A 56611-nucleotide genomic window follows, 5' to 3' on the forward strand; every position below is an offset into this window, starting at 1 on the left:
GTCAGCGACACGCGCCGCATGACGCTGTCGACGGTGGCGAAGTGCAGCGCCAGGTCTTCCACCCGCTTGGCCAGCAGGTTGTCTTCCTTCACCGCGCGGATGAGGTCCTGACGGGAGACGCCGGACAGCCCGGCCAGGTCATCCACCAGCGCGTCCACGGCGCCCTTCGCGAGCTTCACGCCGTCGCGCGCGGCGATGGCTCGCAGCGCCAGCGCCAGCGTCAGCCGCCGCTCCGTGTCCGCGCGGGTGAGCGGCTCTCGCAGCCAGCCCTCCAGCGCCTCCTGGAGTTCGTTCGGCTGGAAGTCCTTGCGAATCAGCATGGGCCGCTCGACCTCCGCCCAGCGGCGGCGAATCTCCTCGTCCACCAGCGCGGGCGTCAGCGTCACCCGGGTGCGCGCGACCACTTCGTCCAGCACGCGCTCCTGGGTGAGCCGGTCCATCTCCTCGGTGCGCTCGCGGGCGAGCGTGTCACCCAGGTGGGCCATCACGTCGGTGAGGGTGCCCAGCCCCAGGCGCTTGAGCAGCTCCGGCGAGTCATCCTCCAGCAGCTTCAGCTCGGCTGCCGCCTTCACGTCGAGCAGGAAGCGCGCCGTCACGCCGCGCAGCGACTCCACCACATAGGTGTCCGGCAGCTTCAGCTCGATGCCGAAGGACTGGCCCACCTTCGCGCCCACCAGCGCCTCGAAGAAGCCGGGCAGCAGCGCATCCGGTGCGACCTCCGCCCGCCAGTTCTCCCGCGCGGAGAAGGGGATGAGCCGGCCGTTGGCGAAGCCGAGGACTTCCAGCAGCACCTCGTCGTCGGGCCCCACCACCTCGCCCGCGAGGCGCTCACGACGGTCCGCGTGCTGGCGGCGCAGGGAATCGAAGCGCTCCACCAGGGACTGCTCGTCGATGGGGCCGGGAGCGACCAGGGCCACCGTCAGCCCTTCGAGGGAGGGCGCCTGCACGGTGGGGAGGGAGACGGGCTCGGTGCTGCCCAGCGACAGCGACGCGGGCATGCGCTTCATGATGCCGAGCGCGTGCAGCTCGGCCAGCGAGCGCGCACCGCCACCCTTCGAGTCGTTCTGGGACGTCATGCTTCCTCCGCTCCGGGGAGTCCGGATAGCACAGAGCGGAGGAGGCGGCGCGGCGCCTAGAAGAACGCGCCGACGAAGCTGGACGCCGTGGAGACGACGGCGCCTGCCTGGCTGACCAGCGGGATGTTGGTGGCCGCGGCGATGGAGCCCAGCGCGGTGACGCCGGCGGTGACCTTCTTGCCCACCGCGGCGTTCGGATCCGCGATGGTGCTCGCTGCGGCGGCGGTGTCCGCCGCGGCGATGGCGACGTTGAGGCCCGGCGCGAAGCGGCCCGCAGCCCTGGCCACGGCCGTGCCACCATCCCGCAGCGCGGTGCGGGCGGCGCTGGAGCCCAGACGGCCCGCGTCCTCCAGTCCATTGCCCGCGGCGCGAGCGGCGACGTCGCGCATCACCTGGCGGGACGCGCCCTCCACGCCTTCGGTCGCGACGGAGGTGGCCACGCGGTTCGCCACCGCGCCCGGGGCCTCCGGCGCGGCCTGCGTGAAGGCGGTGCGCGCGGCGTTGGCCGCCGCGCGGAAGTTGCTGACGTTGCCCGCGAGGTCCAGGCCGCCCTTGGCCGCGTTGAGGCCCGTGGACGCCAGGCCCGACACGGAGCCGAGCGCCCTGTTGGCGGACTCGCCGGACGGGTTGCGGAAGGCCTCGCGCACGTCGCGGGCCGACAGGTAGGCCGCGCCGGGGAGCTGCGCCACGCTGGCCGCCGTGGACACGCCGCCAGCCCAGCGGGCGCTTCGGGTGTTCACGCCCGCCACGGTGGAGCCGGTGAGGCCCGTCTCGAGAGGCCCGAAGCGGATGGGGCCCTCCGCGCGGCGCATCTGGGTGGCACCCACCGCGTCGGAGAACTGCCTCACCCCATTGGTGCCCATGGCCACCGCGTTGCCGACCTGCTCAAAGCGGTCCGACCTCGCCGCGGGCGGGGGCGGCGCCGGGACATCAGCCCGGGGTGCCGGAGGCGGCGCGGCCGACGGCTGTGCGGGCCGAGCGGTGGGAGCGGAACTCGGGGCGGTGGGACGAGGTTCGATGGGCGCCAACTCAGGACTCCAGACGCAATTCAGGGTGTTCTACGTGGATCATCGTGCCTTGTTTCCAGATGTTGCGTCGAACCGGCTCGCTGGCGGGCGATTTTGCCTCCCGGCGAACTTCCTGCCCGCGCTGGACGACGTAACCCCCTGTAATCCATCGGAGGTCGGGTAATCTGCGCGCCCCATGAACATCAGAATCCTGAGCGCCCTCCTCCTCTGCCTCGCCTTCACCGCCTGCAAGGACTCCACCGAGAAGAAGGAGTCCACGGGCAACGCCACGCCGCCGGCCGGCTCGAAGCAGCCCACGGCCCCGAGGCCCGCGGAGCCCGCGGCCGAAGGCGCTGGTGAGTGGATGAAGAAGGCCTACGGCGGCCAGGACATCCAGGCCACGCTGGAGACGAACCAGGGCCCCATCGTCGTGCGGCTGTTCTCCAAGGACGCGCCGAACACGGTGTCCAACTTCGTGGGCCTCGCCACGGGCGAGAAGGCGTGGACGGACCCTCGCAGCGGCGAGCGCGTGACGGGCAAGCCGCTGTACGACGGCGTCATCTTCCACCGCGTGATTCCCGGCTTCATGATTCAGGGCGGAGACCCCACGGGCTCCGGCCGGGGTGACCCGGGCTATCGCTTCGGTGACGAGTTCCAGAGCGGCCGCAAGTTCGACAAGGTGGGCCTGCTCGCCATGGCCAACGCGGGCCCGGGCACCAACGGCTGCCAGTTCTTCATCACCACGTCCACGCCGGACAACCTCAACAACCGGCACACCATCTTCGGTGAGGTGGTGAAGGGCTACGACGTCGTGGAGAAGATCTCCAAGGTGGCCACGGGCCCGGGCGACCGGCCGGTGGACCCCGTCGTCATCCAGAAAATCACCCTCGCGGACGCGCAGTAATGGAGCGACGCAACCTCCGACGCGTGGCCACGCGCCTGGGCGAGCTGGACTGCCAGGTGGTGGACGCGCTCGCCGAAGGAACCCTGCCCGAGCTGGTGGTGGTGCTCTGCCACGGCTTCGGCGCTCCGGCGACGGACCTCGTCTCGCTGGCGCCGGAGCTGTTGACGCTGGAGGCGTCACTGGCGTCGCGCGTGCGCTTCGTCTTCCCTGGCGCTCCGCTGTCACTGGCCGAGTGGGGCATGCCTGGCGGGCGCGCCTGGTTCCATCTGCCCGAGGCCATCATGCGCGGGCAGCTGAGGGACTGGAACGCGTACGCGAAGGAAGTGCCCGAGGGCCTGCCCGCCGCGCGCCGGGCCATCATCTCCGTGGTGGACGCGCTGTCGGCCGCGACGAAGCTCCCCTACGGGCGCATCGTCCTCGGCGGCTTCAGCCAGGGCGGCATGGTGACGACGGACGTGGCCCTGCGGCTGGAGGAGCGACCGGCCGGGCTGTGCATCCTCTCCGGCACGCTCATCGCGGAGTCGGAGTGGAAGCAGCGGGCCCAGGCCCGGCAGGGGCTGCCGGTGTTCCAGGGCCACGGCCGCCACGACGACGTGCTGCCCTTCTCGGCCGCCGAGCGCCTGCGCGACACGCTGGTGCAGGCGGGCCTGTCCGTGGACTTCCTCCCCTTCGACGGGCCGCACACGATTGACGCCGAGGAGTTGGAGCGGATGGCCGCGTTCCTGAAGGCGCGACTGGAAGGCTGAGGCATGTACCACGCGAAGGAGCTCACGGTGCCCACCCGGGGGCGCGGCTTCACGGACATCACTGGCGACGTGCAGCGGGCGGTGGCGGACAGCGGTGCGAAGCAGGGCCTGTGCACCGTGTTCCTCCACCACACGAGCGCGTCCCTGATTCTGTGTGAGAACGCGGACCCGGACGTGCGCCGGGACTTGGAGTCCTTCTTCGCTCGGCTGGTGAAGGACGGGGACCCCCTCTTCGTGCACGACGCGGAGGGGCCCGACGACATGCCGGCGCACGTGCGCACGGTGCTCACGCAGAACTCGCTGAGCATCCCCGTGAAGGATGGCGCGGCGAACCTGGGGACGTGGCAGGGCGTCTACGTCTGGGAGCACCGGGCCGCGCCCCACCGCCGACGCGTCACCGTGTCGGTGGTGGGCTGAGCGTCAGCGCAGTCCGCGCGTGCTGGCCACGACGCGCAGCTTGCGCTCCTTCGTCTGGGTGGGGATGCGCGCCTGCCCGCGAATGCGCACCCAGGAGCCGGGCGACTCGGGCGTGGCGTGCACCATGGACCAGCCGGTGGGGACCTCCGGCGCGGCCCAGCCGTAGAGGGCCCGGGCATCCCGAGGCGCCAGGTTGACGCAGCCGTGGCTCGTCGGTTCACCGAAGCGGTCGTGCCAGTAGGCGGTGTGCAGCGCGTAGTCCCGTTCGAAGAACATGGTCCACGGCACGGTGGCCACGCGGTAGGTGTCATTGCCCGCGGTGGCGTTGCCCGTCATGTCGGCCTCCGCGAACTTGATCCACACGCGGTACAGGCCCTCGGGCGTGTCGGTGCCGGGCTTCCCGGAGGAGATGAGCGTGGCGTAGACGGGGCGCTCGCCCTCGTAGGCGATGAGCACCTGGGCCTCCAGGTCCACGTCGAACCAGCGCGCGCCGGGCTCCACACCGGGGGGCGCGTGGTTGAACCAGGCGACGTGGAGGTCCTCGCGCGCCACCCAGTGGTCCTCCGCGATGAGCACCCAGTTGCCATCGGGAGACAGCTCGCGCACGGCCACCAGGGTCCGCGCGGGCAGCACCGTCTCACGGGCGGCCTTCGCGTCCGGGGCGACCTTCACCTCCACGGAGGCCGTGGGCTTCACGCGCGACTGGGCCCAGGCGAAGGGCGAGGACAGCTCCGACAGCTGGTCCGCGTCCACGCCGACGAAGGCGGAGGGCCGGTATTCGCGCAGGACGCGGGCCTCCAGATATTGGCCATCCGTGGTGCGCCAGAAGGTGCGTCGGCCCACGCGCACCTGTCCGCGCAGCTGCACCGTCACGGAGCCCTTGAGCAGCACGCCCTTCCTGCGCGAGCGGGCCAGGGCGAGGCTCGGGTAGGCGCGCACGCGCTTGCCCACGACGCGGGCATAGGTGCCGGGGGTCAGCTCTCCTTCGCGCAGGCGGGGCAGGTCCCGGACGCGGGGCTCGCGGAAGTTGCGCTCCAGGTAGCGCTCGCAGACCCAGCCGCGCGGCTGGATTTCGACCCAGGCCTCGCACTCGGGATTGCGCATGGCGGTCTCTCCCTTCCAGAGCACGCGCATGTCCTGGGCCACCGTGCCCAGGGGCGGCGCGTCCTGACGAGGCGCGGAGCGGACCGCGATGGAGCGACGCACGCGCAGCGAGCCCGCGTCGGGCTGGTAGGGAATGGCGACGGGCTCGGTGCCCGCGTCCGCGCCGCTGGCCGTCACGGAGTCGGGCGTGTCCTCGTCGGGCTCCAGGGACGGGTCCTCGAGCACGAGGCTCGTGTCTTCCAGCGGCTCACCGTCCGGGCCGAGCACCAGCTCCAGGCCGGGGTTGCGCTTGTCGGGGATGACGACGAGTTGCTCGGCGGGAGGCGGTGGTGACTCCTCGGGGTCCTCGGCGGGGAGGTCCTCGCGGCGCTCGGGCTTGGGCATGGCGCTGAGCGCGGGGTCGATGGCGAGCGAGGGCTCGTCATGTGCGGAGGAGTCGTCAGCCGAGTCGCGGGAGTCCGAGGAGGGACGCGCGGCGGAAGTCGGACGCGAGGGCCCACCATCCGTGTCGAGCACGGGCGCGGTCCGATTCCACGCGGCGAGCAGGTCTCCCGGAGTGGAGCCCGAGGGAGCGTGGCTGCCGGCTGCACCCGCCGATGGGGTACCGCCATCTTCCGAGACGACCGCCTCCACCGTGGTGCGACCGTTCTCCACGAGGCCACGACCCGGCGGGGCGCCGTCTCCGACAGGCACCGCAGCGCCGGCTCCCGAAGGCACCGCAGCGCTGGCCCCAGCAGGCACCGCGGCGATGGCCCCAGCAGGCACCGCGGCGATGGCCCCAGCAGGCACCGCAGCACCAGCCCCGGCAGGCACCGCAGCACCAGCCCCGGCAGGCACCGCAGCACCAACCCCGGCAGGCACCGCAGCACCAGCCCCAGCAGGCACCGCAGCACCAGCCCCGGCAGGCACCGCAGCACCAGCCCCGGCAGGCACCGCAGCGCTGTCGCCTCCGGGCCGAGCACCATTCTCCACCACCGCCGCGCCCGAGGACGGTGACGCCTCGCCGGGCCGGGCCTCGGCCCCTGCGGACGTCGCACTCCCTTGGAGATTCGGGCCTGTGGTCGGCGGCGCGATGCCCCCCGCGACGGTCGGAGCTTCCTCCACGGGAGGCGTGGGATTCCCCGGTGCCGCGACGGGCGCGGCCTCCGCTGTCCCGGGAGTGCCCTGTCCCAGGGGTCCCTGACGCGCGGCACCCTCGCGGACCTCACCCGAGGGTGCGGAAGTAGTGCCTGTGGCGGGACGGGACGGGCTCGGCGCTACACCTTCAACAGGAGAGGGGGAGTCCTCCGTCTTCGACGAAGGCGTGCAGGCGATTCCAGGCAGGATGAGGGCGAGCTGAAGCCAACGTCGCATGTGGACGACACGGTACGAGGGCTTGACCGCTTGCTCAACGTCGTCCGAGGTGGGGCCGCCTGCGCACGACTCCGCGCGGGTGCGTAATCCGTGCGGTCCTGACGGTGGATGTCACATGCAACGGAATGGAGGCGCCCTGCCCCTCTCCCGCACAGGAGGAATCCCGCATGGCCCCGGATACCCCGAGACATGTCTCACGTGAGACACGTCTGGGGTCACCCGGCTCCGCTCTCGTCGGGCCTACCGGGAGGCGGGGCGGCTGCGTCGCGGCGCCTGCGTCGGGGGCGGTGCGGAAGAAGCCGTGCTCGCCCCGGCGGTGATGAGCCGGAGCTCCGCGAGCGCCACGCGCACGTGATGCGCGAGCTCGTGCTTCGTCGTGTCCTCGATCCAACGCTCGAACGCGCTCTTGAAGATGGCGATGCCCGCTTCGGCGACGAGGTTCGCCACCGTCTTCTCGACGCCGCGTCCCCGGAGGCTCTCCGACATCGCCGACGCGAGTGACGCGAGTTTGATCAGCTCGCGCTCCCGCAGCTCCGCATGCGCCACGATGAGGGGTTGCCGCTTGCAAGCGTGCGCACGGCGCTCCTCGAATCCCGGCGAGGTGGCCTCCAGCGCGGCGGCGACGGCATCGAGGGGGGCCATCGCCTTTGGAGCATCGGCGATGGTGTTGACGAGGAGCGCCTCGAGCTCCTTCGAGCGCGAGAACAGCACCTCTCTCTTGTCGGAGAAGTAGCGGAAGAATGTCCGCTCGGTGAGCCCCGCGCGCGCGGCGATCTCCTCCACCGTCGTGCGGTCGTACCCGCGCTCCTGGAACAACGACATCGCGGCGTCTTGCAGGCGTTCGAGCGCGTTCGGTTCCCAACGACCCATGCCGCCACTGTACCTGATTGCAGCGACTGACATCACATGCTAGAACCCATGTCAGCTTCTGACATCGGAGGTTCACATGCGCGTCTTTGTCACGGGTGCTTCGGGGCACATCGGGTTCGCTGTCGTCCGTGAGTTGCTTGCGGCCGGGCATGCGGTCGTCGGACTGTCCCGCTCCGACTCCTCAGCCGCCGCGCTGAGGTCCGCGGGTGCCGAGGTGCGGCGAGGCAACCTCGATGACCTCCATGGTCTGCGGGAGGCCGTTGCCGCCTCGGATGGCGTCATCCACCTCGCGTTCAAACATGACATCGCCTTCACCGGCGACTACGCGGGTGCGGTGACGGCCGACCTCCGCGCCATCGAAGCGATGAGCGCCGCGCTCGAGCGCTCCGGCAAGCCATTCGTGGGCACGGCGGGAACGCTCGCGCTGGCTCATGCCGTGAGCGGTCGCACTGGCACTGAACACGACGCGCTCGCGAGCGGCCCCCGCATCGACGCGGAGAACGCGGTGGTCGCGTTCGGAAAGCGCGGCGTCCGGTCCTCTGTCATCCGCCTCGCACCGACGGTGCACAGCTCACTCGACCACCAAGGTTTCGTCCCTTCGCTCATCGCGATGGCGCGAAAGAACGGCTTCGCCGCCTACGTCGGGGACGGGTCCAACCGCTGGCCGGCGGTGCACACGCTCGATGCGGCGCGACTCTACCGACTGGCGCTGGAGGTAGCGCCGGCGGGCTCTCGCATCCACGGGGCCGCCGAGGAAGGCGTCCCCTTCCGCGACATCGCCGAAGCCATCGGCCGAGGCCTCGGGCTACCGGCCAGGAGCGTCTCCGCGGAGGACGCGAGCAAGTACCTCGGATTCCTCGCCGCCTTCGCCCAGCTCGACAACCCCACGTCCAGCGCGCACACGCGCAACCTCTTGCACTGGCAGCCGACGCAGCCGGGGCTGCTCGCCGACCTCGCGGACCGCCACTACTTCGAGCCCGTGGCACCCGCGTGACAGGAAACGCGTCGAGCGTGAGCACGGCGCGCTGGAGACAGGAGACGCGTCGAGCGTGAGCAAGGCGCGCTGGAGACAGGAGACGCGTCGAGCGTGAGCAAGGCGCGCTGGAGACAGGAGACGCGTCGAGCGTGAGCAAGGCGCGTTGGAGACAGGAGACGCGTCGAGCGTGAGCAAGGCGCGTTGGAGACAGGAGACGCGTCGAGCGTGAGCAAGGCGCGTTGGAGACAGGAGACGCGTCGAGCGTGAGCAAGGCGCGTTGGAGACAGGAGGCGCTCCGAGCGCGAGCAACGCGCGTTGAAAACAGGAGATGCGCCGAGCGCGAGCACCGCGCGCTGAAGACAGGCGGCGCTCCGAGCGCGAGCAACGCACTCGGTACACCCCTGGCCGTTACGTTGACCGGAGCGGGGTCGCCGGTTCAGCGCAACAGCCCGATGACCTCGGCGGGGAACGCCGTGCCCGAGGGCCAGAGCACATAGGCCGCGCCGCGCGAGTGCTGCCACGCGCGCCAGAGTTCGTCGCGCTTGTACGTCACCCCCACCGTCTCATCGGTCTTGAAGGCGGGGTCATTGCACACGACGTCGCCTTCGGGCGTGAAGCCCCTCAGCACGATGAGGTGTCCATCCGAGCTGCGCACGGGCGAGCCGGTGAGTTCGCCCTCCTCATAGGCGATGCTGATGCTGACGGGGATTCCCGCGGCGATGAGGCGCTCCACCTGCGCGAAGCCATCCAGGCGCAGCACCGCGCCGTGCAGCGCGCCGTCGCCGATGGCGGAGGCATACGCCGTGTTGAAGGCCCAGTTGCCCGTGCCCTTGTAGACCCAGTCATAGGTCCGATCCGCCGACGAAGGCACCGTCGTGGTCAGCTCCGGCCGGTTCAGCTTCTGTCCCCAGTATCCGAGCAACATCGTGGTGGACGTGGGCGAACACCACACGGGGCCACCGTCGGGATAGAGCATCTGCGAGCGGCCGGGAACCTCCAGCACCGTGCCCCAGGCCGTCCTGTCGGACGCGACATCCGCGACGACACCCTGCTTGTCGCTCACCGCCGCCGACAGCGCGCGAACCCGAGGCGTGGCCTCCGGCTGTGAAGAGAACAGCCACACCGTCATCCGCAGCGCGTCCGCGCGACGCTTGAGGTTGAGCGTGTCCGTGTACACCTGACCGTCCGCGTCCCCCTGCCCATCCACGCTGTGCCGGGCCACGGGCTCCTTGTCGAAGGCCCACACGCCCAGCTCGTAATCCTTCGTCCAGCTGCCCTCGATGCGCGCGGCGAGCGTCACCTTCACCCAGGTGCCCGGAGGCGTCAGCGCATCGAACGAGGGCACCACGCTGGTGAAGCCACCCGGCACGAGCTGGACCTCGGAGACGGCGCTTCCCAGCCGATAGGTCGCCTCGTGGTAGCGCGTACCACCGTCCTCGTTGCGCCCCGTGGGGACGGGCACGCTGTCCGTCCGCGCCGCCGCGTCCAGGACCAGCGCACCGTCGACAGTGAGCGAGGTGCCCTCACGCGTGAAGCGCTCGAAGTCGCGCTCCACCGCGCTGCGCCGCCACAGCTTCGCCGGGGTCCCCGGCTCACCCGAGGGAAGGTCCTCACGACCTTTCTGCTGCGAGACACAGGCCGTCTGCGTGGAGGCCAGGAGGAGGGCAAGCGTCGACAGGGAGCGAGCGTTCACGGAACGGAGTCTGTGAGAACCCGATGCAGTCGGCAACCACTGCGGGGGCTCATCCGGCCGCACGCCTCCTGCTCGAAAATTCCACCCCCGATGTGTCACCCGAGGTCGTCGTGGCTCGTCTAGAGAGTGAAACAAGCGCAAACGCAAAGGAGATCTGAAATGTTTGTCTCTGAAGAGTATTTGAGGCGGCACTTCGGGCTCTCTCCCCAAGAGCCCACCCATGAGCAGATGAAGGCCATGTTCAAGGAGTACAACCAACTCCTGGAATCAAAGAAGGAGCCCACCGACGAGGACCTCGCCGCAATCGTCAAGAAACACTGCACGACGTACCAGCAATTCAAACACAATCAGGGCGAACCCAAGGAGTCCAGAAAGTATTATGATTCTGGCGACTACGCACCGAAAAAGGTGCCTGAGAAGCCCTGACAAAGCCAGTCAACGCGGGGCGCCGGGCCAGGCCTCTGTCTCGGTCGCCGCAAGCAACTTGTAGAGCGTCTTGCGGTCCACATCGAGCAACCGGGCCGCCTCGCTCTTGTTGCCGCGAGACACAGGCCGTCTGCGTGGAAGCCAGCAGAAGGGCAAGCGTCGACAGGGAGCGAGCATTCACGGAGCGGAGTCAGTGAGCCCTCGATGCAGGCGGCAACCACCCTGAGGGCTCATCCGGTCGCATGCCTCCTGCTCGAAAATCCCACCTTCAATGTGTCACTCACGAGTGCCGTGGCTCGTTTAGACAGTGAAACAAGCGCAAAGGAGATCTGAAATGTTTTTCACTGAAAAATTCCTGAGGCTGAAGTACGGGCTCTCACCCCAAGAGCCCACTGAGGAGCAACATCAGGCCATCAACGAGGAGTTCAACCACCTCCTGGAATCAAAGCAGATGCCCACCAGTGAGGATTTCGAGGCAATCGTCAAGGAACACTGCACGACATACCAGCAGTTCCCACACAAGCAGAGTGAGTGAGGAGCCCAGATGGAGTTAGATTCTGGTGACCACTCACTAAGCAAGGTGACTGGGAAACCCTGACAAAGCCAGTCAACGCGGGGCGCCGGGCCAGGCTTCTGGCTCGGTCGCCTCCAGAATGTGTCACTCGCGAGGCCGTGGCTCGTTTAGCGGGTGAACCAAACGCAAAGGAGAACTGAAATGTTTATCGAGAAAGAGGCCTTGAGGCAGCACTACGGGCTCTCGTCCCAAGAGCCCACTCGGGAGCAGATGAAAGCCATCTTCAAGGAGTTCGAACAACTCCTGGAATCAAAGGAGGAGCCCACCGAAGTGGCGTTCGACGCAATCGTCAAGAACCACTGCACCACGTTCCAGCAGTTCCAACACAAGAAGGAATGACCCTGCCGAGACGGACGCATTGCATTGAAGACCTCCAAGGGCCCTGGGGCCCCTGACAAAGCCAGTCAACGCGGGGCGCCGGGTCAACCCTCCGCCTCGGCCGCCTCCAGCAGCTTGTAGAGCGTCTTGCGGTCCACATCGAGCAGCCGGGCCGCCTCGCTCTTGTTGCCGCCCACCGCCTGGAGCACGTGCGCCGCATACCGGCGCGACAGCTCCGCGAGGCTGGGCATGTCACCCGCCAGCCCCGTCAGCCGCTTGGGCGCATCCCCAATCGGCTCCGGGAAGTCCTGGGGCCCCAGGACGCCCGTCACGTTGAGCGCCAGCGCCCGCGCCACCACGTTCTCCAGCTGCCGCACGTTGCCCGGCCAGTCATAGGCCGTCAGCCGCGACATCGCCTCCGACGTCACCACCGGACTCACCCCGCCCCGCGCATGTCGCGACGCGAAGTGCACCACCAGTGCCGGGATGTCCTCGCGCCGCTCGCGCAGGGGTGGCAGGTGCAGGTGCACCACGTCCAGCCGGTACAGCAGGTCCTCGCGGAACGCCCCCTCCGCCACCCGCTCCTTCAAGTTCCGGTTCGTCGCCGCGACGACGCGCGCGTCCACCTTCACCGGCACGCTCTCGCCCACGCGTCGAATCTCGCCCTCCTGCAACACCCGCAGGAGCTGCGACTGCACCTTCATCCCCACGTCGCCAATCTCGTCGAGGAACAGCGTCCCGCCGTTCGCCTCCTCGAACACACCCCGCCGCGCGCCCGACGCGCCCGTGAAGCTGCCCTTGGCGTGGCCGAACAGCTCGCTCTCCATCAGCGACTCGGTGATGGCGCCGCAGTCCACGGGGATGAACGGACCGGAAGCGCGCGGCGAGCGCTTGTGCAGCGCCCGCGCCACCATCTCCTTGCCCGTGCCCGTCTCGCCCGTAATCAACACCGGCACGTTGCTCGCCGCCGCGCGGGCCACCTGCTTGTACACCTCCAGCAACGCCGGGCTCCGCCCCACCAGCGCGCTGCGGTCCACCTGCTGGCGCAGCGAGCGGTTCTCCTCCACCAGCCGCTTCTGCTCCAGCGCCCGCCGCGCCACGCGCAGAATCGCGTCCACGTCGAAGGGCTTGGCCAGGTAGTCGAAGGCCCCCAACTGGATGCTGTCCAGCGCGCCCTCGATGTTGCCGAACGCCGTCACCACAATCACCGGCGTGTCCGGAAGGTGCGCCTTCACCTCCTGCAACACCTTGAGCCCATCGCCCGGCTCGGGCATGGCCATGTCCGTCAGCACCAAATCAAACGAGCCCTCCGCCAGCTTCTCCTGCGCCGCCTTCGGGTGCGCCGCCTGCGACACCGTGCCCAGCGGCCCCAAGAGCCGCTGGAGCAAATCCCTCGCCTGAGGGTCATCGTCCACGACGAGGATGCGGGAAGCACTCACGAGGCCACCTTGCGGATTCCGGAAGCAGTGGACGACTCCACGGACTCGACGGTGCTCCCCACCGTCGGCCGCGTCACTTGCGCGAAGCGGACCACCACGCGAGTGCCCTTCCCCTCTTCCGAGCGCACCGTCAACGTCCCGCCATGCGCCTCCACCACGCGCTTCGTGGTGGCCATGCCCAACCCATGCCCTGGCAACGAACGCACCTCCGGCGCGCGGAAGAACGGCTGGAACAGCGAGGCCATCGCCCCAGGCCCCATGCCGATGCCGTTGTCCACCACCTCCAGCACCGCGTCCGTCCCTTCCGTGGAGACGCTCACCGTCACCCGAGGCTCCGGCCGCCCCGCCGTGTACTTCACCGCGTTCGTCAGGAGGTTGCGCGCGGTGACCTGCAACAGCTGCCCCGGGCAGTCCACCGCGACGCCCGCTTGCAGCGTCCGCTCCAGCGCCACGCCCTGCGCCGCCGCCGTCTGCGCCACCTCCAACAACACCGTCGTCACCGCCGTGTCCAGCTCGCCCACGGTGCGCTCTCCGCGAGTGCCCGCGCGACAGAAGCGCAGCAGCGCCTCAATCAGCTCGCCCATGCGCACCGCGCTGGACTCGCACTGCGCCAGCATCTCCAGCGCGCCCGCGTCCTTCACCCCGCCCGTGCGACGGATGAGCGTCAGGTAGCCCTTGAGCGGCGCCAGCGGACTGATGAGGTCATGCGCCACGCGACGCGTGAAGGCATCCAGCTCCTGGTTGTGCCGGCCCAGCTCCTCGAGCTGGCCCTGAATCGTCGTGTCCTGGCGCTTGAGCAGCGAGGTGATGTGCCACCCCACCAGCATCGACAGCAACATCGCCAGCAGCGTGGTGCCCGCGCCCAAGGCCGTGTTGCGCACGCGCAGGTCCGCGAGCTTCCCCACCAGGCGCCGCGCCTCGTTCGCGTTCTCCTCCGACAGCGAGCCGCCCAGCGCGTCGAGCTGCGCGGCCACCGGTCGGATGCGCTCCGCCAGATGCCGGCGCGCGCGGTCCGCCTCCCGCCGCTGCGAGAAGACCGCCGCCGCGCGCACCTGGTCCGCCAGCCCCTGGCAGGCCGCGTTGAAGCGCTGCCAGACCGCCTTGTCTCCCGGCGGCAGGTTGCGCGTGTACGCCTCCGAGGCGAAGCGGATGTCGGTGAGGATCTCCTCCATCACCCCGTCCGCCGCCTCGCGCTCCGAATCGTCCGTGGCGCGGATGTGCGCCTCGATGGCCGACTCCAATGACAGCGCGTCCACGCGGATGCGGCCGATGAGGCTGGCGCGCTCGAGCGCCTCCTGCACCAGCGCATCCACCTGCGTGCCCGTGCGGACCTCCGTCCACAGCGTGAAGCCCGTGACGGCCGACAGCAGGGCCACCACGAAGAAGAAGCCTGCGCGATAACCGCGAATGGACGTACGGGAACTCACCAGGGTCCGACCTCTACCACGGAGGCACGGGCCCCGAGGACCCACGCCTCCGTCAAGGCACCGCCGTCCCGTCGCCTGCCACGGGGGCGTCCTGCTGCCGCGCCGACGGCAACCGCCGCCGCGCCCGCTCCAGCGCGGACTCATAGAAGACGTCGGAGAGCTGCTCGTGCATCTCCCGCAGCTCGTTCAGCTCCCGCTCGCGCGCGAGCAGCTGCGTGTTGTGCTCCTCCAGCGCGTGCCGGTCCGCCTCCGTGCGCACCAGCTCCTCCAGGAGCGCCACGCGGCCCTGCTCCACCTCCGCGCGCTCCTGCACCAGCCGCTCGATGGTCGCCTCCAGCGCCGCCAGCTTCACCGCCACCACTTCGGAGCGCTCCCGCTCCAACTGGTACTCGCGCTGCCAGCGCATCGCCTCCTGGACCTGCGCCTCCAGGCGCTCAGGCGTGATTCGCGCGCACCCCGTCGCCAGCCACGCCACCGCCGCAGTCGCGCACCACAGGAACCGCATACACCGTCTCTCCCGCGCCGCGGTCGCGAGAGATTCGCGACGACGAGCTGCCACGGGCTCGCACGCCCCAGCCGGGAACGCGCACGCAGCTTGCTCAAGTGCCCCGGTGTCGTCAAAGCGCCAGGCGCCTGTCTGGGGAGCAAGCCCCCAATGTTGGAGCTTCAACTGAGGAGTTTCTCCCCAGCCCTCGCCGCGCGCGCGCCGCGCCTCACTCTGAGGAGGCCGCTGGCACGCTCGCTGCTCAAGCACCTGCCCGCTGATACGGCGCAATCTCGCGTCGTGCCCCCTCAACGGAGCTTTCCATGAAGACCGTGTTCGCCGCCGCCCTGCTCGCCGCCGCCACCGCGTTTGCCAACACCCCGGCTCCGGCCGCCGCCCCCGCCGCCGAGGCCAAGCCGGCCGTCGAGGCTCCCGCCGCCGCCCCTGTCGCCGAGGCCAAGCCGGCCGCCGAGGCTCCCGCCGCCGTCGAGGCCAAGCCCGAGGCCAAGCCCGCGAAGGCCGCTGGCAAGAAGGCCAAGAAGGCCCCCAAGGCCGAGACCGCCGCCGAGACCAAGTAGTCTCGACTTCCTCGTTTCGAGGAATCCACACGAGGGTGCCCTTCCAAGGAGGGCGCCCTCGTGGCATTTCCGGGTCTGTCTTGCCCCGGACACTCCGCCGCTGACCATGCCTGCTCGGAAAAGCACCTGTGTCATTTACACCCCGCCCGGGTCATTGTCTCCGGCACGAACTCTTGACTTTCAGTAAAACTGGGATTTGACAGAAACACAGTAATCACGCTTAATGTGACTTCAGAGGATGACAGTCCGTTCCGGATACTTACGGAACTCATTGCAAAATCGTCTTTTCCTGGAGTCACCCCATGGTGGAAGCCTTCTCGAAGGTGTCGGAAGCCTCGAAGCTCTTGCTGGAGAAGGGGCTCAACGCGAGCACCGGCGTCGAGTCCCTGGGGATGGTCGGTCACGCGCTGGGAGTGGACCGGGCGTACATCTTCGAGAACCGCACGGCGCAGACGTATGGCCGGTTCGTGACGGACCTGCGCTACGCCTGGGCGGAGCCGCCCACCGCGTCCGCGCTGGCCAACCCGGTGCTGCGCGCCTTCTCGTTCCGGGACTTCGCGCCGGGCTGGGTGGACATGCTGGAGGCGGGAATGGTGGTGGCGTGCCCCACCCGCGACGCGCCCCCGATGATGCGTGACTTGCTGGAGCGCCAGGGGACGAAGTCGATTCTGTTGAGCCCCATCAACCCCTCGCGGCAGCAGTGGTGGGGCGTGGCGGTCTTCGAGGACTGCCGCCTCGCCCGGGCTTGGAAGCCCGAAGAGGTATCGCTCCTGAAGTCCTTGGCGAGGGCGGTGGCGGCGTCGGTGCGCCACGGGCAGATGCGCTCGTCGTTGGATCAGGTCCGCAACAGCCTCCGCGCCGCCGTGGGCCGCACGCCCGCCTCGGGGCACTGACGCCTCGAAGTCGCTCCCCTGGTCGCCGGGCAGCCCGGGCACCGGCGACCCCCACCCTCGCGCGTGGACACCTCCGCCGAGCGTTTCTGTTACCCTGGCGGCCCCTCCAGCCCTACCGCCATGTCCTCCATCGACCCGACGGCGATCAGCCGGACCCGTTCCCCGGATCTCATCAGCGGTTACCGCCTCGAAAAGCTCGTGGGCACCGGAGGCATGGGTGAGGTCCACAAGGCCACCCAGCTGTCGCTGGGCCGCACGGTCGCGGTGAAGCTGCTCAACGCGGAGCTGGCCAAGGACCCGTCCTTCATCGCGCGCTTCCAGAAGGAAGCCGCCGCCCTCGCCGCGCTGAGCCACCCCAACGTCGTCTCCATCGTCGACAAGGGGAAGACGGACGTCACCTACTACCTGGTGATGGAGTTCGTGGACGGGCCGTCGCTGCGCGAGTTGATCCGCGCCGCCCAGTTCGACGTCTTCGGCGCGCTGCGGCGGATGCTCGAAATCTGCCGGGCCATCGAGTACGCGCACGGCCGCGGCGTCATCCACCGGGACTTGAAGCCGGAGAACATCCTGCTGGACCAGCAGGCCGGCGGCATCGCCAAGGTGTCCGACTTCGGGCTCGCCTCGTTCCTGGACGACGCGAGTCCCTCCTCGCGCTACGCGCTGACGTCCACGCACGTGTCCATGGGCACGCTGTCGTACATGGCGCCGGAGCAGCGGGTGGACGCGAAGAACGCGGACGCGCGCGCGGACATCTTCTCGCTGGGTGTCATCCTCTACGAGTGGCTCACCGGCGAGGTGCCGATGGGCACGTTCGACCCCCCGTCCCAGCGCAAGCCGGGACTGGACCGGCGCCTGGACGCCATCGTCACCAAGTGCCTCAAGCCGGACCCCGATGACCGCTACCCGTCGGTGGCGGCGCTCATCGCGGACCTGGAGCTGCTCGTCCCGGGCAGCCTGCCGTCGATGCTGCCGGTGAAGCTCACGCGCCTGCAGCGCTTCGAGGCCGGTCTGCGCAAGGTGGTGCGCTTCACGGCACAGACGGCCGCGGTGCTGATGGTGCTGGCGGCGAGCTTCGTGCTGGGCACCGCGTTCTATCTGAGCGGCGAGCGCAAGGTGCCCACCTCACCGGGCGCCGCCATCATGTCGAACAGCCTGACCGGCAAAGTCGCCCAGCGCGTGCCCGGGCGAGAGGAAGCCAGCCCCGCGCACCGGAACGTGGCGCTGGGCGAGGGGCTGGACCAACAGAGCCTCATCGTCGACGGCAGGCCGGTGAGCTTCGAGGGCAAGACGCTCGCGTTCCCCTGGCAGGGCGACACCGAGACCGTGGGCCGCGTGCGGGTGGACGTCACGCGCCGGGACGGAGACATCCTGAGCCTGAAGGGTCAGCTGTTCGCGCAGGCGCCGCCGCCCACCTGGGAGCGCCGCCTGCGCGACATGTTCAAGATGTACGAGCCCTCGCCGTCGCCCGCCGTCGCGATGCTGCTGACGGGGACCACCGGCCGCTACGTCGCGCTGGTGCACAACGGCGCGGGTGAGCCCCTGCGCCTGGAGTGGGCGCTGGGCGAGCGCCGGGGCACGATGCTCGGCATGGAGTCGCCCCAGGGCACGGTGGCGATGGAGCTGGCGGTGGACGCCGAGGGTCAGCTGCAGGCCTTCATGGGCACCGGCAAGGACCGTCGGGCCCTCTTCGAGCCGCTGGTGCTCGGCACCGGCTGGGTGGAGCAGTTCGGCGACGCGCCCTTCCCCGGCTTCGGCTGCACGGAGGCCCTCTGCAACGTCTCCGGCATCACCTTCGTGATGAAGCAGTCCCCGCCCGGGGGGACCACGGCCCCGGTGCCCACCCCGCTGCCCCCTCCGGTGAAGACGGTGGCCGCCGCGGTGCCCGCCAAGGCGGTGGTGCCCAAGAAAGCGCCGCCCCCTCCCCCCAAGAAGCAGCCCGCCAAGCCCGCGCCGAAGAACGGCAAGCGCCGCTAGTCCCCTTCCGAGCGCTCGAAGCGGACAGAGAGTCGCAGGGGAATATGGCCAGTGACGGGGGATTGCATTATCCCTCGACCCTCCTATGCGCACCTTCCGCCGCGGCCTGACCGCGCTCGCCCTCGTCGCCGGCCTCTCGGGCTGCTCGCATTCATCCCCTTCCACCAGCGCCGCGCCGCGCGTGCTGGAGTCCGCCGCGGAGAAAGCCCAGTCCGGTACGGACGAGGCCCGCACGCTCGCGTTCGCCGGCTTCCATGCGCACCTGCTCGCGGGAGACTCCGTCCAGGCGCAGCAGCGCTTCGACGCGGCCATCGCCAAGGACCCGGGGGACCCCTACGCGCTCATCGGTCAGCACCTGCTCGCGCGACGCGCGGGTCGGCCGGACCGGGCCCTCACGGCCGCGCTGGAGCTGGTGACGCGCGCGCCCACCCACCCGCTGGCCCTCATCGCCGCGCGCTACGCGCTGGACACCGTGGGCACCGCGCCGCCGCTGGATGAGGCCATCCTGAAGGCCACGCAGCAGGCGCTCGGCGCGGGCGCCACTGGAGAGACGGCCTACCTGCTGCGCGGCGCGCGGCTGTCCATCGCCGTGGCGCGCGGAGACACCCAGGCGCGCGACGCGGTGCTGCGGGAGCTGGGTGGCGTGTCCGAGGCGACGCTCGTGGGCCCCCTCTCCGCCTTCCACGTCCTGTCCTGGGACGAGGCGTTCCCGGCGAAGCAGAGCGGCTCGCTCGCGGGCCCCTTCACCGGCGCGTTCGGCACGGCGGCGCCGCGCAAGCTGCTGGCGCCGGACGGACGGCTGGACCTGGCCGGCGAGCCCGGCGAGGGCGACATCTACCTCATGGCCTTCGACGCGGAGGTGACGGAGGCGGCCAGCTATGTGGCCCGCTCCGTGAGCGCCACGACGCACCAGTTGCTCGTGAACGGCGCGCCGCTGATGGAGCGCCGGGGCTGGGAGCGCGCCACCAGCACCGTCACCACCCGCGCCGTGGAGCTGCCCGCGGGCAAGCACCGCTTCATCGTCCGCATGCTCAAGGGCGCGACCTCCGGCGTGATGTCGTTCTCGCTGATGCGCGCCGACGGCCGGCCCGCCAACGTGCGCTTCACCGCCGCCACGGGCGCGGCCCCCGCGACGTGGGGCAGCGCGCCGAAGATGTCCGAGGCCACGGGCGTGTACCCCACGACGCAGAGCCTGAAGGACGCGCTGGCCGGCGAGGCCGGAGACCTGCTGTCCACCGTGCTGGCCGCGCGTGACGGACTGTCGCGCGACGCGGACGGCGCCCGCCGGTTGATGGCGGCGGTGGAGACCACCACGCCCGCGCTCCTGTCGCTGCGCGCGGAGGTGGCGGCGGCGGACCGGACCGTGCCCGCCAAGGTGGCGCGAGGCCGGGCCACCCGCGACCTGGAAGCGCTCCTGTCCAAGGACCCGGGCAACGTGGCGGCGCTGCTCTTGCGCGCGGACCTCTTCATGGACGACGGCCAGCCTGCCTCCGCGCTGGAGACGCTGAAGACGGCGAGCGAGGCCGTGCAGCCCCCGGGCTTCCCCCTGTTCCTGATGCGCGCGCGCGCCGCGCTGACGCTGGACGTGGACGCGCTGGCGGAGGAGTCGCTGGCGGCGGCGCTGCAAATCCAGCCGAACCTCTGCGAGGCGCTGGGCCTCCAGTACAACCTGGCGCGGCGGCGCGACGCGGTGGAGCGCTCCGACTCGCTGGTGGAGGCGCAGCAGAACTGCCCCGGCGTCCAGGCGCGGCGGGCCGACCACGCGCGCACGCGCGGCGACCTCGAGACGGCCGCGCGCGCCTACGCGGAGATGCTCGCCCGCGACCCCACCAGCGTGAGCGCCGGCACGTCGCTGGCCACCCTGTACGTGGGGCTGCGCCGGCACGACGAGGCGCTGGCGGCGCTCCAGGCGCTGACGGTGACGTGGCCGCGCAACACGGAGCTGCTCAAGCGCATGGCGGACGTGCGCGAGTACGAGGGGAAGGCCGCGGAGGCGCTCGCGCTGCGCGAGAAGGCGCTGGCGCTGGAGGGCGATGACCTGCCGCTGCGCCGCGCGGTGGAGCGCACGAAGACGGGCAAGGAGCTGCTCCAGGAGCACGCCATCGACGGCCGCGAGGCGATGCGCTCCTATGACGCGGAGCCCGTCACCGGCGGCGCGGCCGTGTTCGTGCTGGATGCCGCGGCGGTGCGCGTGTACCCGGACGGCAGCATCATCAACCGCATCCACACCATCCAGCGGGCGCTGGAGCAGTCGGGCGTGCAGGAAATCGCGGAGGTGAACGTGCCGCGCGGCGCGCAGGTGCTGGCGCTGCGCACGCTGAAGGCGGACGGGCGCGTGCTGGAGCCGGAGAACATCGAGGGCAAGGACACGGTGAGCCTCCCCGGCGTGCAGGTGGGCGACAGCGTGGAGGTCGAATACCTGCTGGCGGAGAGCCCGCGCGGCCCCGCGCAGCCGGGCTTCACGGCGTCCGCCTTCTACTTTCAAATCGCCAACCAGCCCAACGCGTGGACCACGTACACGGTGGTGGCGCCCAAGGGCTCCGGCATGAAGGTGGACGCGCACGGGATGAAGGCGCCCGCGCCGACGGTGAAGGGCGACGAGGAGGTCTTCCACTACGAGGCGCGCCGCGTGCCGCCGTTCATCCCCGAGCCGGACTCGCCTCCCTCCGGCAACGAGTACCTGCCCTTCGTCATGGTGGGCGCGGGCGCCACGGGCAACGAGGGCCTGATTCGCGTCTATGGCGACGCGTTCCAGGACCGCTGGCTGCGCACGGCGGAAGTCGTCGACTTCACGCGCAAGGCCACCCAGGGCAAGCAGGGCCTGGACGCGGTGAAGGCGCTGCACGCGGCGGTGATGCAGCGCTTCTCCGGACGGGACAACGGGCTGGGCCAGTCCGCGGCGTCCACGGTGGCGCAGGACCGGGGCAGCCGGCTGGCGGTGCTGAAGGCGGGCCTGGAGGAGCTGGGCATCCCCTCGCGCGTGGCGGCGGTGCGCACCTTCAACGTGGACCCCAACGACTACCTCTTCCCCAACGACAGCCTGCTGCCGTACGCGGCGCTGCGCGTGGAGGTGCCGGGCAGCGAGCCGGTGTGGGTGGACACGTCGGTGCGCTTCGGCCCCTTCGGCGAGCTGCCGGAGTTCGCCATGGGCGGGCGTGACGCGTACCTGCTGCCGGAGCCGGGCCGCAAGCTGGAGGTGGTGAAGACGCCCGCGCTGAAGGAGTCCCCGGGCAAGCAGGTGCGGCTGACGCTGGCGCTCGACGCGGAGGGCAAGCTCAGCGGCAAGGGCGAGGAGACGTACCTGGGGTTCGAGGCGGCGCAGCTGGCCGAGGCCTTCAACCAGCTCTCCGCGGAGAGCCGCAACCAGGCGCTCCAGGGCGCGGTGGCGCGGTACTTCGGCGGCGCGGCGCTGTCGAGCGTGAAGCTGGACCACGAGGACGTGGTGGGCGCGCCCTTCGTGCTGCGCTACGAGTTCACCGTGCCGCGCTTCGGGCGGCTGGAGGGCGACCAGCGCATGGCGCTGGGGCCCCTCACCTTCCCCGCGCAGCTCGGCCGGCGCTACGTGCAGCTCAGCACGCGTCGCACGCCGCTCTACATCGACAACACGGAGGCCAGCAGCACGCAGGTGACGGTGTCCCTGCCCTCCGGCTGGAAGCTGCCGGACCCGCAGCCGGCGCTCGACGTGAAGAACCCCTTCGGCCGCTTCACCCGCACGGAGAAGCAGGAGGGCGCGACGCTCACCATCACCGAGTCCCTGCGGCTGCCGAGCGCGCGCGTCTCCCCGCGGCAGTACGAGCAGTTCTCCGGCTTCACCGGCGACGTGGACCTCATCCAGACGCGCGAGATGTTCCTCGTGAAGCCGTAGGCGGACACATGTGGGTGGACCGGCGGGAGGCGGACGCTCCGTCGCTCGCCTGGCCACCCGGCGTCCCACCGATGACTGGCGACTTCGGCGGGCCTCCCGGGTTGAATACGGGAGGCCCGCTCGCGTCTGAAGGCCCATCGAAGTCCCCCGCGAGGGGGATGGCATGCTCAACACGGAGAAGACGTCATGAGTCCTCGAAGCTGGCTCTGGATGGTGGCCCTGCTGTCGGCCCCGGTGGTTCAGGCGCAGACGGCCCCGGTGCCCTCGGAGGACCCGGGCTATTCCGACGACGGTCGCGAGTACGCCGACAACGACTACGACGAGGACTCCGACGAGGAGCTGGCGCCCATGGCCCCCCAGCCCCCTCCGTCGCTGCCCACCGAGCGCCCGTCGCGGCGGCCCTATGCCGGCGCCGTGTGGGCCTCCGGACACTGGTACTGGGACGGCGGTGAGTGGCGCTTCAACCAAGGCACCTGGGTCGCCCCCATGGCGGGCTACCAGTTCGTCAACGGCTACTGGGAAGAGGACCGGGGCAACTGGTACTGGGTCTCCGGTGGCTGGGCGCGCCAGGGCTCCACGGAGGTGGAGATTCCCATCGCCGTGTCCGCGGAGGCCCTCTCCACCCAGCAGGCCCCTCCCGCGCCGCGCCAGGAGATGCGCCCGGCCGCGCCCGCCTCCAACCTCGTCTGGGAGCCCGGCTACTGGTACTGGGGCGGCAACAACTGGGACTGGGTGGATGGCACGTGGGCCGCGCCGCCGCGAGCGGACCTGGTCTTCGTCTCGCCCCGCTGGGTGCAGCGCGGACTGTCGTGGCACTTCGTCGGCGGCGGCTGGGCCCCGCGCGGCTCCGTGAATGTCACCATCCCCGTCTTCCGCCACGCGCGCGTCACCGTGGGCTGGGGCCACCCCAACTACTTCGCCCACACGTGGTACCGCGCGCCCGCCGTCCGCTACTACTACCACCGCCCGTGGCGGACCTCCGGCCACTACTACCGGCATGACCGCGTCTGGCGCTCGCCGACCTACAACAGCTACTGGCGCAACCGCGTCGCCTCGCCCCCCAGCCACCACGACCGGGACCGCAATGACGGCTGGCGCAACCGCTCCAACCACTCCAACCGCGATGACCGCTGGAAGGGCCAGCCCTCCGGAGGACGCAATGACCGCTGGCGCGCCGCTCCCGGCAACCGCTCGCGCACGCACGACGCGACGCCCGTCGGCGGTGGCTCCCATGGCCGGGGCCGAGGCCGCGGCGACCGTCACCACTGATTGAACCGGACACCACCGGACATCCACGGCGGGGGCCCCCAAGGCCTCCGCCGTCGAAGCATCCGGCGGGCGCTCATTCGACAATCGGCGCGGCGAAAGGCTGTCATCCCTGGGCATCTCTGGACAGACAACCTCAAACGCCGAGCTTGCACCGTCCACCCGAGCACAAGCCCAAAGACAATCCTCGCCAAGGGAAAGACTGACAGACAAAGCCAGGGCGCTTCCTACTTTGTCTGGAGTTTCCTTGATGTCCTGGCTTCGTCTTTTCACGCCGCTGCTTCCCCTGCTCCTCTTGAGCCCGGCCTGTGCCCCTTCGGAAGAAGAGGCACAGGTCCCGGACGACCTCGGAGTCACGAGCGCCGCCATCACCCTGCCGCCCGCATACTCCGAGGTGCTGGTGACGCGCGTCGAGCGGCCCACCGCGCTCGCTTTCACACCGGATGGGCGGATGCTCATCACCACCCAACCGGGCCAGCTCCGCGTCTTCACCGGAGGCGTCCTGCTGCCGACACCGGCGCTGAACCTCGCCGCCAAGGTGTGCTCCAACGGGGAGCGCGGCCTCCTGGGCATCGCGGTGGACCCGGTGTTCACCATCACCCGCCATGTCTTCCTCTATTACACGTTCAACAAGCTCAACACCTGCGTGTCGAACACGCCCAACGTGCCCGTCAACCGCGTCTCGCGCTTCACGCTGTCGGACACGAACACGGTGGACCCAGACAGTGAGCTGATATTGCTGGACAACATCCCCTCCACGGCGAGCAACCACAACGGTGGGGATTTGCACTTCGGCACGAACGGGTTTCTCTACATCAGCGTGGGTGACGGCGGCTGCCAGCTCGGAGACCCGAGCCGCTGCGCGGGCCAGAACACCACCGCGCGCCGCCTCGACGTGCCGCTGGGGAAGATGCTCCGCGTCCGCAAGAACGGCGAAATCCCCACGGACAATCCCTTCGCGGCGACCCCCGGCAGCCGCCGCTGCGCCCATCCAGCGGGCGTGCCTCCGGGCACGGGGCCCTGCCAGGAAATCTTCGCCACGGGCCTGCGCAACCCGTTCCGCTTCGCCATGAGGCCCGGTACCAGCAGCTTCCTCATCAACGACGTGGGCCAGGGCCTCTGGGAGGAGATCAACGAGGGAATCCTGGGCGCGGACTACGGCTGGAACACGCGCGAGGGGCACTGCGCCAACGGCTCCACCACCAACTGCGGGCCTCCTCCGGCGGGGATGACCAACCCCCTCTTCGACTACAAGCACGGCACCAACCCCACGGGCTCGCCCTTCCAGGGCTGCGACTCCATCACCGGTGGCGCCTTCGCACCCGACGGGGCGTGGGCACCCGAGGACGACGGTGCCTACTTCTTCAGCGACTACGTCTGCGGCAAGGTGTTCAAGCTGACGCGGGGCCCGGGGGGCGCCGTGACGGTGAGCGCGTTCGCCACGGGCCTGGGCAACAGCTCCGCGGTGACGCTGCGCTTCGGCCCCGCGGGCACCGGCCAGGCGCTCTACTACACGACGTACGCGGGCGGCGGAGAGGTCCACCGCATCACCTTCACCGACACGAGCAACCGCCGGCCCATGGCCGCCATCACCGCGTTTCCCACCCAGGGCTCCATCCCATTGACGGTCACCTTCAACGGCGGCGCCAGCAGCGACCCCGACGGTGACTCGCTGACGTACCTGTGGACCTTCGGAGATGGCACCCCCGTGACGCAGACCTCCTCCGCCACCACGATTCACGACTACACGACGAACGGCACCTACATGGCCTCGCTCACGGTGAGGGATTCGAGCGGGGCCACGTCCACCCAGGCCGCCAGGATTCGCATCGACGCGGGCAACACCGCGCCCACGGTCTCCATCACCTCCCCAGCGACGAGCCTGCGCTTCCGCGTGGGTCAGTTCCTGGTGTTGTCGGGTCACGCCACCGACGCGGAGGATGGCCCGCTGCCGGACACCCAGCTCACCTGGCGCGCGGTGCTGCACCACAACGAGCACACCCATCCCCTGATGACGGCCACCACCGGCAACAACCTCATCCTCGTCGCGCCCGAGCCGGAGGACCTGCCAGCGGTGACGGAGAACTACGTGGAGGTGCTGCTCACCGCGACGGACTCCCGGGGCCGAACCACCACCGTGTCGCACAGCGTGCTGCCTCGCATCGTCGACGTGGCACTGACCTCCATCCCCTCCGGACTGAGGCTGGAGGTCAATGGCACCAGCTTCAACACGCCCGCCATCATCAAATCGTGGGAGCGCTACACGCTCAACGTCGCCGCACCCGCGCAGTTCGACAGTCAGGGCGTCTGGCAGGTGTGGACCTCGTGGTCCGACGCCGGTACGAGAGTCCACGGCTACCTGACCCCCGCCTCCAACTCCAGCCTCGTCGCCATCTACCAGAGCATCCCTGGCTGGCAAGGCGACGCGGCCCCACCGGAGGAGCACGACGACACCTTCACGCACCCCGAGTCGCCAGGAAGCCCGGCCGACCCGCCGCCCCCCTGACGCATGCCGCCCTGGAGACGCCAACCCATCGACCGCGTCTCCGGGCTCGCACGCGAGGCAACGACTCACACCTCGCCCGGGAAGCGGGCACCTCTCACGAGGACGGCATCAGCGCCAGAGCGAGGTGCTTCACATCGTCGGACCGCGCGGCCCCGCGCCAGCATCAGGCGCCCCAGCGACTCAGAAGTAGCATTTGGAGTCCTCGCCGCAGGTGCCCCAATGGCCATCGCAGCTGCACGGCTCGTTCGGCATGCAGTCCATCGCCGGGCACGTGGGCCCACCGCCACCCCCACCACCACCTCCTCCTGGCAGGTCGTACTCGCAGACATTGCTGCTATTGCAGACCACGCTCCGCGCGGCGGGACACGCATTCCAGCAGTCTCCCTCCCAGAGGCAGTCCGCCTGTTGACACCAGCCACCGCCCGCCGCCGCCTGTCCAACGTCACCTTCGCAGACGGCTTCACTGCTCGACTCCGCGAGGGAGGGACTCGCGGCGAGGACCATCGTCGCGAGGGCAAGGCAGACCACGGTGCTCCACGAACTGGGCAACCGAAGAAGACTCATGGGAATGCTCCTTTTTGTGCGGGCAGGCCCGGGCGCGAGAGCGCACGGGTGCCACGCAGCATACACAAGCAGTCCGATTGCACACACCTCAGAGAGGCAGTCCGGCGGACAGCGCCTCGCGGATGTTGGCGGCCGTGTACTGGGTTCCCCAGAGGCCGTTCACCGAGATGGCCACCCACTCCGCGCCGAGGATGACGTTCCCCGTGGTCAGCTCGAAGAACACCACGCGCGGGTCCGCCAGCTCGCGCAGCCGCGGGGCCACGGCGGACATGTCCCGGCCGAAGTACTGGAGGATGCGCACCTCCCACAGCCAGGTCACCAGGTTGTCCTGCACGAAGGGGACGAAGAGAAGCTGGGAAGGGCCGCCCAGGTTCGTCAGCAGGTGCCCCAGCGTCACCGTGTTGACCGAGTGGCCGTACTGACCCACCAGCAGTCCGTGGTCCAGCCCGCGCGTGTTCCAGTCCGGCGCATTCAAATGCAGCAGGTACATCGCAGACAGGCGGGGTCCCACCAGGGACGCCAGCGTCTGCGTCTGCTCCACCGGCACGAGCGTGTCCCAGTCCTCGTGGATGACGAGGAACGGCGTGGTCAGCTTCGGCGCCAGGTGCTCGCGCGTCCACCGGCCGTAGTCCGCTCCTGGCGTGCCCGGAGGACCGCCCGTGGTGGCGTCGATGCGGCGCCGGTAGGGCTCGAAGAAGGTGGCGTACTGGTTGCGCAGCACCGGGTCCGACACGCGCGAGGGGACCACGGACGTGAGGTAGTCGTACTGGCGCGCGAAGTCGGACAGCGGGAAGAGCGCCACGCCCACCTTGGGCCGGACCTCCGCCGGAGCATCCGCCGCGGCATAGAGCGCCTCGAAGCCACCCCATGAGCCGCCATGGACACCGATGCGCGAGCGGTCCACGCCGGGGGCCTGCGCGAGAAAGCGCATGCCCGCGTGCATGTCGTCCCGGTCGTTCTGGATGTCACCACCCGCGTAGAAGCGGCCGAAGACGTTGAGCACGCCGAAGTCATGGAACAGGTAGAAGAACGACTCCGCGGCGATGAACTCGGGCGGGCTGATGGAGAAGGCGATGGGGGACGAGCCCGCGTGGTGATGGGGCTCGCTGTCGTCGGGATGGACTCCAGGTCCTCGCTGGGCCCACTTCTGGTCCACCGCTTCGCCCGTCCACGTGATTCCGTCATAGGGACGGGTGAGCATCATCGTAGGCCACAGGCCCGGGTTCCGAGGAGGGAACCACTGAGCGTAGGTGGGCGCCTTGCCGACCTCCTGGAGCCGCAGCAGGTGGTACTGCCAGACCTGACCTCCGGCCTCCGCCTGCCCCGAGCCCAGCACCGTCACCGACAACGCTGGATTGGCCAGCTCGGACGATGCATCGGGGGACACGTCCTTGGAGTCCGAGGCGGCGGCGGAGCAGCCCAGCAGAGCCCAGGCGAGGAACAGCCATCGAGAAGTGCGCATGTCCCCCAAGACACCGTGCGGGGGATTTTCTGAAAGGGGGTCCGCGACTTTTCCGTCGCGGACCCGACAACCGACGCGCAACGCTTCAGTCGTAGTGACAGATGTTATCGGCGCCGCAGTAGCCCTGGGCTTCCTTGCACGAGCAGTGGAAATCGTCGGAGCAGAAGCTCATCGGGCAGGAGGGGCCGCCACCGCCACCACCGGGCTGCTGCGTGTAATGGCAGATACCGCCGATGCAGGCCACCGACTGCGCGGACGGACACGCGTCCCAGCAATGACTCTCCTCGCCACAGAAGGACTGGTAGCAGGCGGAGTCGGAGAGCGCCTGGGGAGCAGCCTCCTTCTCATCACCAATGCAGACAGGTTCATCGGCGGACTCCGCGCGGGCGGGCTGCGCGGAGAAGACTCCGGCGAAGAGGGCGAGGAGGGCAACGACAGTCCACGGCAGGCGCTTGCGAAGTGACAGCATGCGGATGCTCCTTTTCGACTCACACGGAGCCGCGCGGGGGTGCGCGGCTTCGGAGGCAGACACTATCGGAGCCACTCCCCTTTCACTCCAGGCGCGTTTCCCCTCCACGGGCCCACCCGCACCGACAGCGGAGACCTACTTCGACGCGGGGGGTTCCGGGTCCTTGAAGATGGCTACGTGCGGCAGGCCATCCTGCCCCACGTAGCCCCGGTACATGCCCGCTGAGTTGAAGGGCATGGCCACGTTGCCTTCACGGTCCATGGCGATGACACCGCCCTCGCCTCCAGCCTTCACCAACACGTCATTGACGACGAGGTTGGCGGCCTCGGGCAGCGGAAGGTCCTGGTATTCGACGCGCGCGCAGATGTCGCGCGCCACCGTGTAGCGGATGAAGAACTCACCGTGGCCGGTGGCGGAGACCGCGCAGCGCGGGTCCGCGTAGGTGCCGGCGCCGATGATGGGCGCGTCGCCCACGCGGCCGTAGCGCTTGTTCGTCATGCCTCCGGTGGACGTCCCCGCCGCGAGGTTGCCGGCCTGGTCCAGGGCCACCGCACCCACGGTGCCGAACTTGTGGTCGCCCGTCACCGGGTCATGGCCGGGACGCAGCGACGACGAAGGCTGTCCCGGCGCGGGAGCGGCGCGCTCCTTCTCCAGCGCGCGCTGGAGGCTCTGCCACCGCTCCTCCGTGAAGAAGTACTTCGCGTCGACCAGCTCCACACCCTGGGCCTTCGCGAAGGACTCCGCGCCTTCGCCAATCATCATCACGTGCGGCGACTTCTCCATCACCTTGCGCGCCAGCTCGATGGGGTTCTTCACGTGACGCAGCCCCGCCACCGCGCCCGCGGAGCGCGTCGTCCCGTCCATGATGGCCGCGTCCAGCTCGTTGATGCCGTCATGGTTGAAGACCGCGCCCTTGCCCGCGTTGAAGTGGGGCGAGTCCTCCAGGATGCGGATGGCCGCCGTCACCGCGTCCAGGCTGCCGCCGCCCTGGGCCAGCACCGCGTGCCCCGCCTGGAGTGCCTGCTCGAGCACGGCGCGGACCTCGGCCTCGCGCTCCGGGGAGAGGTTCTCCCGCGAGATGACTCCCGCGCCTCCGTGGATGACCAGCCCCCAGCGAGGCTTGCGCGCGGCGGAGCCTTCCTGCGTGAGCCTCGCGTCATCGACACGCGCGGACTCCGTGCTGGTGCAGCCCATGGGGATGAGGAGCAGCGCGGTCCCCGCGACGAGACCCCGGGGAAGAGAAGGGAGCGAAGCGAACATTCGGCGACCTCCAGCGGCGGCGACCGGGAGACGAGGCGTGTGCGGCATCAACACTCCGAGTCCCGGCCAGGGTGTCGGGTCGGTAGCACGGCGACCAGGGAGGCACAATGACAGCCGCTCGCCTGCCCTCCTTGCCACCGACAAGCCATGGGCAGAGGCCTGGCTGTTCGCCTCAGCCCGCGTGCAGCGCGGCCCCACCGTGCACAGAGTCGGGAGCGTTCAGGGACAGGAGCGCGCGATGAAGAAGCTGAAGGGGTTGCGGGTGGCGGTGTTGGCGACGAGCGGCTTCGAGCAGGTGGAGCTGACGCGACCCGTCAAGAAGCTGGAGCGCCAGGGCGCGGCGGTGACGATTGTGTCGCTCCTTCCCGGCCACATCCGAGGCATGAACCACATGCTCCCCGGCAAGAAGGTCCGCGTGGACGCGATGCTGAAGGACGTGAAGGCGGCGGACTTCGACGCGGTGCTGCTGCCCGGAGGCCTCATCAACCCGGACACGCTGCGGCAGAGCGCGCTCGCGAAGGACTTCATCCACGACGCGGACTCGCTCAACCTGCCCATCGCCATCATCTGTCACGCGCCCTGGCTGCTCATCTCCGCGGGGCTCACCGAGGGGCGCACGCTCACCTCGTGGCCGGGCATCCGCGACGACGTGAAGAACTCCGGCGCGCAGTGGCGCGACGAGGCGATGGTGCGCGACGACAACTGGGTCTCCAGCCGGGGGCCGCAAGACCTGCCCGTCTTCGAGCGCGCCATGGTGGAGCTGTTCGAGGAGAAGATGCCGGAGGTCCGCGAGCGCACCCGCCACGCCGAGGAGCACCCCGCGCCCGCGCGCTACCATGCGCCGACGGAAGCCGCGAGTCGCTGGCCTCGACTGCTCGCGGGCAGCCTGGCCACCGCGGTCCTCAGCTTCGGCGTCCGCAGGCTCGCCGCGCGCTGACCGCTTCACGGGGCCGGAGCGCGCGAACGTCATGAGGCTCGCGTGCCCGGGTGCTCGGCTCGGCGACGAAAGACGGGGCCTTCCCTCCTCGGAGTCGTCACACGGACGGACGCCTCGCGGGACCTCCGCGAAGCGTCCGAGGCCAAGGACCTCCGCGTGTCACATCCAGCCGAGCTGGAGCCGCGCGACGTCCGTCATCCGTCCCTGGTCCCAGGGCGGGTCCCACACGAGCTCGACGTTGGCTTCCTTCACGCCGGGCACCGAGCCGACCTTGGTGCGCACGTCCTCCACCAGCACCGGGCCCATGCCGCAGCCGGGCGCCGTCAGCGTCATCTGGATGTCCACGCGCTGGCCGCCTTCCGGCAACGGCTCCGCCTTGCACGCGTACACCAGACCCAGCTCCACGATGTTCACCGGAATCTCCGGGTCATACACCGTGCGCAGCTGCTCCCAGACCTGCTCCTCGTGGAAGGTGCTCGGGTCCCCGGAGGTCTTCTCCTGTGGCGCGTACTCCGCGCCCAGCGCCGCGCCGTCCTTCTCGTCGATGCGGAAGAGCTGCCCGTAGGGGTCCTGCACCGTGATGTTGCCGCCCAGGGTCTGCATCACCCGCAGCTCCGCGCCCTCTGGCAGCACCACCCTGTCACCACTGGGAATGATGGTCGCGGGAACCTCCCGCTCCAGCATCGCCGTCACGCCTCGCATGGTCCGCTCCCTCCTTCCCTACTCCGTGGAAACCGCTTCATCTCGCCCTTCCAGCGCCGCGCGCATCGTGTGCCACGCGAGGCTGGCGCACTTCACCCGGGCGGGGAACTCGCTCACGCCGGACAACACCGCGAGCTTGCCCAGCGCCTCCACGTCCACCGACTCGGGCCCCTCGGTCACCAGCTTGTGCACCTTCTGGAAGAGGGCCTCCGCCTCCGCGCGCGTCTTGTCCTTCACCACGCCGGTCATCAGCGAGGCCGACGCGCGGGAAATCGCGCAGCCCTGTCCCTGGAAGCCGATGTCGCGGATGACGTCTCCATCCATCTTCATCGTCACGGAGAGCTGGTCTCCGCACAGCGGGTTGTGCCCCGCCGCCTCGTGATTGGCGCCCTCCACCACGCGATAGTTGCGCGGCCTCTTGGAGTGCTCCAGCACCACCTCCTGGTAGAGGTCCTTCAAGTCGTCCGAGCCCGAGCTCATCGGAACACCTCCCTCACCTTGTGCAGCCCACGCACGAGCGCGTCCACATCCTCGGGCGTGTTGTAGAGCGCCAGGGACGCACGCGCCGTCGCCGGCAGCTTGAAGTGCTGCATCACCGGCTGCGCGCAGTGGTGGCCCGTGCGGATGCAGATGCCCTCGCGGTCCAGAATCGTCCCCACGTCGTGCGGGTGGATGTCCTCCAGCGTGAAGGACAGCACGCCCGCCTTCTCGCGCGCGGTGCCCACCATGCGAAGCCCCGGAACCGCCTCCAGCGCCTGCGTGGCATAGGCCATCAGCGCCCGGTCATGCTCGGCGATGGCGTCCAGCCCCAGCGCCTGGAGATAGCGGATGGCCGCGGCCAGCCCCACCGCGCCCTCCAGGTTCGGCGTGCCCGCCTCGAACCGGTGCGGCACGCGGTTGTACGTAATCTTCTCCATCGTCACGGAGAGAATCATGTCGCCGCCGCCCTGATACGGCGGCATCGGCTCCAGGCGCTCCATGCGGCCGTACAGCACGCCGATGCCCGTGGGGCCGAACAGCTTGTGCCCGCTCAGCGCATAGAAGTCGCAGCCCAGGTCCTGCACATCCACCGGGAAGTGCGTCACCGACTGCGCCCCGTCCACCAGCACGGGGATGCCCTTGGCGTGCGCCCGGCGCGTCAGCTCCTTCACCGGGTTCACCGTGCCCAGCGCATTGGACACGTGCGTCACCGCGAGGATGCGCGTCTTCTCCGTGAGCAGCGCGTCCACGGCGTCCAGCACCAGCTCGCCCCGGTCATCCACCGGAATCACCCGCAGCGTCGCCCCCGTCTGCTCACAGAGCATCCGCCAGGGGACGATGTTCGCGTGGTGCTCCATCTGGGTGATGAGGATTTCATCCCCGGGCCCCACGTGCTTGCGGCCGTACGTCTGCGCCACCAGGTTGATGGCCTCGGTGGTGCCGCGCACGAAGACGATTTCCCGAGCATCCCTCGCGTTGAGGAAGCCGCGCACCGTCTCGCGCGCGCCCTCGTACGCCTCGGTGGCGCGCTCGGAGAGGATGTGGACGCCTCGATGCACGTTGGCGTTGTCGTGCTGGTAGAAGCGGACGATGGCGTCGATGACGGCCTGCGGCTTCTGCGCCGTCGCCGCGCTGTCCAGGTACACCAGCGGCCGGCCCCGCACCTCCTGCCGGAGCAGGGGGAAGTCCTCACGGACGCGTTGCACGTCGAACGAGCTCATGCCGTCACCTCCGTCCGGGGTGCACCCGGAAGCTTCGGGGCCAGCAGCCCCTCGACACTCGCGCGCACCGGCCCTTCCGGCACCGCATCCACCAGCTCCCGGGCAAAGGCATACGTGAGCAGCCGCTCCGCCTCCGCGCGGGGAATGCCTCGCGAGCGCAGGTAGAACAGCGCCTGCGCATCCAGCCGCCCCACCACCGCGCCGTGCGCGCACTTCACGTCGTCCGCCAGGATTTCGAGCTGCGGCCGGGTGTCCGCCTGCGCGTGCTCCGACAGGAGCAGGTTGCGGTTCTGCTGCCGTGAGTCCGTGCGCTGCGCGTCCTGGCGCACCTTCACCAGTCCGTGGAAGGTGCCGCGCGCCCGGTCATCCAGCACGCCCTTGTACAACTCGCGGCTGGTGCAACGAGGCACCGCGTGGTCCAGCGCCGTCCGCTGGTCCAGGTGCTGCGTCCCTCGCCCCACGTACAGGCCATTGAGGGTGGCGTCACCGCCCTCGCCCGCGAAGGTGACGTGCACCTCGTTGCGAGCCAGCACGCCGCCGAAGGCGAAGTTGTGAGACACGAAGCGGCTGTCACGACCCTGCCGCACGTGAAGCCCGCCCACGTGCACCGCCGCGTCACCCTCCGCCTGGAGCCGGTAGTGCTTCAAGCTGGCGTTGTCACCCAGCGTCACCTCCGTCACCGCGTTGGTGAAGCCCTGGCCCGTGACGCCCGTCGCGCTGGCGTACGTCTCCACCAGCGTCGCCTCACTGCCCTCTCCCGCCACCACGAGGACGCGCGGACTGGCCAGCACCGGCGCGTCGCCCCGGGTCAGGAAGATGAGCTGCACGGGCACCTCGCTCAGCGCCCCCGGCGCCAGGCGCAGCACGGCCCCGTCCTCCAGCAGCGCCGCGTTGAGCGCCGTGAAGGCATGCTCGGCCGCGAGGGCCCGCTGGCCCAGCTCCGCCTCCAGCAGCGCTCCGTCCTCCACCAGCGCGTCGCGCAGCGGCTTCAGCGTCAGGCCGCGCGGCAGACCCGCCACCGACGACAGCTCCGGCGACAGCCGCCCATCCACGAACACCAGCCGGGGACCGGGCAGCGCGAGCCGCGCCACCACCGCTGACAGCTCCGCCGTGCTCCCCGTCGTCGCGACAGGCGCGAAGGCCCCGTCCGCGATGGGGGCGAGGTTCGTGTACTTCCACGCCTCGTCGCGCGTCGTGGGCAGGCCCAGCCGCGCGAAGTGCGCGAGCCCGTCCTGGCGCACGCGCTGGAGCCACGCGGGCGTCGTCGCGTCCCGCGCCTGGAAGCGCGAGGCCACATCCACATAGCGAGTCACGCCCGGCGTCATCGCCGTGCCTCCCCGCCCTTCGTCGCGCCACCCTTGCCGTCCTGGAGCCCCAGCCAGGCGTAGCCCTTCTCCTCCAGCTCCAGCGCCAGCTCGCGCCCACCGGAGCGGATGATGCGCCCGCCCGCCATGACGTGGACCTTGTCCGGGACGATGTAGTCCAGGAGCCGCTGGTAGTGCGTAATCAGCACCATGGCGCGCTGGGGCGAGCGCAGCCCGTTCACTCCGCCCGCCACCGTGCGCAAGGCATCGATGTCCAGGCCCGAGTCCGTCTCGTCGAGGATGGCCAGGCGCGGCTCGAGCACCGCCATCTGGAAGATTTCGTTGCGCTTCTTCTCGCCGCCGGAGAAGCCCTCGTTCACCGAGCGGTTCATGAAGGCCGCGTCGAGCTGCACCAGCTTCGACTTCTCCTTGGCCATCTGGAGGAAGTCCATCGCATCCAGCTCCTCCAGCCCCTTCACCCGGCGCTGCGCGTTGAGCGCGGTGCGCAGGAAGTGCAGGTTGCCCACGCCCGGAATCTCCACCGGGTACTGGAACGCGAGGAACACTCCTTCGGCGGCGCGCGCCTCGGGGGCCAGCTCCAGGAGCGGCTTGCCGTCGAGGAGGACCTCGCCCTGGGTCACTTCGTAGGCATCCCTCCCCGCGAGCACGCTCGCCAAGGTGCTCTTCCCGGAGCCGTTGGGCCCCATGATGGCGTGCACCTCTCCGGCGCCCACCTCCAGGTCGATGCCCTTGAGGATGTCCTTGTCGCCCACACGGGCGTGCAGATTCCGAACGGACAGCAAAGCCATACCTACCCCACGCTCCCTTCCAGACTCACTCCGAGCAGCTTCTGTGCTTCCACCGCGAACTCCATGGGGAGCTCCTTGAACACCTGCCGGCAGAAGCCATTCACAATCATCGACACCGCGTCTTCTTGAGAGATGCCGCGCTGCCGACAGTAGAAGAGCTGGTCCTCGCCTATCTTCGACGTGGACGCCTCATGCTCCACCTGCGCCGACGCGTTCTTCACCTCGATGTACGGCACCGTGTGGGCGCCGCACTTGTCCCCGAGGAGCAACGAGTCGCATTGCGTGTAGTTGCGCGCGTTCTCCGCGCTCTTCAGCACCTTCACCAGCCCGCGGTACGTGTTCTGTCCCCGGCCCGCGGAGATGCCCTTGGACACGATGGTGCTGCGGGTGTTCTTCCCCAGGTGCACCATCTTCGTGCCGGTGTCCGCCTGCTGGAGGTTGTTGGTGAGCGCCACCGAGTAGAACTCGCCCACCGAGTCATCCCCTTTGAGGATGACGCTCGGGTACTTCCACGTAATCGCCGAGCCCGTCTCCACCTGCGTCCACGAAATCTTCGCGGCCTTGTGGGCGATGCCGCGCTTGGTGACGAAGTTGTAGATGCCGCCCTTGCCCTCCGCGTCACCCGGGTACCAGTTCTGCACCGTGGAGTACTTGATGGTGGCCCCCTCGAGCGCCACCAACTCCACCACGGCCGCGTGCAACTGATTGGTGTCGCGCTGGGGCGCGGTGCAGCCCTCCAGGTAGCTCACGTACGAGCCCTCGTCGGCGACGATGAGGGTGCGCTCGAACTGGCCCGTCTCCGCGGCGTTGATGCGGAAGTACGTGGACAGCTCCATGGGGCATCTGACGCCCTTGGGGATGTAGACGAACGAGCCGTCGCTGAAGACCGCCGAGTTGAGCGCCGCGAAGAAGTTGTCCGAGTGCGGCACCACCGAGCCCAGGTACTTGCGGAGCAGCTCCGGGTGCTCGCGCACGGCCTCCGAGAACGAGCAGAAGATGACGCCCGCCTTGGCCAGCTTGTCCTTGAACGTCGTGGCCACGGACACCGAGTCGAACACGGCGTCCACCGCGACGTTCTGCAGCCGCTGCTGCTCCACCAACGGAATGCCGAGCTTCTCGTAGGTGCGCAGAATCTCGGGGTCCACCTCGTCCAGGCTGTCCTTCTTCGGCTTGAACCGGGGCGCCGAGTAGTAGCTGATGGCCTGGTAGTCGATGGGCTTGTAGGTGACGGCCTGCCACGTGGGCTCGCGCAGCGTGAGCCAGTGACGGTAGGACTTCAGGCGCCACTCCAGCAGGAAGGGGGGCTCGCCCTTCTTCTCCGACAGCGCGCGGATGACGTCCTCGTTCAGCCCCGGCGGGAAGGTGTCCGCCTCCACCGCGGAGACGAAGCCGGCCGCGTACGGGCGGCGCGTCAGTTCCTGGAGGGTGTCGGTGGTCATGAGCGGACTCCTGTCGTGGCGGAAGGTGTCGAGGTGTTGGCGGCGGCCGGCGCGGCCCTCGCGGGGGTGCCCAGGCCCACCAGTCGCTCGGGCATGCGCGGCGCCGGGGCGATGAGGTCCGCCAGCGTCAGGCGTCCCAGCGCTTCCTGGATGGCGTGATTGATGAGCTTCCAGTGCCCTCGTATCTGGCACACGGACTCCAGCTCACAGGGCGCGCCGCCGCCGGAGGTGTGCACGCCACACTCCGTGAGCGCGACAGGCCCTTCCAGCGAGGCCACCAGCTCCGCCAGGGAGAGCGACGCCGCGGGGCGCGACAGCCCATAGCCGCCGTTGGCGCCCCGGTGGGACACCACCAGCCCGGCCTGCAGCAAGCCCTTGAGCACCTTGCTGGCCGAGGGCAGTGGCACACGGGTGCGTGCCGCCAGCTCGCGAGTGGTGCGGGTGCCACCCTCCGCGCGAGCCAGCTCTGTCATCAGCACGATGCCGTAGTCGGTCATCTTGCTCATCCGGAGCATGCGGGACGCTTCTCCTCTCTGGGTCCATTCCCACGGGGCCTCAGGGCCTCCGGGCGCGTCATATGTAATCTGGACCGATTTAGTCCACATTGCATTTCGGGCGCGGCCCCTAAATGCCCCCGGTTGGAGGGCAAGGGGGAGAGGGCTAGGGTGGGATTCTTGCTATCCGGAGGGAATCCGCTGATGCGTCCACTGCTGCTGCTCGCCACGCTCGCCCTGGCCCTGGCGGGCTGCGAGAAGAAATCCGCACCCACCGAGGCTCCCCCCACCGGACAGGCCGCCGACCCATCCAAGGCCGGAACGGCGGCGCAGGCGCCCACGGGCTCGAACAGCCCGGCGGTGGCGCCCGACGAGAAGGGCGCCATCCTGATTGGCGAGGTGGGCAGCCTGACGGGCAGCGAGGCGACGTTCGGCGTCTCCGCGCGCAACGGCATCGAGCTGGCGCTCAACGAGGCGAACGCCGCGGGTGGAGTGCGGGGCCGCCAGCTGGCGGTGCGCGTGTACGACAGCCAGGGGCGCCCGGAGGAAGGGGCGCAGGCGGCGACGCGGCTCATCACTCAAGACAGGGTGGTGGCGATTCTGGGTGAGGCGGCCTCCTCCGTGTCCATGGCGATGGCGGAGAAGGCGCAGGTGGGCAAGGTGCCGATGATTACGCCCACCTCCACCAGCGCCGAGGTGACGAAGAAGGGCGACTACATCTTCCGCGTCTGCTTCATCGACGAGTTCCAGGGTCTGGTGATGGCGAAGTTCGCCCGGGAGAACCTGAAGCTGTCGCGAGTGGCGGTGCTGACGGACAACAAGAGCGCCTTCTCGATGGGACTGGCGGACGTGTTCACCGCGAAGTTCCAGGAGTTCGGCGGGAAGATTGTCGGCACGGAGAGCTACTCGAAGGGTGACACGGACTTCCGCGCGCAGCTCACGGCGCTCAAGCAGTTGAAGCCGGAGGCGGTGTTCGTGCCGGGGTACTACACGGACGTGGGCATCATCGCGCGGCAGGCGCGCGAGGTGGGCTTGAAGGTTCCCTTGCTCGGCGGTGACGGCTGGGACTCCGACAAGCTGTTCGAGCTGGGTGGGTCGGCGCTGGAGGGCAGCTACTTCTCCAACCACTACTCGCCGGGCAACCCGGACCCGGTGCTCCAGTCGTTCCTGGCGCGCTACAAGGAGAAGTACGGCAGCGTGCCGGACAGCGTGGCGGCGCTGTCGTACGACGCGGCGCGGGTGCTGGTGGAGGCGCTCAAGCGCGCCCCGGACACGAGCGGCCCGGCGGTGCGCGACGCGATTGCCGCGACGAAGGACTTCCCGGGCGTGGCGGGGCGAATCACCCTGGACGCGAACCGCGACGCGGTGAAGGAAGCCGTCGTCCTGAAGGTCGCCGGCGGCAAGGCGGAGTTCGTCACCACCGTGAAGCCGTAGCGGTGCGTGCCCGGTCCCCCGTCCTCAAGGGATGGGGGACTGGATGACGTAGTAGATGGAGCTGAAGTACCGCTGGAGCGCGTTGAGCAGCAGCACCAGGAACGGCCAGCCCACCGTCGTGATGCCCAGCAGCGCCGCGGAGACGACGGCGTACTCCACCATGGACTGGCCTCGAGGCTTGCGTCGATTCAGCGCGGCCATCAGCACTTCCCCGGATTCTGGCAGCCCATGTAGTACTCACCGCGCTGCTGGCGAGTCCTCTCGTTGTTGTTCGCTTCCCAGTCACGCCACTCGTTGTTGAAGTAGGTGCCGTTGCCCTGGCCCTGGTCGATGTCCTGGGAGGGCGCACCACTGCCTGTCTGGGCCTTGATGGAGATGCTCACGTTGCGCGGGTCGTCTCCAGCAGTGCCATCCAGCGCCACGTCGTCGGAGAGCAGCTTACGGTCGATGGCCCGCCTGACGAGCTGCTCCGCCTCGGTGGACATCTGGGTGAAGCCTGAATTCTCCTGGCTCGAATAGATGTGTGCCACGCGCACGTAGACATTGGTCGGCTCGGTGTCCTTCTGGCCGGGCCCCAGGTTCTGCTGCGCCGTCAGCGCCCACGTGTCGGTGACCAGGGCAATGCGCTCCCAGGGGAGGTAATAGGTGTCTCGGGACCTGTCCCCTTTCTTCTCCGCGTTGTCATGGACGTCACCGTCCATGTTCTCCTTCGCGAGGTCGACCTGGGAGAACTCCTGGAGGAACGTGGTCGGGAGCAGGTAGTTCTGGACGCCGCTGCGCGCCGAACAACGGATGAGGCCTCCTCGGTTGAACTGACGCATGTAGGCGGCATGCAGCGTCACGCCATAACTCCCCACCGCGTCCTGGTTGACCGTGCACTGCACCTCCTGGGCTGCTGGATGCATCCAGCAGGCATGAGCCACCAGTTCCTGGTGGTGGTGCATGCTTCGAACCTTGCACTCCGGTGGTTCGGCCTTGTAGCTGTCCAGACCCGACTCGTGGTCGCAGTACATCAGCCGTACGAAGCGCTGGGTCTCTCCGAAGCCAGCGAAAGCCTCTCCATTCTGGGGCGTCGCGGCGTAGTCCGACACGGTGTAGTCCCAGATGGCGCTGAGCGCGGACTCCTGCGCATCCAGTACGTGGCGCAGGAGGTCATCCAGGAAGATGGCGTACATGAACACGGGGATGATGACGAGCATGCACAGCGCCGTCTCCACCGCGGCGGCGCCCCGAGCCCCACGCGTCTCACGTCTCGTCGAGGCCTTCACAGTGACACCCCCGGTGCGTCGGCGATGGTGGCCGCGTCGGAGTTGCCCGCATCCTCCAGTACACGCCTGGCCTCCGGCGCGGTGAAGGGATGCAGCTTGGCGCGCCAGTACGGAGCGAAGAGGTTGGGCGGCTCCGCCCAGCCTCCCTGCTTGAAGCGGTGGTAGTACACGAGCGACTTGGACATGGCCGTGCCGTCGGCCGCCGACAGCGTGAGGCTCCCAGAGCCCTGAGCACCGTGCTCGAACTTCACGGAGCGCGAGCTGTTGAGTTCCCAGGGTGCCTTCTTCAGGTCACCCACGTTCAGCCTCATCGAGTAGTAGCTGTAGACACGCGGCTGGCCCCAGTCACGGCTCGCATTGGGATTGGCGCGGTACTTCATGAAGCAGTTGCCGGAGCCCGCGCAGGAGGTGAGCGCCTTCGCGTTGGTGCCCTCGAAGCGGTGCTGGCCCCGGTGCTGCTGGCCTCCATTCTCGTGGCCTCCACCGTTGGCGTCGCTCCAGACGGTGGTGTCGTAGTCCGATGACACGGTGTTGTGCTCCCACATATGCCGTACCGAGCCCTCCTCGGCGGCGGCGATGGTGGAGCCCTGGTTTCCACCACTCGAGCCCCCACTGAAGACCCGGGACTTGTTCTGGACCGCCTTGGCGGACCCGTCGTGCTGAAGCACCACGTAGCTTCCCGACTTCGGGATATCCTTGAGCTTCTTGAGGAAGTCCGGGTGCAGATGCTTCGGCGGGGTACCGCTGCCGTTGCGGTTCGCCGGCCAGTCCGAGCGGCTCGCATTGCCTATCTCCGTCACGACGCGGGCACGGGCCTCTGGCGAGGTATTCGCCACGCTTCCCTGGCACTGCATGCCATCCACGGCGCAGTTGAACTCGTTGGCGTTCATGCCCCCAACCGCCGAGGACAGCTCGCCCACGTTCGGAGCCGTGTCGTTCTTGAGCTGGGACAGGCCGTGGCTCGAACCGTCCTTCACCGCCTGGAGGGTCTTCTCGTGGATCTCCCGCTGGGACGTGTGGACATTGTCCACCATGAGGTCCAGTCCCTCCATCGCTTTACGGAAGGTCCCCTCGAGACCGCGTACATTGCTGTCGACCTTCAGGGCTTCCTTCTCGAACTTGTCCCGAATGTCAGCGGCGTCCATCGCGTGCTTGCAGTGGTCACACATGCCCCTGCAAGCAACGCAGAGGCCTGTCTCGATTTTGAAAATCGTACTGAAGTTGTCCCTGCCCGCCCGCAGCATCTCGCCCGTGACGCTCGCGGCGGCCATGTACGCGTGGAGACTGTTCATCGCCACGTAGGAGCCCGCGATAGCACGATTGCTGACCGCGTAGTAGTTGAGCGCGCGTGCCTCCAGCACGGCCATGGAGAACGACATGGCGTCGCTGTGCTGCTGCAGGCTCATCTTCTGGCGCAGCGCATGGCTGAGGTTGAAGCTCAGCGTCACCATCAACGCCAGCACCAGGAAGGACAGCGAGCCCAGGACGATAGCCTGCCCGCGCCGCGAACGACGATGCGAATTCCTTACGACTGCGGATAGGTGAACGGAAAGAGGCATTCGTTCCTCGGGGGCACATCGTCGGTGTCGAGATAAAGGTTCGACTGCATCCGCATGTTGTAGGAGGCACGAATGGGGGCGATGTACATGCCCTGCGATGCAGCGCTGTCGTAGGGATTCTCTCCCGTGGATTTGCTTCCAAACTTGCGCCTCGCCACCCTGGCCTTCTCACGCGCCTTCGCCTCGCCCAGGCGCAGCGACATGTGCATGTCCCGCGCGCGTGCCGCGTTGTAGATGACCCGGTCCGCGAACGGGATGACGAGCCGATAGTTGAACGTCACCTGAATGCGCAGCTTGGTGCGGTGGCTTTGCTTCCAGTCGCCGCCCGTCGCGTTGTCGGGGTCGTCGAAGTCCAGCTCGCCGCTTCCGCTCACGTGCTCTCTCGTGGGCCCGCAGACGGTGACCTCGGCGTACTTCAAGCCGGTGGTCCCTATCGTGTTACCCTGCATATCGTTCCACTTGTCCGTGAACTCCTGCCCGCTGTTCACCGGCTTGACGTATTCGATGCCGTCCGGCCCGGGGGCGCGCTTGGCCATCATCGGAAGGAGCACGGCGACGGCCGCCTTCTCCATCTCCTTCACGCTGGCGTTGTGGAGGGAGCCGGCCCGCACCGCTTTGTAGGCGGCGTACTTGGTCAGGAGTCGGGCCTGGTGCATCAACCCCAGTTGCAGGATGCCCAGGATGAGGAAGACGAAGAGCGGCAGGACCACCGCGGACTCCACCGCAGCCTGTCCTGACTGTGCCCTTGCACTGTGAAAGCAGAGGCGACATCGCATACACCAATCACTACCAGCCCACAGCACCCTCCTTCAAATCCCCGGGACTCGAAACTTCCATTCCAAACCCGGAGTGTTGCCCCCTACACACGAATGACAAACATTCCCCACGGGCCGTTGTCTTCGCCACAAATCCGGCGCCCGGCTGCCTGCCCTCACGAGCACCCAACAAATACAGCCATGCCCTCTCGTGGAAACCCACGACACCCAGAAATGACAAACACCCGACATCATTGAGAGGCGCGAGGGCCCATACGCAGCCCGCTCGCACGTAGAGCAACCAGACGTCCGGCGCTCACGACAGGGCAGCCAGCACGATGTCTAAAGGAAAACACGTACGGGGAAACACGGGCCGGCGCTCACGTGCGGATGGCCCGCACGGACCCGCTCACGACGCCCGTGGTTCGCGCCCCTGCCACGGCCTCGCCGCGCGCGGGGGGCGGCCCCACGTCGCTACGGAATCGGAGACTGGATGACGTAGTAGATGGAGCCGAAGTACCGCTGCAGCGCGTTCAGCAGCTGCACCAGGAACGGCCAGCCCATCACCGTGAAGCCCATCAGCGCGGCCGTGACGGTGGCGTACTCCACCATCGACTGACCACGCGCCCGAACAAGCCCCAGCCTCCGGGGTGACTTCGCCATCGCTACATCCTTCCTGTCATTCATGGCACGGCACCTCGCTGGAGCAGCGAGAGCTGCAGCTCGACGCCGGACTCCTGCCCGCGCGTGCGCAAGGTGGCCCGCCCCAGGGTGGTTCCCTTCATCAACTCGAACGCGATGCCATTCGCATCCACCGGCTCCACCGCCCCCACGTCCCAGCCCTTCTCCGTCAGCAAGTTCCGGTACTTCTCACCGACGGAGGAGGGAGCCGCCTCCGGAAGCTGGCCGGAGACGACGTGGTGCGAGGCGCCCTCCATGGAGAACGAGAGCGTAATCGGCTCGCTCAGCTCGGGCGGCAACGGAATCCAGGGCGGCACGCGCGAGGCCCGCTTCAACAGCGGCGCCACCTGCCCCGCCGACACGAAGCCCAGCGTCTCGCCACCCTGCGCCAGCACGGAGACCAGCCGCATCTCCTCCGTGGCCGGGCTCCAGTACCCCACCCAGCCCCCGTTCTCCCCATGGCGCTCGCCGAGCACCGGCAGCCCGTTGTCCAACAACACCTGCCGGTAGTGCGACAACACCTGCTCCGGCGTGTCCTTCGTGGAGAACCACGCCACGGCGATGGGCACGTCGGGGCCCAGGTAGTCCACGGCGAGCAGCTCCGCGCGGCTCGCCCTGGGATACGCGGGGAAGTGCACCAGCGCGCGCTTCAGCGCGGCCTCCTCCCCGGGCGGGCGGCTCCCCGGGGGCTTCGGGGCAGGCGCATCATCGAGCGAAGGCGGAGGAGACCACTCCTCGGTGACGTCGCGCCGCCCGTAGACGGCGCCCTCCCAGGCAAAGCCAATCAACGAGCCCACCACGGCCACGGAGAACAGCAGCGCGGGCACGCGGATGACCAGGCTCGAGGCACGAGGCATCAGCACTGCTCCGACTGGGCACAGCCCAGGTAGTTGTTCCCCCGGGCGTTGTGCGTGGCCTCGTTGTTGTCCTTGTCCCAGTCCTTCCACTCGCTGTTGAAGTAGCTGGCGCTCCCGCCGTTCTGCTGCAGCTGCTGCACCGGCCCACCGCTCGACGGGAAGGGCTTGATGGAGAGGCTGGGCTCGCGCGGATCATCACCCGGAGGCATGTCATCCAGGCGGATGTCGCTGCTGAGCACCTCCTGCGTGGCCTCGCTGACGAACGCCTCGGCGGCCGAGGACATCTGGGTGTACCCGGAGTTGTCCTCGTTCTTGTAGATCTGCGCCAGGCGCACGTAGAGGTCCTCCTCGTCGCCGTTCTCCGTCCCCGGCTCCATGTTCGCCTCCTTGGTGAGCGCCCATGTGTCGGTGACGATGGCGATGCGCTCCCAGGGCAGCAGGTAGACGTCTCCCTCGAGCCCGCGCGGGTCGTCCTGCAAGTCGCCGCCCTGCGCGTTGCTGTGGATGCCGTTGCCGCGCTTCTTCGTCTCCCGCGCCAGGTTCACCTGACTGAAGTCCTGGAGGAAGGTCTTGGGCAGCAGGTAGTTCTGCACGCCCAGCCGCGCCGAGCAGCGGATGACGCCGCCCTTGCCGAACTGGTCCATGTACGACTGGTGCAGGTCCACGTTGTACGCGCCCGCGGGACCGCCGCCACCGCCGCCATTGGGGTCGGCCGTGTTCAGCGTGCACTGCACCTGCTGCGCCCCCGGGTTGAGCCAGCACGCATGCGCGGACACCTCCGCGTGGTGGCCCTCGTCATTCTCACACTCCGGTCCCTTGCCGGGACCGAAGCTGTCCAGGCCCGACTCGTGGTCGCAGTACTGCAGCCGCGCGTAGTACTGCGCGCCATTGAAGCCATAGAAGGGCTCCGCCGCGCCGCCCTCGGGGGGAGGGTTCTTCGGCTTGGTCGGATAGTCCTGCACGGCGTAATCCCAGACAGTGGACAGCGCCGTCTCTTGCGAGTCCAGCGCGTGCCTCAGCAGGTCATCCACGAAGAGCGCGTACATGAACACCGGGATGATGACCAACATGCACAGCGCCGTCTCCACGGCGGCCGCGCCCCTGGCGGCTCGATGTCCGGAAGTCTTCACAGGGTCACCCCATCCACCTGCGACATCTGGGCCGCCTCCGAGTTGCCCGCGGCCTCCAAGACTTGTTGGGCATCACCCTTGGTGTAGGGGTGCAGCTTGGCGCGCCAGTACGGCGCGAAGAGGTTGGGGGCTTCCTTCCAGCCGTCCTCGCCGAAGCGGTGGTAGTAGACGAGCGACTTCGACATGGCCATGCCCTCCGTCGCCGCGACGGTGAGGGTTCCCGCGCCCTGCTGGCCGTGGGTGAGCTTCACCTGCGCCGACGAGTTCAGCTCCCAGGGCGCCTTCTTCGTGTCGCCCACGCGGAAGCGCATGGACACGTAGCTGTAGACGCGCGGCTGGCCCCAGTCGCGCTTCGGGTCCGGGTTGGCGCGGAACTTCATGAAGCAGTTGCCGGAGCCCGCGCAGCCGGTGAGCGCCCGGACGTTGACGCCCTCGAACTGATGCTGGCCCGAGTGCGCGCCGTCGTTCTTGTGGCCGCCGCCGCTGTCGTCGCTCCAGACCTCCGACTTGAAGCTGCTCGTCATCAGGCCGTGTTTCCACTGGTGGAAGATGCGGCCCTCGTCCTGCGCCGCCACCATGGAGCCCTCGTTGCCGCCGCTCTGGCCACCCGAGGTGAGCTGGCCCTTGTCTTTCACCGTCTTCGCGGTGCCCTTGGTGCCGGAGATGAGCTTCGTGCCCTCGTTCCCCGGGATGTCATCCAGCTCCTGGAAGAACTGCGAGTTGAGGTACTTGGGCCTGTTCATCGAAAGCCCGCCCGGGCTCTTGCGGGTCGCCGGCCAGCCGGAGCGCGTCGCGTTGGCAATCTCAGTCATGACTCGCGCACGGGCCTCCGGGGAGGAGTTGCCCTCGCTGCCCTGGCACTCCATGCCATCCACGGCGCAGTTGAACTCGTTGGCGTTGATGGAGCCCACGGCCTCCACCAGGTCGCTCGCGTTGGGCGCGGTGTAGTCCTTGAGCTGGCCCAGGCCGTGGCTCTTGCCGTCCTTCACCGCCTTCACCGTCTGCTCATGGACCGAGCTCTGGGCCTTGTGGATGTTGTCCACCATCAGGTCCAGCCCCTCCATGGCGGTGTTGAAGTTCGACTCGAAGCCCTGGACCTTGTCGTCGTAGTCGTCGCCCGAGTCGCTGAAGTCGCTGGAGATCTGGAACGCCTCCACCGCGTGCTCGCAGTGGTCGCACATGAACTCGCAGGCGATGCACAGCAACATCTCCTGCGCGGCGATGATGGCGAAGTTCTGGGAGGACGCCCGCATGATCTGCCCGGTGAGGCTGGCGGCGGACATGTACGCGTGGAGGCTGTTCATCGCCACGTAGGAGGTGGCGATGGCCCGGTTGCTGACCGCGTAGTAGTTGAGCGCGCGCGCCTCCAGGACGGCCATGGAGAACGACAGGGTGTCGCTGTGCTGCTGCAGGCTCATCTTCTGGCGCAGCGCATGGCTGAGGTTGAAGCTCAGCGTCACCATCAGCGCCAGCACCAGGAACGACAGCGAGCCCAGGACGATGGCCTGGCCTCGCTGGATGCGGCGGCGCGTCCGGCTCAGTATGAGAACGGGAACATGCATACGTTGCTCGAGGGCAGGGCGTTGGCGCCGAGATAGAGATTGGACTGCATCCGCATGGTGTACGTGGCGCGGATGGGCATGATGTAGATGCCCTGGGAGGCGGCGCTCTGGTAGGGGCCCTCACCCGTGGCGGCGCCCCCGAACTTGCGGCCGGAGACCTTGGCCTGCTCCTCCGCCTTTATCTTCCCCATGCGCATCAACATGGGCACCTCCCGGCCGCGCGCGGCGCTGTAGATGACCCAGTCCGCGAAGGGAATCAGCAGCCGGTAGTTGAGCGTGAGCTGGATGCGCAGCTTGGTGCGGTGGTTCTCCTTCCAGCCATCCGGGTGGATGTTGTCCGGGTCGTCGAAGTCGAACTCCCCGCTGCCGGAGACCTCCTCCTTCGTCGGTCCGCAGATGGTGACCTCCGCGTACTTGAGGCTCACCCCGGGCATCTCGTTGCTCTTCAGCTCGTTGAACTTGGTCTCGAAGTCCTGCGCGCTGCTGACCGGGCGGGTGTACTCGATGCCGCCAGGGCCGCCAGCGCGGGTGCTGAGGATGGGCAGCAGCACCGCGAGCGCGGCGGCCTCCATCGTCTCGACCTTGGCGTTGTGGAGCGAGCCGGCCCGGACCGCCTTGTAGGCGGCGTACTTCGTCAAGAGCCGCGCCTGATGCATCAGCCCGAGCTGAAGAGTGCCCAGGATGAGGAACACGAAGAGCGGCAGGACGATGGCGGACTCCACCGCGGCCTGACCTGATTGGGACGCTGTGGTGAGGGAGCGCATCCAGCCTCGAGAAATGGCGCCAGGGCTTTGCATCCCCCGTGCACCCAACGAAGTTACACTGACACTCTGATCTCGCGAATCACGGCCCTAATGTTTCCCGCGCGGAGACGAAAATCGTCGCGAGCCCTCATCGCGGAGGGAAGCATCCCTCTCCCGGGGAAAAAATCCGCGCCAGAAAGACTCGGTGCGGCCACATGACCGATGGGTCGTCCCCGAAACTCTCAGCTGTTGCAAAAGCAAGTGACGCGGAGGGCCAAGAGGACGGCCCCGCAGGGCAGGCGGAGGAGCGAGTCCTGGGCCCCTTTTCAGCGGCGCCGGGCGATCTCCTGGATGAGGTCCACGTAGCGGCGGTTCTTGGGGTTGAGCTTGAACGCCTTGCGGAAGGCGTCCTCCGCCAGGGCCCACTGGCTCTCGCCCTGGGCCACCTCGCCCAGGAACCCCCAGCCGTCCTCCAGCCCCGGCTCCTGGCGGACGACCTCCTGCAGCTCCTGGAGCGCCAGCCGACCGTGCGCCTCCGGCTTCATGAGGTAGCGGGCCCAGGCGCGCCAGGCGTGATGCAGCGGCTTGGGTTCGATGTCGCAGGCATATTCGAAGTACTCGAAGGCGCCCGCGTAGTTGCGCGCGGTGAGCCTGCGCCGGGCTTCGTCGAACTGGGTGGTCGCATCCAGCAGGTCGGTGCGGATGCGGAACTGCTCAGCCGTGGTGGGGCGGCCCGTGGCGGCCCGCTCCTTCTCGCGGTGCGCCGCGCGGCGCTTTCGCCACAAGAGATTCTGGTCCGCGTCCGACAGCACGCCGTAGGCCTTGGCATACGCCGCCAGCAGCGCCTCCGCCTTCTCCTTCAGCTCCGGCGTCTGGAAGCGCAGGGGCGAGTAGCGCTCCGCCCACGCGAGGAAGGCCCGGCGCAGTGGCAGGGGCTGCACGTCCTCGGGGACCTCCAGCAGGGCGAAGGGGTCCTTGCTCCGGTGCGCGAGGAAGGCCGTCACCAGGGCGTCCCTGGCGGCCACGTCCTCGTCGGAGAACGGCGTGCCCCGCGCGGCGACGGGCTCCGGGGCCACGGGCTCCGGGGGTGGCGCCACGGGCACCGGCACCGCGCGCGAGGCCAGCTCCGCCGCCTTCGCGTCCACGTCCTCCACGAAGCCCGCCACGCCCAACAGGCACAGCGCGTAGAGCCGCCGCAGCACCGTCTCCGTGTCGAAGCCCGTGCGCTCCTGGAGTTCGTTGAAGGTGGGCCGCTGCCGGAGCTGTTGCAACAGCCGCGCGTCCTTGGATGACAGCTTGGGCCCGGACTCCACGCCGGGCAGCTGCCCGAATCTGCGCTCGTCCGTGAAGGTGAAGTGGGTGGCCACCGCGTCGAAGGGCATCACGCCTTCCACGCCCGTCAGGATGAGCTGCGCGGGGTTGGTCCGCACACTGGCGTCCGGCGCCTCCGCGTCCGCGATGAGGCGATACTTCGCGTCCACCCACCGGAAGCAGTCGAGCAGCTTGTGCGCCAAGTTCGCCTGGAGCTGCTTGTACAGGTCGAAGGGGCTGATGAGTCCCTTCTGCACCAGGAGGCTGCCCATCTGCATGCCCGTGGACACGCTCTCCGCCAGCGACTTCTGGTAGTCGGCCTCCGCGAGCCGGCCCTTCTCCACCAGATACTTGCCCAGCGTCTCGTGCAGCAGGTTGGACTGGCACGCCACTGGCGAGCCTTCCTCGAAGACGATGCGCTTCTCACGCTGCCGCACCTTCAGCTCCAGCGTGCACGTGCGCTCCTCCACCATCAGCGCCTGGAGCAGCAGCGGGAAGGGCGTGTCGGCGAGCAGTCCCTCGCGCTGGCGAAGCACCTGCGACGGGGTGGGAAACATGGAGCGGGCCTCGGCTGTCGGTGGACACGAGAATAGCGGATTACTCCAGGTACTCGTACGCCTCGGTGTCGGCGGGCGGATACCGGTCGTAGCCGCGGACACTGCCGCCGTGCGAGCGCGAGGCGAACAGGCCCATCTGGTTCGCCACCGTCGCGCCCGTCCCCAGCACCAGCGCGAGCAGCACCGCGTAGGTGAGCGGCCGACTGGGTCGTGACAGCCACGCCCACCGGCGCTCGCGTCGACGCTGGAAGCCCGGCGCCGCCACGTACTCGTTCCACGCCAGCTCGCGCATCCGCTTCGCATCCGCGGAGCGACCGTCCTTCGCCAGCGCGCTCGCCAGCAGATAGCGGCCCTCCACCGAGCCCAGCCGCGTCGCGCAGAAGCGCTCCAGCGATTCAATGGCGCCCTTCACCTCGCCGCGCTTCAGCCGGAAGCGGCCTCGCTCCAGGTCGATGGCGCCCTGGCGGAAGTCGGGGTCCAGCTTCGCCGCCTCGTCCAGGAGCAGCTCCCCGCGCCGCGCATCCCCCGCGCCCAGGTACGCCACGCCGAGCAGGTACAGGGTGTCCACGTCCTCGTCGCCCGCCTCCAGGTTGGGCTTGAGGACGTCGACGGCTTCGTCGTACCGCTTCTGCTCCACGCGGATGTCCGCCAGCTCGTGGCGCGCGCGCCGCTCGTGGGGGTTGGTGAGGATGGTCCCCGCCAGCTCGCCCGCGCGCTGGAAGCGCTTGAACATGCGCACCGGGCTGGGCAACAGCCGCCACGTGAAGCGGTCCGCCACGAAGATGAAGACGATGACCAGGCCCAGCGACAAGAGCGGGCTGCCCGTCAGCAGGGTCAGGAACATCCACAGCATCCACTTGCTCATAAGCTCCTCGAAGTCCCTCTCGCGGGCCGCTGACTAGAGCAGCCGCGCGCAGACGGCGCTGTGTACGTCCGCGCCCTTTTCAGTCAAGGCCAGCCGCCCGCCCGTGAGCGTCGCGAAGCCGTGCTCCACCAGCCTCGCCACCTCCGCCCGCCGCGTCTCCACCGACTGCCCGTACCGCGCACACACCACTTCCCAGTCCACGCCCGACACCAGCCGCAGCCCCATCGCCAGCCGCTCCGCGAACAGCTCCTCCGCCCCCAGCGCCTCCCGCCCCTCCTCCGGCAGGCGGCCCGCCTCCACCTCGGCCAGGTACTTCTCCGGGCTGCGCAGGTTGACGTAGCGCGAGGGCTCGGGCGTCAGCAGCATGCCCGTGGCGCCCACGCCCAGCGCCAGGTACTCGCCCCCCGTCCAATAGAGCGCGTTGTGTCGCGAGCTGAAGCCCTCGCGCGCGTGGTTGGACACTTCATAGCGACGCAAGCCCGCCGCGCCATAGACCTCGCGCACGACTCGCGCCATCTCCACCACGTCGTCATCGGGGGGCAGCTCCAGCTCGCCGCGCTTGAGGCGCTTGGACAGCGGGGTGTCCTCCGCCAGCACCTCGCGCTCCACCGTCAGCGCATACGTGGACAGGTGCTCCGGGGCGAGAGCCACCGCCCGCCGCGCGTCCTCCTCCACCTGCGCGACGCGCTGCCCGTGCACACCGTAGATGAAGTCCATGGACACCACCGGGAAGCCCGCCCGCCGCGCCAGCTCCACGGCGAGCTCCACCTGCGCCGCGTCGTGCGCGCGCCCCAGCGCCTTCAGCGTCTCCGGCTGGAAGGACTGCACCCCCAACGACAGCCGATTCACCCCCGCCGCCCGATAGCCCGCGAAGCGCTCCGCGTCCGCGCGCTCGGGATTGCCCTCCAGGGAGACCTCCACGCCGGGCGACACCGTCATCCTCGCGGCGATGCCCTCCAGCACGCGGGCCACGTAGCGGGGGTGCCACAGCGAAGGCGTACCGCCGCCCAGGAAGATGGACTCCAGCGGCTTCGAGCGCAGCGCGGGTGACGCCGCGAGCCGCGCGTCGAGCTCCGCCAGCACGGCGCTCGCATAGCGCTCCTCGGGCACCTGCTTCGCCACCGCCACGGCGAAGTCGCAGTACGGGCACTTCGCGAGGCAGTAGGGGAAGTGCAGGTACAGCCCGAAGCGGGCCGCGGCCATCCCCGTGAGCGGGTCCACTGGTGCGTCGAACGGCATGAGGGGCAAACCTTTACTTCCGGCCCTTCAATTGCGCTTCGAGCTTCGCGATTTTCGCCTTGTAGCCAGCCGCCGCTTCGAGCGCCGTCTCGGCCGCCATCAGCTTTCGCTTCAGGTTCGCGGCATCCGCCTTGAGCCCCTCGCGCTCGGCTTCCCAGTCGGTGGACGCAGCAACCGGCTTCCCGCCTGACTGCTCCAGCTTGGACAGCTTCGCTTCCGCCGCCGCGCGCGCCTCCTGCTCCGCTCGGAGCGAGGACTCCGCGCGCGTCAGCTTCGCCTCCACCGCCGCTCGCGCCGTGTCCGCGTCCTTCGCCTTGGCACCGCGCGACTCCTCCAGCGCGGACTCCGCCTTCGCGAGCTTCGCTTCGAGGTCCTTCAGCTTGCTCGCCTGCGCGGACTCGGACTGGGACAGCTTCGCTTCCGTCGCGGACCGCGCGGCATCCGCGTCCTTGAGCTTGCTGGTCTGGGCCGCCTCGGCCTGCGCGAGTCTTGCCTCGGCGTCCTTGAGCTTGCTGGCCTGCGTCGACTCCGCCTTCGAGAGCTTCTCCGCGGCCTCCTTCAGCGCGCTCGCCTGCGCGGCCTCGACCTGCGCCAGCTTCTCGGCGGCATCCTTCAGTGCGCTCGCCTGCGCGGCCTCGACCTGCGCGAGCTTCGCCTCGGCCTCCTTCTGCTTGCTGACCTGCGCTGACTGGGCTGCCTGCAAAGCCTTGGCTGCCTCCGCCTTGGCCGACTCCAGCGCGCCCTCCAGCATCTTCAAGCGCTGCTGGAGCCGCTCCGCCTTGTCCGCCTCCGCGCGCGTGGCCGACAGCTCCTCGCGCAGCTCCGTCAGCTCCGCCTCGGTGCCCCCCTGCCCCGCCGCCAGCGCGTCCGCACGCGCCTCCTCCGCCGCCGCACGCACCTGCGCGTCCGCGCGCTCCGCTTCCGCCGCCTCGCGACGCACGCGCTCCAGAGAGACTTCTTCCTTCGACTGCGCCAGCACGCCCTGCACCCGCGCCAGCTCCGCCTCGCGCTGTCCGGAGGCCGTCTCCATCATCGACACGCGCGCGGCCAGTCCCACGCGCTCGGCGTCCGTCGTCGCCGCCTTCATCTCCGCCACGCCGAGCTGCTTCTTCAGCGCCTCATGCTCGAGCCGCGCGGACTCCAGCGCCGCCGTCAGCTCGCTCACCTTCGCCTCGGCCTGCTGCGCCGCCTCGCCCAGCGCCGCCGCGTCAGCCTCCATCCTGTCTCGCAGCGCCACCTGCTCGACTTCGAGCGCCTCCAGCGCCTCCTTCAGCGCCGCCGCCTCCCCTTCCGCCACCGACGCCCGCTCACCGGCCTGCGACAGCCCTTCTTCCAGCGCCTGCGTCCGCTCCGCCGCGCGCGCGCCCTCCGCCTCCAGGCGCGACGTCAGCCGCGCCAGCTCCGCCGTGCGACCCTCCAGCGCCTGCCGCAGCACGGGCAGCTCCGACGCCTCGGTGGTCCGCGCGGTGAGCGCCGCGCGCAGCCCGACAATCTCGGCGTCCTTCAACGCCAGCGCCTTCTCCAGCTCGGCCAGCTGGCCCTGGAGCGCGCGCAGCCCTTCCTCCATCACCGCGAGCTGACGGCGCGCCTCGTCCCGCTCCTGCTCCAGCGTCTGCGCGCGCCCCTGCGCTTCCTCCAGCGAGCTCTTGGACCAGTCGCTCTCGCTCTCCACCGCGCTCAGCGCGCCCTGCGCCTCCGCGAGCGCCGTCTCGAGCTGCCCGGCACGCAGGCTCAGCGAGTCCCGCTCGCCCGTCATCACCTCCAGCTCGCCGCCCAGCCGCTCCACGTCCGCGACGACCTGCTGGTACTGCTCCTGGACGGCCTCCAGCGCGCCCTGCGACTCGGACTTCTCCGCCGCCAGCTCCGCCACGCGGTCCTGCGCCAGCGACAGCGCCTCCTTGGCGCCCACCAGCTCCTCGGCCACCGCGCCCCGCGACTCGCGCTCCTCATGGAGGTCCGCCGTCAGCCGGGGGACCTCCGACTCCACCTCCGCCAGCGCGCGCGACAGGTCCTTGCGGTCCGCCTCCGACGCGGCCAGCTCCGCCTCCAGGCCGGCGAGCTTCGCCTCGGCCTCGGCGGCGCGCTTCTCCGCGCCCGACAGCGCCTCCGACGTCTGCACCAGCTTCGCGGGCGAGTCCTTCACCGCCAACAGCTGCGCCTTCGCCTCCGCCGCCTCCTTGCGAAGCTGGGTGAGCGACTGCTTCAGCCCGTTCACCTCCCCGTCGCGCTCCGCGTACAGCGTGCGGGCACGGGCCAGGGTCTCCGTCTTCTGCCGGACCACCGTCCGGAAGTACTCCAGCTTCTCCTCGGGAGAGCCCCCCATGGGCATCCGGGGCTCGGCCGCCTCGGTGAAGGGGTCATTTCCGGGCACCCGCACCGCCCGGGAGACGGGAGCGGGGGTGGCCAGGGCGCCGGGAGGCGGGGTGGCCGCGGGCCTGGGCGCACCCGTGCCCACCGACGCGGAGACCGGAGAGGCTGCCGGACGGCGAGGGGGCAGAGGGGGCGGGGCAGCGGGCGGTGGCGCAGCGGGCGGTGGCTTGGGCTGGGGCCTGGGGAGGGCAGCGGCGGTGGGGGCGGGGGGGGCCGCTTGGACGCCAGTGTCCTCCAGGTCCAGGCTGTCGCGCAGGTCCGCGAGCGGATCCACCTCTTCCGGAGGTGACGGCATGGGCAATCGCAGGTTACCGCCCGGCGGCGCTGCCTACCAGGGACGCGTGACGAGAGAGGTCGGTTCGGGTCCCCCGGACGCAGGGAGGCGGCACGGACCCCTCGACGTGGGGGCCCCTGGGCGTTAGCCAGTGGGGGAAACATCTCACCTCGCCTTGCCCTCCAGGGGGGCGAGTGCCAGCTTCGGACGCTCCTATATGGCCATCCGCTACGCGCTTCCCAACGGGCTCACCGTCGTCTTCGACGAAAACCACGCCGCCAAGGTCGCGGCATTCCAGGTCTGGGTCAAGGTCGGCAGCGCCGACGAGCGCCCCGACCAGGCGGGCCTGGCCCACCTGCACGAGCACATGCTGTTCAAGGGCACCGAGCGACGCGGCCCCGGCGAAATCGCCCGGGACGTGGAGGCCCACGGCGGCGAAATCAACGCTTGGACGTCGTACGACCAGACGGTCTACCACATCGTCATCGCCAGCCAGTTCGCCCGGACGGGCCTGGACATCCTCGGGGACGCGGTGCGCCGCTCCGCCTTCGACGCCGAGGAGCTGGCGCGCGAAATCGAGGTGGTGTGCGAGGAGATCAAGCGCAGCCAGGACACGCCCTCCCGGCGCGCGTCGAGGGACTTGTTCTCCACCGTGTACCAGACGCATCCGTACCGGCTGCCCGTGCTGGGCACGGCGGAGAGCGTTCGGAGCTTCACGCGGGAGAAGGTGCTGGAGTTCTACCACCGCTACTACACGCCCCAGAACCTGGTGCTCTCCGTCTCGGGAGACCTGAGCGAGGCGGAGCTGCGCGAGTGGGTGGAGGAGATTTTCGGAGGGGACTGGGGCCGTCCCTACGCGGGCGCGGCGAAGCGTCCCGTGGAGCCCACGACCAGCGGCCGCCGCGTGCTGCTGCGCCCGGACGAGGTGAAGGAGGCCTGGCTGCACATGGCCTTCCCCATCCCCCAGGCCTCACACCCGGACACGCCCGCCATGGACGTGCTGGCGATGATTGTCGGCCAGGGTGACGCCTCCCGCCTGACGCGCGAGGTGAAGCGCAAGCACAACCTGGTCAACGACATCCACGCGTTCTCCTACACGCCCCAGGACCCGGGCCTGTTCTCCATGTCGATGACGCTGCAGCCGGGAAATCTGGAGAAGGCGCTGGAGGAGGCCTCGAAGGCACTGGCCACGCTGCGCGTGACGCCGGTGTCGGCGGACGAGCTGTCCACGACGAAGGCGCTGCTGGAGGCGGAGGCCGTCTATCAGCGCGAGACGGTGCAGGGCATCGCTCGGAAGATGGGCTTCTACCAGTCCGGCATGGGCAGCCTGGAGGCGGAGGCGCGCTACTACGAGGGCATCCGCTCGCTCACGCCGGAGCAGCTGCGCGCGGCGGCGGAGAGGTATCTGCGCTTCGACCGCGCCACCGTCACCGGGCTGTTGCCGCACGGCACGAACTTCACGGAGGAGCAGGTCCACGCGGTGCTGGACCGGGTGGAGCGCGGGCCCGTCGCCGCGCCTCCGGAGCGCAAGGCGAGCAAGGTCTCCGTGGGTGAGCCTTCGCTGCGGCTGGGCGCCAAGACGAAGGGCCCCAGCGAAATCATCACGGAGAAGCTGCCCTCGGGCGCGACCATCATGGTGCGCGTGGAGCCCGCGGTGCCGCTGTTCGCCATGCGCGCGGCCTTCATGGGCGGCCTGCGCTACGAGACGTCCGCCGACAACGGCCTCACCACGCTCCTGGCGCGCAGCCTCACGCGAGGCACGCCGACTCGGGACGCGGAGGAGATTTCGCAGCTCGTCGACATCTACGCGGGAAGCATGGGGGGAATGAGTGGACGCAACTCGGTGAACCTGCGGGGCGAGTTCCTCTCGCGTCACTTCGAGTCCGCCTTCCGCCTGTTCGCTGACACGCTGTCCAACCCCTCGTTCCCCGAGGTGGAGGTGGCCCGGGAGCGCGCACTGATGCTCCAGGACATCCTCACGCGGGAGGACAAGCCGTCCGGCCTCGCGTTCGACCTGTTCAACCGGACGCTGTACCGGACGCATCCGTACCGGATGCCGACGCTCGGGGAGAAGGAGTCCGTGGAGGCGCTGGGGCCCGAGGCGCTGCTCGCCTACCACGCGCGCTACATGGACCCGTCTCAGCTGACGCTCACGGTGGTGGGCGACGTGAAGGTGGACGAGGTGCTCGCGCTGGCGCGGGAGTACTTCGGCGCCTCGCGAGGCAAGGCCGCCGCCGCGCCGAAGGTCACCGCCGAGGCTCCGCTGGAGGGGGCGCGTCAGGAGAAGCGCGTGCTGGCCAAGGCGCAGTCGCATCTGGTGATGGGCTTCCGGGGGCTGCGCATCAATGACCCGGAGCGCCACGCGCTGGAGGCGCTGTCCGGCGTGTTGTCGGGGCAAGGCGGCAGGCTCTTCGTGGAGCTGCGCGACAAGCGCTCCATGGCGTACAGCGTGAGCAGCTTCGGCGTGGAGGGCATCGAGCCGGGCTACTTCGCGGTGTACATGGGCACGAGTCCGGAGAAGGTGGACGCGGCGCTGGAGGGGATTCGCGCGGAGCTGAAGCGCATCCGCGACGAGCCCATCCCCGAGGCGGAGCTGGCGAGGGCGAAGCAGAACCTCATCGGCACGCACGAAATCGCGCTCCAGCGCAACGGCGCGCGCGCGGGGATGATGGCCATGGACACCCTCTACGGGCTGAACCTGGACAACTTCCTGCACTACGCGAAGCACATCGACGCGGTGACGTCGGAGCAGGTCGTCGAGGTGGCGCGCCAGGTCATCGACTTCGACAAGAGCGTGCTCACCGTCGTCGGCCCGTGATGTGAGAGGGATTGGCGAGCGCCGGTAGGAAGGCGCTCGCCGTTCTTCTGAATCCGGCGGTCGATGACGGCACAGGGAAGGCTTCACGGAAAGATGCAAGTCGCCTGCACTCACTTAGAGTGGATATTTTTCCACTCAGGATGGCGTAGTCT

General features: G+C 69.3%; 49 protein-coding genes. 16 read left to right on the forward strand and 33 right to left on the reverse strand.

Annotated elements, in window-relative coordinates; translation table 11 throughout:
* The coding region (locus ACN469_RS05035) for a trigger factor (RefSeq protein WP_498764676.1) at positions 1-1076 on the reverse strand (1076 nt) is incomplete at its 3' end.
* 56 nt (positions 1077-1132) lie between these two features.
* A complete protein-coding gene (locus tag ACN469_RS05040) occupies positions 1133-1939 on the reverse strand; it encodes a hypothetical protein (protein WP_498764678.1) in 807 nt (268 codons plus the stop codon).
* Positions 1940-2279: 340 nt separating this feature from the next.
* On the opposite strand from ACN469_RS05040, the gene ACN469_RS05045 reads away from it, so the two are divergent.
* From ACN469_RS05045 to ACN469_RS05055, 3 genes are read left to right on the forward strand one after another with little or no spacing between them, the layout of a single operon-like run.
* Positions 2280-2987 (forward strand): peptidylprolyl isomerase, encoded by a 708-nt coding sequence (locus ACN469_RS05045; RefSeq protein ID WP_498764680.1) that lies wholly within the window; start codon positions 2280-2282, stop codon positions 2985-2987.
* Positions 2987-3733, forward strand: coding sequence for an alpha/beta hydrolase (locus ACN469_RS05050; protein WP_498764682.1), 747 nt, complete (start codon positions 2987-2989; stop codon positions 3731-3733). The genes ACN469_RS05045 and ACN469_RS05050 overlap by 1 nt, the downstream gene beginning before the upstream one ends.
* Before the next feature lie 3 nt (positions 3734-3736).
* Positions 3737-4150 (forward strand): secondary thiamine-phosphate synthase enzyme YjbQ, encoded by a 414-nt coding sequence (locus ACN469_RS05055; RefSeq protein ID WP_498764684.1) that lies wholly within the window; start codon positions 3737-3739, stop codon positions 4148-4150.
* A gap of 3 nt (positions 4151-4153) precedes the next feature.
* On the opposite strand, the gene ACN469_RS05060 is transcribed toward ACN469_RS05055, so the two are convergent.
* Both ACN469_RS05060 and ACN469_RS05065 read right to left on the reverse strand, forming a co-directional pair.
* A complete protein-coding gene (locus ACN469_RS05060; protein WP_498764686.1) occupies positions 4154-5947 on the reverse strand; it encodes a L,D-transpeptidase family protein in 1794 nt (597 codons plus the stop codon).
* Between the two features lie 900 nt (positions 5948-6847).
* Positions 6848-7477, reverse strand: a complete 630-nt coding sequence (locus ACN469_RS05065; RefSeq protein WP_498764687.1) for a TetR/AcrR family transcriptional regulator — start codon at positions 7475-7477, stop codon at positions 6848-6850.
* 76 nt (positions 7478-7553) lie between these two features.
* Between ACN469_RS05065 and ACN469_RS05070 the strand changes: the two genes are divergently transcribed.
* A complete protein-coding gene (locus ACN469_RS05070; protein WP_498764689.1) occupies positions 7554-8471 on the forward strand; it encodes an SDR family oxidoreductase in 918 nt (305 codons plus the stop codon).
* A gap of 418 nt (positions 8472-8889) precedes the next feature.
* Here ACN469_RS05070 and ACN469_RS05075 read toward each other — a convergent pair whose 3' ends face one another.
* Positions 8890-10146, reverse strand: a complete 1257-nt coding sequence (locus ACN469_RS05075; RefSeq protein ID WP_498764691.1) for a C39 family peptidase — start codon at positions 10144-10146, stop codon at positions 8890-8892.
* A gap of 159 nt (positions 10147-10305) precedes the next feature.
* Between ACN469_RS05075 and ACN469_RS05080 the strand changes: the two genes are divergently transcribed.
* The gene (locus tag ACN469_RS05080; protein WP_498764693.1) at positions 10306-10572 is read left to right on the forward strand and encodes a hypothetical protein; all 267 of its coding nucleotides are present in this window, start codon (positions 10306-10308) and stop codon (positions 10570-10572) included.
* A gap of 9 nt (positions 10573-10581) precedes the next feature.
* On the opposite strand, the gene ACN469_RS05085 is transcribed toward ACN469_RS05080, so the two are convergent.
* On the reverse strand, positions 10582-10749 hold the full coding sequence (locus ACN469_RS05085; RefSeq protein WP_498764695.1) for a helix-turn-helix domain-containing protein: 168 nt from the start codon (positions 10747-10749) through the stop codon (positions 10582-10584).
* A 157-nt stretch (positions 10750-10906) separates the two neighbouring features.
* On the opposite strand from ACN469_RS05085, the gene ACN469_RS05090 reads away from it, so the two are divergent.
* Complete coding sequence (locus ACN469_RS05090) at positions 10907-11107, forward strand: hypothetical protein (protein WP_498764697.1); 201 nt, start codon at positions 10907-10909, stop codon at positions 11105-11107.
* Between the two features lie 180 nt (positions 11108-11287).
* Positions 11288-11485, forward strand: coding sequence for a hypothetical protein (locus ACN469_RS05095; RefSeq protein WP_498764699.1), 198 nt, complete (start codon positions 11288-11290; stop codon positions 11483-11485).
* Positions 11486-11568: 83 nt separating this feature from the next.
* On the opposite strand, the gene ACN469_RS05100 is transcribed toward ACN469_RS05095, so the two are convergent.
* The 3 genes from ACN469_RS05100 to ACN469_RS05110 are packed head-to-tail and all read right to left on the reverse strand — an operon-like array spanning position 11569 to position 14835.
* Entirely contained in the window at positions 11569-12903 is a 1335-nt protein-coding gene (locus tag ACN469_RS05100; protein WP_498764701.1) for a sigma-54-dependent transcriptional regulator, read from the reverse strand.
* Complete coding sequence (locus tag ACN469_RS05105) at positions 12900-14333, reverse strand: sensor histidine kinase (RefSeq protein ID WP_498764812.1); 1434 nt, start codon at positions 14331-14333, stop codon at positions 12900-12902. The genes ACN469_RS05100 and ACN469_RS05105 overlap by 4 nt, the downstream gene beginning before the upstream one ends.
* Before the next feature lie 49 nt (positions 14334-14382).
* The gene (locus tag ACN469_RS05110; protein WP_498764703.1) at positions 14383-14835 is read right to left on the reverse strand and encodes a hypothetical protein; all 453 of its coding nucleotides are present in this window, start codon (positions 14833-14835) and stop codon (positions 14383-14385) included.
* A gap of 302 nt (positions 14836-15137) precedes the next feature.
* Between ACN469_RS05110 and ACN469_RS05115 the strand changes: the two genes are divergently transcribed.
* From ACN469_RS05115 to ACN469_RS05140, 6 genes are all read left to right on the forward strand, one after another.
* Positions 15138-15392: a hypothetical protein gene (locus ACN469_RS05115; protein WP_498764705.1), complete on the forward strand. Its 255-nt coding sequence runs from the start codon at positions 15138-15140 to the stop codon at positions 15390-15392.
* A 302-nt stretch (positions 15393-15694) separates the two neighbouring features.
* On the forward strand, positions 15695-16285 hold the full coding sequence (locus ACN469_RS05120; RefSeq protein ID WP_498764707.1) for a GAF domain-containing protein: 591 nt from the start codon (positions 15695-15697) through the stop codon (positions 16283-16285).
* 120 nt (positions 16286-16405) lie between these two features.
* Positions 16406-18259, forward strand: a complete 1854-nt coding sequence (locus ACN469_RS05125) for a serine/threonine protein kinase (protein WP_498764709.1) — start codon at positions 16406-16408, stop codon at positions 18257-18259.
* Between the two features lie 85 nt (positions 18260-18344).
* Positions 18345-22124, forward strand: coding sequence for a DUF3858 domain-containing protein (locus tag ACN469_RS05130; protein WP_498764711.1), 3780 nt, complete (start codon positions 18345-18347; stop codon positions 22122-22124).
* Between the two features lie 186 nt (positions 22125-22310).
* Positions 22311-23393, forward strand: a complete 1083-nt coding sequence (locus tag ACN469_RS05135; RefSeq protein ID WP_498764712.1) for a hypothetical protein — start codon at positions 22311-22313, stop codon at positions 23391-23393.
* 247 nt (positions 23394-23640) lie between these two features.
* Positions 23641-25896, forward strand: a complete 2256-nt coding sequence (locus tag ACN469_RS05140; RefSeq protein WP_498764714.1) for a PQQ-dependent sugar dehydrogenase — start codon at positions 23641-23643, stop codon at positions 25894-25896.
* Positions 25897-26076: 180 nt separating this feature from the next.
* On the opposite strand, the gene ACN469_RS05145 is transcribed toward ACN469_RS05140, so the two are convergent.
* The 4 genes from ACN469_RS05145 to ACN469_RS05160 form a co-directional block, all read right to left on the reverse strand.
* Complete coding sequence (locus tag ACN469_RS05145; protein WP_498764716.1) at positions 26077-26460, reverse strand: hypothetical protein; 384 nt, start codon at positions 26458-26460, stop codon at positions 26077-26079.
* An 88-nt stretch (positions 26461-26548) separates the two neighbouring features.
* Entirely contained in the window at positions 26549-27922 is a 1374-nt protein-coding gene (locus tag ACN469_RS05150; protein WP_498764718.1) for an alpha/beta hydrolase family protein, read from the reverse strand.
* 85 nt (positions 27923-28007) lie between these two features.
* A complete protein-coding gene (locus tag ACN469_RS05155; RefSeq protein WP_498764720.1) occupies positions 28008-28391 on the reverse strand; it encodes a hypothetical protein in 384 nt (127 codons plus the stop codon).
* Positions 28392-28526: 135 nt separating this feature from the next.
* Entirely contained in the window at positions 28527-29651 is a 1125-nt protein-coding gene (locus ACN469_RS05160; RefSeq protein WP_498764722.1) for an isoaspartyl peptidase/L-asparaginase family protein, read from the reverse strand.
* A gap of 238 nt (positions 29652-29889) precedes the next feature.
* Here ACN469_RS05160 and ACN469_RS05165 point away from each other — a divergent pair, with 238 nt between their 5' ends.
* Positions 29890-30588, forward strand: a complete 699-nt coding sequence (locus ACN469_RS05165; protein ID WP_498764724.1) for a type 1 glutamine amidotransferase domain-containing protein — start codon at positions 29890-29892, stop codon at positions 30586-30588.
* A gap of 159 nt (positions 30589-30747) precedes the next feature.
* On the opposite strand, the gene sufT is transcribed toward ACN469_RS05165, so the two are convergent.
* The 7 genes from sufT to ACN469_RS05200 are packed head-to-tail and all read right to left on the reverse strand — an operon-like array spanning position 30748 to position 37057.
* Positions 30748-31290 (reverse strand): putative Fe-S cluster assembly protein SufT, encoded by a 543-nt coding sequence (gene sufT / locus ACN469_RS05170; protein ID WP_498764726.1) that lies wholly within the window; start codon positions 31288-31290, stop codon positions 30748-30750.
* Positions 31291-31308: 18 nt separating this feature from the next.
* Complete coding sequence (gene sufU, locus ACN469_RS05175) at positions 31309-31770, reverse strand: Fe-S cluster assembly sulfur transfer protein SufU (RefSeq protein WP_498764728.1); 462 nt, start codon at positions 31768-31770, stop codon at positions 31309-31311.
* Positions 31767-32990, reverse strand: coding sequence for a SufS family cysteine desulfurase (locus ACN469_RS05180; protein WP_498764730.1), 1224 nt, complete (start codon positions 32988-32990; stop codon positions 31767-31769). The genes sufU and ACN469_RS05180 overlap by 4 nt, the downstream gene beginning before the upstream one ends.
* A complete protein-coding gene (sufD, locus tag ACN469_RS05185) occupies positions 32987-34315 on the reverse strand; it encodes a Fe-S cluster assembly protein SufD (RefSeq protein WP_498764732.1) in 1329 nt (442 codons plus the stop codon). Before sufD ends, ACN469_RS05180 begins: the two co-directional genes overlap by 4 nt.
* Positions 34312-35103 (reverse strand): Fe-S cluster assembly ATPase SufC, encoded by a 792-nt coding sequence (sufC, locus tag ACN469_RS05190; protein ID WP_498764734.1) that lies wholly within the window; start codon positions 35101-35103, stop codon positions 34312-34314. Before sufC ends, sufD begins: the two co-directional genes overlap by 4 nt.
* Positions 35104-35105: 2 nt before the next feature.
* Positions 35106-36542, reverse strand: coding sequence for a Fe-S cluster assembly protein SufB (gene sufB, locus ACN469_RS05195; RefSeq protein WP_498764735.1), 1437 nt, complete (start codon positions 36540-36542; stop codon positions 35106-35108).
* A complete protein-coding gene (locus ACN469_RS05200) occupies positions 36539-37057 on the reverse strand; it encodes an SUF system Fe-S cluster assembly regulator (protein ID WP_498764737.1) in 519 nt (172 codons plus the stop codon). The genes sufB and ACN469_RS05200 overlap by 4 nt, the downstream gene beginning before the upstream one ends.
* Positions 37058-37237: 180 nt before the next feature.
* Here ACN469_RS05200 and ACN469_RS05205 point away from each other — a divergent pair, with 180 nt between their 5' ends.
* Positions 37238-38470 (forward strand): ABC transporter substrate-binding protein, encoded by a 1233-nt coding sequence (locus ACN469_RS05205; RefSeq protein WP_498764814.1) that lies wholly within the window; start codon positions 37238-37240, stop codon positions 38468-38470.
* 24 nt (positions 38471-38494) lie between these two features.
* Here the strand turns inward: ACN469_RS05205 and ACN469_RS05210 are convergent, their stop codons facing one another.
* The 13 genes from ACN469_RS05210 to ACN469_RS05270 form a co-directional block, all read right to left on the reverse strand.
* Positions 38495-38671: a hypothetical protein gene (locus ACN469_RS05210; protein WP_498764738.1), complete on the reverse strand. Its 177-nt coding sequence runs from the start codon at positions 38669-38671 to the stop codon at positions 38495-38497.
* Positions 38671-39669, reverse strand: a complete 999-nt coding sequence (locus tag ACN469_RS05215) for a hypothetical protein (RefSeq protein ID WP_498764740.1) — start codon at positions 39667-39669, stop codon at positions 38671-38673. Before ACN469_RS05215 ends, ACN469_RS05210 begins: the two co-directional genes overlap by 1 nt.
* 65 nt (positions 39670-39734) lie before the next feature.
* A complete protein-coding gene (locus ACN469_RS05220; protein ID WP_498764742.1) occupies positions 39735-41189 on the reverse strand; it encodes a hypothetical protein in 1455 nt (484 codons plus the stop codon).
* Between the two features lie 74 nt (positions 41190-41263).
* Positions 41264-42073 (reverse strand): TadE/TadG family type IV pilus assembly protein, encoded by an 810-nt coding sequence (locus ACN469_RS05225; protein ID WP_498764744.1) that lies wholly within the window; start codon positions 42071-42073, stop codon positions 41264-41266.
* 453 nt (positions 42074-42526) lie between these two features.
* Positions 42527-42715 carry a hypothetical protein gene (locus ACN469_RS05230; RefSeq protein ID WP_498764816.1) on the reverse strand — a complete coding sequence of 63 codons (189 nt, stop codon included), beginning with the start codon at positions 42713-42715 and terminating at the stop codon, positions 42527-42529.
* 20 nt (positions 42716-42735) lie between these two features.
* Positions 42736-43590 (reverse strand): hypothetical protein, encoded by an 855-nt coding sequence (locus tag ACN469_RS05235; RefSeq protein WP_498764746.1) that lies wholly within the window; start codon positions 43588-43590, stop codon positions 42736-42738.
* Complete coding sequence (locus ACN469_RS05240; protein WP_498764748.1) at positions 43590-44660, reverse strand: hypothetical protein; 1071 nt, start codon at positions 44658-44660, stop codon at positions 43590-43592. The genes ACN469_RS05235 and ACN469_RS05240 overlap by 1 nt, the downstream gene beginning before the upstream one ends.
* 56 nt (positions 44661-44716) lie before the next feature.
* Positions 44717-46282 (reverse strand): hypothetical protein, encoded by a 1566-nt coding sequence (locus ACN469_RS05245; protein WP_498764750.1) that lies wholly within the window; start codon positions 46280-46282, stop codon positions 44717-44719.
* Positions 46258-47046, reverse strand: coding sequence for a TadE/TadG family type IV pilus assembly protein (locus ACN469_RS05250; protein WP_498764752.1), 789 nt, complete (start codon positions 47044-47046; stop codon positions 46258-46260). The genes ACN469_RS05245 and ACN469_RS05250 overlap by 25 nt, the downstream gene beginning before the upstream one ends.
* A gap of 305 nt (positions 47047-47351) precedes the next feature.
* Complete coding sequence (locus ACN469_RS05255) at positions 47352-48893, reverse strand: DUF4388 domain-containing protein (protein WP_498764753.1); 1542 nt, start codon at positions 48891-48893, stop codon at positions 47352-47354.
* A 40-nt stretch (positions 48894-48933) separates the two neighbouring features.
* Positions 48934-49758 (reverse strand): hypothetical protein, encoded by an 825-nt coding sequence (locus ACN469_RS05260; protein ID WP_498764755.1) that lies wholly within the window; start codon positions 49756-49758, stop codon positions 48934-48936.
* 33 nt (positions 49759-49791) lie between these two features.
* Positions 49792-50997: a radical SAM family heme chaperone HemW gene (gene hemW, locus ACN469_RS05265; protein WP_498764757.1), complete on the reverse strand. Its 1206-nt coding sequence runs from the start codon at positions 50995-50997 to the stop codon at positions 49792-49794.
* Positions 50998-51010: 13 nt separating this feature from the next.
* Positions 51011-53662 (reverse strand): coiled-coil domain-containing protein, encoded by a 2652-nt coding sequence (locus tag ACN469_RS05270; protein WP_498764759.1) that lies wholly within the window; start codon positions 53660-53662, stop codon positions 51011-51013.
* A 196-nt stretch (positions 53663-53858) separates the two neighbouring features.
* Between ACN469_RS05270 and ACN469_RS05275 the strand changes: the two genes are divergently transcribed.
* On the forward strand, positions 53859-56459 hold the full coding sequence (locus ACN469_RS05275; protein ID WP_498764761.1) for a M16 family metallopeptidase: 2601 nt from the start codon (positions 53859-53861) through the stop codon (positions 56457-56459).
* The last annotated feature ends 152 nt before the right edge of the window (positions 56460-56611 follow it).

This window comes from Corallococcus terminator (assembly GCF_049194865.1).
GTDB classification, from domain to species: Bacteria; Myxococcota; Myxococcia; order Myxococcales; family Myxococcaceae; genus Myxococcus; species Myxococcus terminator_A.

Coding starts and splice junctions, on each gene's coding strand:
- sufT (WP_498764726.1), bottom strand. CDS start 31,290: ATGCGAGGCGTGACGGCGATGCTGGAGCGGGAGGTTCCCGCGACCATC.
- ACN469_RS05110 (WP_498764703.1), bottom strand. CDS start 14,835: ATGCGGTTCCTGTGGTGCGCGACTGCGGCGGTGGCGTGGCTGGCGACG.
- ACN469_RS05085 (WP_498764695.1), bottom strand. CDS start 10,749: ATGCTCGCTCCCTGTCGACGCTTGCCCTTCTGCTGGCTTCCACGCAGA.
- ACN469_RS05245 (WP_498764750.1), bottom strand. CDS start 46,282: ATGCATGTTCCCGTTCTCATACTGAGCCGGACGCGCCGCCGCATCCAG.
- ACN469_RS05065 (WP_498764687.1), bottom strand. CDS start 7,477: ATGGGTCGTTGGGAACCGAACGCGCTCGAACGCCTGCAAGACGCCGCG.
- ACN469_RS05090 (WP_498764697.1), top strand. CDS start 10,907: ATGTTTTTCACTGAAAAATTCCTGAGGCTGAAGTACGGGCTCTCACCC.
- ACN469_RS05215 (WP_498764740.1), bottom strand. CDS start 39,669: ATGCTCGTCATCATCCCCGTGTTCATGTACGCCATCTTCCTGGATGAC.
- ACN469_RS05040 (WP_498764678.1), bottom strand. CDS start 1,939: ATGGGCACCAATGGGGTGAGGCAGTTCTCCGACGCGGTGGGTGCCACC.
- sufB (WP_498764735.1), bottom strand. CDS start 36,542: ATGACCACCGACACCCTCCAGGAACTGACGCGCCGCCCGTACGCGGCC.
- ACN469_RS05230 (WP_498764816.1), bottom strand. CDS start 42,715: ATGGCGAAGTCACCCCGGAGGCTGGGGCTTGTTCGGGCGCGTGGTCAG.
- sufU (WP_498764728.1), bottom strand. CDS start 31,770: ATGAGCTCGGGCTCGGACGACTTGAAGGACCTCTACCAGGAGGTGGTG.
- ACN469_RS05255 (WP_498764753.1), bottom strand. CDS start 48,893: ATGTTTCCCACCCCGTCGCAGGTGCTTCGCCAGCGCGAGGGACTGCTC.
- ACN469_RS05260 (WP_498764755.1), bottom strand. CDS start 49,758: ATGAGCAAGTGGATGCTGTGGATGTTCCTGACCCTGCTGACGGGCAGC.
- ACN469_RS05225 (WP_498764744.1), bottom strand. CDS start 42,073: ATGCGATGTCGCCTCTGCTTTCACAGTGCAAGGGCACAGTCAGGACAG.
- sufC (WP_498764734.1), bottom strand. CDS start 35,103: ATGGCTTTGCTGTCCGTTCGGAATCTGCACGCCCGTGTGGGCGACAAG.
- ACN469_RS05095 (WP_498764699.1), top strand. CDS start 11,288: ATGTTTATCGAGAAAGAGGCCTTGAGGCAGCACTACGGGCTCTCGTCC.
- ACN469_RS05150 (WP_498764718.1), bottom strand. CDS start 27,922: ATGCGCACTTCTCGATGGCTGTTCCTCGCCTGGGCTCTGCTGGGCTGC.
- ACN469_RS05220 (WP_498764742.1), bottom strand. CDS start 41,189: ATGGTGACGCTGAGCTTCAACCTCAGCCATGCGCTGCGCCAGAAGATG.
- ACN469_RS05160 (WP_498764722.1), bottom strand. CDS start 29,651: ATGTTCGCTTCGCTCCCTTCTCTTCCCCGGGGTCTCGTCGCGGGGACC.
- ACN469_RS05135 (WP_498764712.1), top strand. CDS start 22,311: ATGAGTCCTCGAAGCTGGCTCTGGATGGTGGCCCTGCTGTCGGCCCCG.
- ACN469_RS05050 (WP_498764682.1), top strand. CDS start 2,987: ATGGAGCGACGCAACCTCCGACGCGTGGCCACGCGCCTGGGCGAGCTG.
- sufD (WP_498764732.1), bottom strand. CDS start 34,315: ATGACGCCGGGCGTGACTCGCTATGTGGATGTGGCCTCGCGCTTCCAG.
- ACN469_RS05145 (WP_498764716.1), bottom strand. CDS start 26,460: ATGAGTCTTCTTCGGTTGCCCAGTTCGTGGAGCACCGTGGTCTGCCTT.
- ACN469_RS05155 (WP_498764720.1), bottom strand. CDS start 28,391: ATGCTGTCACTTCGCAAGCGCCTGCCGTGGACTGTCGTTGCCCTCCTC.
- ACN469_RS05125 (WP_498764709.1), top strand. CDS start 16,406: ATGTCCTCCATCGACCCGACGGCGATCAGCCGGACCCGTTCCCCGGAT.
- ACN469_RS05235 (WP_498764746.1), bottom strand. CDS start 43,590: ATGCCTCGTGCCTCGAGCCTGGTCATCCGCGTGCCCGCGCTGCTGTTC.
- ACN469_RS05120 (WP_498764707.1), top strand. CDS start 15,695: ATGGTGGAAGCCTTCTCGAAGGTGTCGGAAGCCTCGAAGCTCTTGCTG.
- ACN469_RS05270 (WP_498764759.1), bottom strand. CDS start 53,662: ATGCCGTCACCTCCGGAAGAGGTGGATCCGCTCGCGGACCTGCGCGAC.
- ACN469_RS05275 (WP_498764761.1), top strand. CDS start 53,859: ATGGCCATCCGCTACGCGCTTCCCAACGGGCTCACCGTCGTCTTCGAC.
- ACN469_RS05165 (WP_498764724.1), top strand. CDS start 29,890: ATGAAGAAGCTGAAGGGGTTGCGGGTGGCGGTGTTGGCGACGAGCGGC.
- ACN469_RS05250 (WP_498764752.1), bottom strand. CDS start 47,046: ATGCGCTCCCTCACCACAGCGTCCCAATCAGGTCAGGCCGCGGTGGAG.
- ACN469_RS05115 (WP_498764705.1), top strand. CDS start 15,138: ATGAAGACCGTGTTCGCCGCCGCCCTGCTCGCCGCCGCCACCGCGTTT.
- ACN469_RS05045 (WP_498764680.1), top strand. CDS start 2,280: ATGAACATCAGAATCCTGAGCGCCCTCCTCCTCTGCCTCGCCTTCACC.
- ACN469_RS05180 (WP_498764730.1), bottom strand. CDS start 32,990: ATGAGCTCGTTCGACGTGCAACGCGTCCGTGAGGACTTCCCCCTGCTC.
- ACN469_RS05140 (WP_498764714.1), top strand. CDS start 23,641: ATGTCCTGGCTTCGTCTTTTCACGCCGCTGCTTCCCCTGCTCCTCTTG.
- ACN469_RS05070 (WP_498764689.1), top strand. CDS start 7,554: ATGCGCGTCTTTGTCACGGGTGCTTCGGGGCACATCGGGTTCGCTGTC.
- ACN469_RS05210 (WP_498764738.1), bottom strand. CDS start 38,671: ATGGCCGCGCTGAATCGACGCAAGCCTCGAGGCCAGTCCATGGTGGAG.
- hemW (WP_498764757.1), bottom strand. CDS start 50,997: ATGCCGTTCGACGCACCAGTGGACCCGCTCACGGGGATGGCCGCGGCC.
- ACN469_RS05080 (WP_498764693.1), top strand. CDS start 10,306: ATGTTTGTCTCTGAAGAGTATTTGAGGCGGCACTTCGGGCTCTCTCCC.
- ACN469_RS05130 (WP_498764711.1), top strand. CDS start 18,345: ATGCGCACCTTCCGCCGCGGCCTGACCGCGCTCGCCCTCGTCGCCGGC.
- ACN469_RS05240 (WP_498764748.1), bottom strand. CDS start 44,660: ATGTTGGTCATCATCCCGGTGTTCATGTACGCGCTCTTCGTGGATGAC.
- ACN469_RS05200 (WP_498764737.1), bottom strand. CDS start 37,057: ATGCTCCGGATGAGCAAGATGACCGACTACGGCATCGTGCTGATGACA.
- ACN469_RS05055 (WP_498764684.1), top strand. CDS start 3,737: ATGTACCACGCGAAGGAGCTCACGGTGCCCACCCGGGGGCGCGGCTTC.